Genomic DNA, 44,327 nt, shown 5'->3' with positions numbered 1-44,327 from the left:
CGGTTGTCGCCGTCCACGTCGCTCCAGGAGCCGTTCGTCGTGCTCAGCGCGTTGCCCACCGTCGCCGTGCCCGACACCGTCGGCGCCACGCTGTTGGTCGGCGCGCTGTTGGCGATCGCCGTGTAGGTGGAAGTCGCCGTCGTGGTGTTGGAGTTGCCGTCGTTTGCGGTCACCACGACGCGCAGGTATTTGTGCGCGTCGGACGTCGTCAGCGTGTAACTGGCGCCCGTCGCGTTGCTGATCGAGGCGGCGTTCGTGCCGTTGGTGTCGTCGGCACGGTACCACTGGTAGCTGTAGCTCAGCGTGTCGCCGTCCGGATCGCTCCAGGTGCCGGTCCCTGCGTTCAGGGCGTTACCAACGGCAGCCGTGCCCGACACGGACGGGACCACACTGTTGGTCGGCGCGCCGTTGGCGGGGGCGGCGGTCGAGACGTCGACCTTGACCGGCGAGGCCATCAGGTTGCCGGCGCTGTCCTTGCCCACGACGTAGAGGTCGTAGGCGGTGCCCGCGGTCAGACCGGTCAGCGAGCCGCTGCCGGTGAAGGGCGCGGTGCCGGCGCTCAGGCTGCCCGACTTCAGGGCCGCCCCGCCGCCCGAGGCGGTGCCCGCCTCGACCTCCGCCGCGGTCGGCGCGGTGGCGCCGTCGGCGACCAGCACGTAGTAGATCGTCCCCGCCTCGTCGAGGCTGGCCGACAGCGAGAAGCCCGTCGTCGTGATGCTCGACGCCGCCGCCGCGACGTCGAAGCTCGGCGCGGCGCGGTCCACCGTGTGGGTGCCGCCGCTGGTGAAGCCTGCCGCGATGGCGTTGGGCGTGGTCGCCTGATCCTGGATGCCGGTGCCGGTGCCGTTGAGGTCCAGCCGCAGCGTGCCCGCCCCGGTGATGCCGGTGACCGTCACCGTGTAGGTGGTCCCCGAGCCGCTGATCGAGCCGATCGTGCCGTTGGCCGTGCCCGTCTTGGTCAGCGTGAAGTCGCTGGTGTCCACCCCGGTGACGCTCTCGCTGAAGGTCACCGTGTAGCTGATCGACGAGGCGTTCGCCGCCGGCGTCCCCGACACCGCGATGCTGCTCACCGTCGGCGGCGTCGTGTCGGCGGGGGCGGCGGTCGAGACGTCGACCTTGACCGCCGAGGCCATCAGGTTGCCGGCGCTGTCCTTGCCCACGACGTAGAGGTCGTAGGCGGTGCCCGCGGTCAGACCGGTCAGCGAGCCGCTGCCGGTGAAGGGCGCGGTGCCGGCGATCAGGCTGCCCGACTTCAGCGCCGCCCCGCCGCCCGAGGCGGTGCCCGCCTCGACCTCCGCCGCGGTCGGCGCGGTGGCGCCGTCGGCGACCAGCACGTAGTAGATCGTCCCCGCCTCGTCGAGGCTGGCCGACAGCGAGAAGCCCGTCGTCGTGATGCTCGACGCCGCCGCGGCGACGTCGAAGCTCGGCGCCGTGCGGTCCACCGTGTGCGTGCCGCCGGTGGTGAAGCCGCCCGAGATCGCGTTGGGCGTGGTCGCCTGATCCTGGATGCCGGTGCCGGTGCCGTTGAGGTCCAGCCGCAGCGTGCCCGCCCCGGTGATGCCGGTGACCGTCACCGTGTAGCTGCTGCCCGAGCCGCTGATCGAGCCGATCGTGCCGTTCGCCGTGCCGGTCTTGGTCAGCGTGAAGTCGCTGGTGTCCACCCCGGTGACGCTCTCGCTGAAGGTCACCGTGTAGCTGACCGACGAGGCGTTCGCCGCCGGCGTGCCCGACACCGCGATGCTGCTCACCGTCGGCGGCGTCGTGTCGGCGGGGGCGGCGGTCGTCACGTCGACCTTGACCGGCAAGGCCATCAGGTTGCCGGCGCTGTCCTTGCCCACGACGTAGAGGTCGTAGGCGGTCCCCGCGGTCAGCCCGGTCAGCGAACCGCTGCCGGTGAAGGGCGCCGTGCCGGCGACCATGCTGCCCGACTTCAGCGCCGCGCCGCCGCCAGAGGCGGTGCCCGCCTCGACCTCCGCCGCGGTCGGCGCGGTGGCGCCGTCGGCGACCAGCACGTAGTAGATCGTCCCCGCCTCGTCGAGGCTGGCCGACAGCGAGAAGCTCGTCGTCGTGATGCTCGACGCCGCCGCGGCGACGTCGAAGCTCGGCGCGGCGCGGTCCACCGTGTGCGTGCCGCCGGTGGTGAAGCCGCCCGAGATCGCGTTGGGCGTGGTCGCCGCGTCCTGGATGCCGGTGCCGGTGCCGTTGAGGTCCAGCCGCAGCGTGCCCGCCCCGGAGATGCCGTTCACCGTCACCGTGTAGCTGCTGCCCGAGCCGGTGATCGCGGAGACCGTGCCGTTGGCCGTGCCGGTCTTGGTCAGCGTGAAGTCGCTGGTGTCCACCCCGGTGACGCTCTCGCTGAAGGTCACCGTGTAATCGACCGACGAGGCGTTCGCCGCGGGCGTCCCCGACACCGCGATGCTGCTCACTGTCGGGGGAGTGGTGTCCCCCCCACTGACATCCGGAACCGCGTTACCAAGCAGCAAATCGTCGATCTGCAAGACTCTGACGTTTTGTCCAAAAGTCATAGTGAATGAATTGATATTTCGGAACGCTTCCTGATTTGAAAAAGTATGAGCAGTTTCTTCAGTGAACGCCGTATTTGAAACCGTAACAGTCCCGCGCTGAAGGTGATTTCCGCTGATCGTTACGGGAACCGATCCATCTGTAGCGCCCGAGAGTCTATAATAGCCCCAAACAAAAGAAGTAATAGAGAAAGCGCTGCCATCGTTACTTGAGATGGTTATTGTTGTAAGGCTTTCACTGGAGGTCGCAAATGTAAGCGCGGCATCTCCAGTTGCAGCGATACCAGACAACGCTGAATTAGCAACGCCGTAGCTGACTGTAACGTTTGTAGCTCCAGTCGCAGAAATATCCAGACCGCTTGCTGAACCGGTGCTGGTCAGCTTGATGTCAGTTGCAGTTACAGTTGTGTTGTTGTTTACAATTAGAGCGCCCGCTGTACCAAAGTCTATGGTGGTCCCTTTATACGGCGCTGTCAGCGCGGTATCGAACGAAGAAGCCGTAGTCACTCCGAACGGGCCGTCATGCTCGATGGCGCCGACACTCGTTTCCAGAACCCAGTTGCCGCCCGTTGTTGCCGCACCGGTAACATCCTGGGAAGCCGCTACGTCGGCGGCGGTGGCACGGGCCAGATTATCGATGAAGAACCGGCCTTCGCCGCTCGCCACCTGGCACCCGTACAGCAGCAGGTCACCGTCTTCGGTCAGTGCCTTCCCCAGGGTTTCCAAGTCGGCTGAGCGCGTGCTTACCGTAGCCGTGTCGAGCGTCAGGGCGCCGAGGCTCACGTAACCTTCGTTGCCGTGGCTCACGATGTGCATCGCATCGTAACCTTGATGCGTCTCCGCCCAACGGACCATCTGCGACAAGCCGTCCCATGAGGAGTCGAGCAGCACGACCTCTATCCCGGCCTTCGCATCTTCCGCCAGAGACTGCCAGCCGGCCACATTCTGGTCGATGAACACCACTTCCTTCCGCCCGCCGTTCGCCGACGGATCGGCCTGACGAAGGACTTGCGGAGCCGGAACCGCATCGGCCACCGGAGCGGAGACGGCGGGTGCCACCACATCGGCGATGGCCGTCTTCGCTGCCGCGTCGTGGTCGGTCGCCACCGGGTCGGTGTGCACGTCCGGCTGAACCGTGGCCGCGGGATCGGCTGCCGTTGCCACGCCGGCTGCATCGAACATGAAGCGCGGCTCAAGAGCCATCGCGAACATGGAAGAGGACGGTTTGCGCGTCTTGCCGGAGCCACCGTTCCCGCCAACGCCCTTCGCACCACGCATGCGCGCCATAGCCCTTCTCCCCAACATCACCGCACCGCCCGGCTCTACCCCGGAAGCGGCTATCCACAAGTATGAGATGGCGGGAAAGATACCACCTATTCACATCGTCGCACAACGCTTTGAAATCTCGGGGTTGCAAAATCCGCGTTCCAGTTTTGTCCGATTCGCGTCCTTACATGACGAGCATCACGCTTCATTCTGCAACACTTCGCAGCATATCGCTTCACGGGTTTCAATTTCGTCACAGAATCCCGCTTAGACTGCTCAATGCACCTTGCGCCACGCATACACTGATATGTATGGCATACTTAGGTATGCGGGCATGACGATTCGCATCGGTGAAAAAATATGTTTTGATTTCGTTATTGCCTCCGGACTAGCGCTTTCGGAGAATATACCGGTATGTTTTCTACCAGCCCAGCGCGGCAGCCTCCGCTCCGCCGGTGGGCGCTCATCGCCGCATGCATTAATTGGCACCAACCGGGTCGGAGAATTCTCCATGGAAGCCTATATCGGTCTGATCTTCCCATTCGCCGGCACCTTCGCACCGCAGGGCACCGTCCAATGTCTGGGCCAGCAACTGACCATTCAGCAGAACCAAGCGCTGTTTTCCTTGATCTACAACCTGTATGGCGGTGATGCCAAAACCGTCTTCAACGTGCCGGATCTGCGTGGTCGCGTTCTCGTCGGTGCCGGCCCGAGCCCGTATCTGAACACGACCCTGAATCCCGGCAACTTCGGCGGAACGGCGAACACGACGCTGAGCCTGACCAACCTGCCGCTGCACAACCACGCCGCCACCTTCACGCCGGGCGGCGGGTCTTCCACCTCCACCATCAACGCCAACGTGACGATCCCGATTTCGACGGCGCAGGGCAATCTGCCGACGCCGACGGGCGGCACCACCTATCTCGGCGGCATCAAGGTCAGCGACGCCGCCACCTTCACCGATTGGCAGACCGAAGGCCCCTACACCACCACCGCCGGCAGCGGTGCGAATCTGGTCGGCACCGCCACCGGCACCGTCACGGTGACCGGCGGCGGCGGCACGGTGGCCGTGTCGCCGGGTGGCGGTCAGGCGATGCCGGCCCCGTTCACGAACATGCAGCCGTATCTGGCGGTCACCATGTACATCGTCACCTTGGGTTACTACCCGACCCGCGACTGACGATGGGTTGGGAGGGCAACGTGTTCACCGGCATTCCAGCGACAACCATGGGCGCTGGGTTTCGCCGTTCGGACCATTGCCCCCCGCCGCCTCCTTTACTCGTCATTTCCACGGAAGCTTTCGGCGCTGGCTTTGCCAGCGTTCGAGGCGGGAATTCAGACCGTTCAGGCATTTGTCTGCGGAGCTTTCTGGCCCCCCGCCTTCGCGGGAGTGACGATGAGAGAGGTGGCAGACGGTCGGGACAGAGTCTTCTCCGTCATCCTCGTGGCGGCGTATCAGTGCACTTTTTAAGCGAGTAAGAAATGTAAAAGAGCGTGATTATCTTCTATACGTTGTCAAAGACTTCTCTTTTGGGGAATATTTCGATATATTTTCCACCGCATCCGGTCCTCGGCCCATGCCCCGTTCCGAAGCGGCGCAGCATCATCGCCTCAATCAGCCTTAAACACATTGGAGGTTTCGTCATGGAAGCTTATCTCGGCCTGATTTTCCCGTTCGCCGGCGCCTTCGCCCCGCAGGGCACCGTCCAGTGCTGGGGTCAGGATCTGCCCATGCAGCAGAACCAGGCGTTGTTCGCGATCATCGGCACCCTGTACGGCGGCAACGGCAACCCGAACTTCAAGGTGCCGGACCTGCGCGGCCGCGTCCTCGTCGGTTCCGGCGTCAGCCCGTATCTGAACAACGTGAACGTGGCCGTCGCCTCCAGCGGCGGTGCGGCGACCAGCACGCTGAACCTGACCAACCTGCCGCTGCACAACCACGCCGCCACCTTCACGCCGGGCGGCGGGTCTTCCACCTCCACCATCAACGCCAACGTGACGATCCCGATTTCGACGGCGCAGGGCAATCTGCCGACGCCGACGGGCGGCACCACCTATCTCGGCGGCATCAAGGTCAGCGACGCCGCCACCTTCACCGATTGGCAGACCGAAGGCCCCTACACCACCACCGCCGGCAGCGGTGCGAATCTGGTCGGCACCGCCACCGGCACCGTCACGGTGACCGGCGGCGGCGGCACGGTGGCCGTGTCGCCGGGCGGCGGTCAGGCGACGCCGGCTTCGTTCACGAACATGCAGCCGTATCTGGCGGTCACCATGTACATCGTCACCATGGGTATTTTCCCGACCCGCGACTGACGATAGGATGGCGCCCCGGCTCCGCATCCTGCGGGCCGGGGCGTCCCCGATCCGCGAAACGCCGCCCTGCCACCGGAATCCCGTCATGACCGCCGATTACAGCACGCTGTCCGCCGAACGGTTCACTCCCCACGTCGGCCAGACCTTCCGATTCCTGGCGCCGGAGGACCGGTCCACGATCGTCGAGGTCGAACTGACCGTGGTCACCGAACGGCCGGAGTTCACCCCCCGCTGGGCGAAGCGGACGTCCTTCACCCTGAAGTTCGAAACACCGGGAAACAGCGAGCTGTGGAACGGCAATTACCTGATCGACCACCCGACCGAGGGGCCGATGGGGCCGTTCTACGTCGTCCGGTCGATTCCGCGCGACCCGGCGCGGGCCTGCTTCGAAGTCGTCATGAACTGACCGGATTCGCGCAACCGCGCCTTTTCGCACCGCCGTTCCCACAATTGCGGGAACGGCGTTTTTGATTCCAGCGCCCGCTCTTCAGGGCGCGCCCGGCGCTCAGGCCGTGCCGCCCCGCTGCATCTGGGCCGGAAAGACCTGCGGCGGCAGGTGTTGGATGCCCGGATGGCCGGGCGGCAACCAGATCAGTTCCAGCGACGGCGGGGTATGCACCAGCAGGTCGAATCCCAGCCGGTGATAGAACCAGTGGACGCGCGTCTGCGTCTCGTTCACCGACAGGGTCATGGGCAGGCGGAGTTGCGCCGCCGTTCCCTGAAGGCTGCGCAGCAGGTCGGTGCCGATGCCCTTGCCGCGGGCCAGCTTGTGGATCTCCACCTCCGCCACGCGCCAGTCCCAGCGGCCCAGATCCATGACGATCCGGCCGACCGCCTGTCCGGTCTTCTCCACGACGAAATCCAGATGCTGCGGATAGCGGATTTCCTGCCCGGTGCGCGTGGCGCTGTACTGCTGCTCGTACAGGGAGCGGATGAAATCGCGGTCGTGATGGGCCTGGGCCAGCCAGGGCCGGGCGTCCATGAACAGACCCAGCAGAAAGTCGTCGTCCGAAGGCCGGGGATGGCGCATCGACAACCCGCCCAGCAGCGGCAGGGACCCTTGAAATCCGGCCATCGGCCATGCCCTTTTCGGTAGCGTAACTCGTCCCATTGCATAGCCCAGGATGCGGTGCGGAGGCAAGAATCCCGCGTCAGGTCACCGACTGGCGGGAAACGGGGGCGGCGCGCGAACCGTCCGGCGCGGTGTCCGCTCCGCGCGCATCGAGGCTGTCCAGAAGTTCATTGAGAAGCGCGGCGAAGCGCTCCCGCGCGGCGCGCTCCATCAGGCTGTGGTCGGCGCCGGGAAGGCGTTCCAGCCGCAGCCCGGGCATCCGGCGCAACCGGCAACCGCCGGCCCCGGCCTGGGTCTCCAATTCGCCCAGGGTCACGTCGCCCTCGCTGTGCACCATCAGCGTGCGGACGCCGCGGTCCGACAGGGCCCGGAACCCGTGCAGCACGTCGTCCGGGGCGTAGCCACGCCCCGTCAGCCCGGCGCGGAGCCGCCCCGCCCCGATGCGCAGGCGGCGAAGCGCCCGGTCCGACAGGACGCGGGCGACCCGCGCCGCCTTGCGGTCCTGGCGCAGGATGGCTTTCCAGGCCGCCCGCTCGGTCAGCCGGGTAAGATAGGCGGCGGCGGGCTTCACCGCGGTGCCGATGGCCTCCTCCTGAGTCACGCCGTCGCCCAGGACGAAGCGGCCCGGATTGACCAGCGCCAGCCCCACCACCCGCGGGTCGGCCAGCGCGGCATGGAGCGCCACCGCCGCCCCGGCGCACAGCCCGACGACCACCGCGCCGCCGTGCCCCGCTGCTGCGAGGACATCCAGCCCGGCGCGCGTGTCCTCCACCATGTCCCGGCAATAGATCAGCCCGTCGCGGCGGCCCGGCTTCGACGCGCTGTCCCCCAGCCCGCCCAGGTCCATGCGCAGCGACGCGATCCCCCGCGCCGCCAGCCGCCGGGCCAGCCGCACCGACATGCGCCCGGTGCCGGTGTGGGGGGTGGCTCCGCTGTTCAGCAGCAGCACGGCGGGCCGCAAGGCGGGCGTGGCGGCAGGCTCGCACAGGATGCCGAACAGCCCCTCGCCGGGACCGAAGCGGAGCGGGCGCTCCACCGCTCCGGGAAGGTGCAGGACGGGGGCCGGGCCTTCCGCAGGCCGGACGGGACGGGGCGGAGCGGCGTCGCGCGCCAGCCACGCCGCCGCCCGCCCGAAAGCCGTGCAGTCCATGCCCGCGTGCTGGACGCTGGTCATCAGCCGCGCGGCGTCGGGGAAGGGCGCCTCCTCCACCGCCGCGCCCAGCGCGCGGAACCGCTCCGCCAGGACGGCGCCGCGCCCCTCCGGCCGGTCGAGGATCAGCACGCGCCGCGCCGGGGCCGCCGCCAGCCCCTCCGCCAGCCGGGTGAGGTCGAGCGTCCGCAGGGCGTCCGCCGTCTCCGGCGTCAGGCGGAAGCCGGCGCTGTCGATGCCCTCCGGACCCACCGCGGGCGGGGCCTCCGGAGGGCGCTCAGCCAGCAGTGCCATGGCCCGCAACTCCTGCACGAAGGCCCGGCCCGAGGGGAAGGGCGCCAGCAGGACCAGCGCGTCCGCCCCGGCCTCCCGCGCCGCCGCCGCGGCCAGCAGCCCGCCCAGCCGCAGCCCGGCGAGCGCCACCTCCTCCACCCCCGCGACGGCGCGCAGATGGGCTACGGCGGAGCGGACGCCGCCGATCCAGGCGTCCAGGCGGCCCGGCTCCTCCTCCCCGCCCGCGGAATCGCCGGTCCCAGGGTGGTCGTAGCGCAGCACCGGCAGCCCCGCCGCCGCCAGGCCTTCGGCAAAGCCGCGCCACGCCCGGTGGGTCGCCGGCGCCTCCCCGCCGTAGGGCGCGCAGAGCACCACGCCGCGCCGTCCCCCCGCGGGGTGCAGCCAGCCGAAGCAGCCCTCGAAATACACGGGTGTCATGCGGTCCCCCGATACCGCGCCGGGTCCAGGCCGTTCAGCGCATGGACTTCGCCGTTCGGGATGGCGGCGGAGGGGTGGCGCGGGATCAGCCGGACCCTGCGCTCCGCCCCCGGCGGCAAGTGGAACCACTCGTCCTCCGCCCGGAACCCGTCGTCCTCGATGTGGACGGAGCGGGCGAGGCGCCGGCTGGACAGGACCAGGACCCAGCCCTCCCCCGTCCGCTCCGCTCGGACGTTCAGGCCCAGTTCCGCGCGCTCCATCCGCCCGGCCTGGAGGAAGTAGAAGGCTTCGGCGAGCGGCGCGCCGGCCACCGGATCGGCCAGCGCCGCCACGACCGCGTCATGGACGGGCGGGCCGAAGCGGTAGGCGCCGGTCAGGTCGAAAAAGCGGTCGGTCAGAGAGGCCGCCGGAACCGCCCGCGCGCTGCGCGGCGGCAGGGTCACGGCACGCTCCACCCGCAGCACCGGCACCTCGCCCCGGCGCAGGGCGGTCAGGGTCAGGACCGTTTCCACCGGCTCCGCCGTCTCGTTCAGAAGATGCAGTGCCAGCCCGTTCACCCCCTCGTCGGTCAGCAGGACCTGCACGGGCCGGAAGGCGCGGCGCAGCGCGTGCCACGCCGCCTTCGGAGCGCCCGCGGAATCGACGACGCCCCAACCCGCCCCCGGCCACAGGTCTTGGAACATCCAGACCAGCCCGCCCGCGCAGGACGAGCCAACCCGCCGCCACTCCGCGAAGACGGCCTCCATCACCTCCCCCGTCACCGCGCGCGACAACCTGGAATAGCGGTCCGGGGCCTCATAGCGCAGAAGCATCGGATCGCAACCGTAGAGTGTCCGCAAGTAATGGTCCCGCACATCCTCGAAATCCCACGAGGCGCCGGGGTCGCGGGGCACGCGCGCCTTCCAGCGCGGATCGTGCACCGCCGGCACGCCGGGCAGCGCCCCCGCCTCCGGCGCATTGGCGAAGGCGAGGCATTCGGAGGCGAAGCGCACCCCCGCCCGGCGCGCGTCCTCCAGCGGGCGCAGATAGGCGCCGACGCCGTAGTAATGGCTCACGCCCGCATCGGCTATGAAGGGCAGCGGCCCGCCGGTCGGGGAATTGGCGACATAGGGCACGTCGGGCCGCCGGCGCGCCGCCTCGTCCTGCAGAACGCTGTCGAACAGCGGCTGGCTCCAGCGCTCGCGCGGCAGGCCGAGCATGGCCGCCTGCTGCTCCGCCTCGCTGCCGCCGCACAGCACCGCGAGCGACGGCGACGCCTGCACCCGGTCGAGGAATTGCGCGGCCTCCCGCCGGACCCCGTCGAGGAACGGCTCGTCGGTGGGATAGTCGAAATTGGCGAACATGAAGTCCTGCCAGACGAGAATCCCCATCTCGTCGCACAGGTCGAAGAAGGCGTCGGATTCATAGGCGGCGATGCCCGGCACCCGCAGCATGGTCATTCCGGCTTGCCGGGCCAGTTCCAGCCAGGGAACGCAGGCGTCCCGCTCCCCCGGCAGGGCCACGATGTCGGGGCTGCTCCAGCAGGCGCCGCGGCAGAAGACGCGCTCCCCATTGATGCGCAGGGCGAAGCCGTCGCCGGGCTCCCGCTCGATGCGGCGGAAGCCGGTGCGGCCCAGGTCGATGCGCTCGTCGCCGACCGCCGCGCGCACGGTGTGGAGCGCCGGTCGGCCGTGGCTGTGCGGCCACCAGGGATCGATCTCCGGCAGGCGGATCTCGCCGCGCAGTTCCCCCGGCCCGGCCCAGCGGAGCGGCGTCCGCGCCTCCCCCACCTCCAGCCAGGACGGCGGATGGGCGGAGCCGCTCCACGCCACCGACAGCGCCAACGATAACCGGCCCTCCCGCCCCTCCAAGGTGGCGCGCAGGTCCGTCGAGCGGACGCGCAGCGGCCCGGTCTCCGCGATCAGTTCCACCGGGCGCCAGGGGCCGACCGCCGGCACCGGCGGGCACCAGCCGGGCATGTGGCCCAGCAGCGTTGTCCGCACCGCGCGCAGCCCTGCCGGCTCCGCCAGCCGCACCGGCCAGCGGCCCCGTCCCTTCTGCGCCTTCAGGACCGGGTTCAGGGCGCGGAAGACGATGCGCAGAGCGTGGACCCCGTGCAGTTGAACGGGAACGTCGTGGCGCTCGAACATGCTGGTGCTGGACAGGATGCGCTTCCCGTCCAGCCAGACCTCCGCGATGGTGGCAAGCCCGTGGAAGCGCAGCGTGTGAGGCCCCTCGCCGGTCAGCCGCACACGATACCAGACGTCACGGTCGTGCAGGGGAAGCGGCTCGCCGAGGCGGTAGAGCCCCGCCTCGCGCAGGGCCTGGGCGGCGGTTCCGGGCACCGGGGCGGGCAGCCAGTCCCCGCCGGGTGTCCCTCCCGGCTCGGTCACGCACAGTTCCCACCCCGCGGACAGGGGAACCACGCTGCGGCCGGTCACGGCGTGGAGGCGCGCCATCGTCCGTCACCCGTAGCGGCGGGCCAGGGCGCCGAGCGCGGCGTCGTAGGCGCTTTCCATCCGGTCCAAGAGGTCCGCATGATCGCCGAACCGCCGCCGGTTCACCCCGCGCGCCAACTGGAACTGGAACGCCTTCGCGGTGGCGGACAGGATGGCGGAGGCTTCCGCCGCGTCGGGCGGCCCGCCGATCCAGCGCAGGTAACGCCCCAGCAGTTCGAAATTGGCTCCCACCTGCCGCAACGTGTTGAAGGCGTAAAGGTGGAAGTAGTCCATGGGCCGGGTGGCCAGAATCTCCAGATGCTCCGGCAGAACGGCGCGATAGGCGGCGATGGGGTTCGCCGCCGGGCGCCGCCGCAGATGATGGGACAGCCGGTCGCGGGAGGCATCCTCCAGAGCCGCACCCTCCAGCGCCGCGCCGCCGCGCTTCACGAATTCCACATAGGGAAACAGGGGAGCGGGGGCGAACAGCCCGTCGTAATCCTCCCCCTCCAGCGTGAAGCGCCCGGCGTTGTGGATGTAGTCGAGGCGCCGCGCGTCCCTGTCCATGCCCAGGATCGCGATGGTCGTCTTGACATGCTGCGCGCGGTAGGAGGTGCCGCGCGTGTCCGGCAGGTGATACCCGTCCACCTCCACCAGGACCGGGCGCCCGCGCGCCACCTGCACCGCCGCGTGGGTCTCCACCCGGTCGTAGAGGGCGAGTTCCTGCACCTCCAGCCCGTAGAGGCGGCGCAGGTCTTCCGGCGGCACCTTGAAGAAGGTGAACTGGTCGCCTTCGAAATCCTGCGCGACGGTGAAGGCCAGGGCCGCCATCGGCTCCATCCCCAGCGCCCGCAGCAGGCCGATCCACAGGTCGGTGTAGCAGTTGGTCTCCGCCCAATCGCGGTCCGGTCCATCGAGCGGATGCGGCATGCTGCCCGGCCTCCCCTGCCCGCTCAACCCCACGGCCCGCTCAGCCCCACAAAACGGCGCGCACGGCGGCGGGCCACGCCTTCACGTCGAAACCGTGGTGGCGGAACAGGGCCAGCGCCACCCGCTCCATCCCGAAGCCCACGCAGGCGGTGTGGGCGACCGCGCCGTCCGGCGTCCGCAGGTCCCACACCAGCCCGAAATGATCCTGGTGGTAGTTGAAGCTGAGGCAGGCGGTGGGCTGCTGCTCCGACGCGATGGGGATCAGCAACTCGAACTTCAGCCCCTGGTCGCGCTGGTTGGCGGCGAGCATCCGCCCGGCCCGCCCGAAGAAGGGGTCGTTCGCCAGATCGACGGCGACCGGCAGGCCCAGCGATTCCATCAGCGCCCGCCCCCGCTCCACCCAGTTCCGCCGGAAGGCCATCACCTGCTCCGGCGTGCCGGCGCGCACGTATTCGCGCATCCGGAACAACTGCATCCGCGCCGGGTCCAGCGACGGCTCATGGCGGAAGCAGTAGGAATAGACGTCCACCAACGCGCCCTCGGGCGGCAGCGGCCCGCGCTCCGCGATGGTGGGATAGACGGGGTAGCAGGCGGCGGGGGTCAGGACGACGTTGGTCGCCATCTGGGCGTCGGTCCACTCCTCCCCCTCCTCCAGCCGCCGCAGCAGGGATTGGTGGGCGCGCTCATCCCCCTTGAAGGCATGCACCGTGCCGGCCAGATGCGGGAAGCTCTTCAAATAGCCGCTCTGTTCGAACTGGTTGCGGGCCAGCGCCGGGGGAAAGCGCATGACGTCCGCTCCGTCGCCGCCTCCCCAGGTGGTGATCAGGCCGTCGAACCGCTCCACCACGTCCTCGAAGACGCCGCTGCGGCCATACAGCCCATCGACCCCCGTGGGGATCAGCAGCCCGGCCGCGATCAGCGCGTCGCGGAACGCCGCCTGCCCGTTCTCCGCCGGACCTTTCTCCGCCGGTGTGTCTCCTGCCCGCATGTTCATCCGTCACCCGAAGAGAGAACCGTTGTCCTTGTGCGCCAGCAGCAGGTTCGCCGTGTTGCCCAGTATCCGGTCGTTGTTGATCATCAGCGGCGCCGAATGGGCGTCCCGCAGGTGGCGGCACAGGCTGTGGGGGCTGTCGTTCCGGTAGGCGGCCAGGCCGGCGGCCAGCATCGCCTGCTCCACGACCCTGACCACCGCCTCCGCCGCGCCGGTCTTCAGCGTGTTCATGGCGACCGCGAAGCCCAGGGAGGTGAGGCGGTCGGGGCTGTCCGCCGCCGCCTCGAACTGGGCGAGCGCGCCGCGCACCATGCCGCGCATCGCCTGAAGGCCGGCGGTCGCCTCGGCCAGCCGCCGCGCCCCCGGCGGCGGGGTTCCGGGGCGCTTGCGCGCCTCCGCCCGGATGAAGGCGCCGGCCCGCGTCACCGCGTCGGTGGCGATGCCCAGCCAGACGCTGCTCCACAGGATGTGGGTCACCGGCAGCATGGTCCGGGCGGAGATGTCGGCGTAGGGCAGCGGCAGGATCTGCGCCCGCCCGGCCTCCGCCACCAGCCGGTAGCCGACGCTGCGGGTGCCCCGCATCCCCAGCGTGTCCCAGCCGCCGATCTCCTCCAGGTGAGTCTGCCCGCGCAGAACCGGAACGATGACCTGATCGGACGGCGGCGAGTCCGCGCTGCGCCGCGCCGTCACCAGAATGGCGTCGGCCTCCGCCCCGTAGGAGATGACCGTCGCCTGCTTCTCCAGCCGGAAGCTTCCGCCCGTCTCGTCTTGGACCGCGCAGGCGCTGGACCGCACGTCGCCGCCGATCCCGGCCTCGGTCGTCGCGGAGGCGAGGAGGAGCTGCTCCTCGGCCAGCCGGGCCAGAAAGGCGCGGTGCCAGCCGCTGTCCTGCCCGTGCCGCACGAGGCAGGCCACCTGGATCTGGTGCATGGCGTGGATCAGCCCGGTGGACGGGCACTGCTGGGCCAGAGCGTGGGACACCGCCGCGGCATCGGCCAGACCGCCGCCCCCGCCGCCGAGGTCGCGAGGCACCATGAGGCCGAGCAGGCGGGCCTCCTTCAGGGCGGCAAAGGCTTCGGCGGGGAAGCGCGCCTCGCGGTCCACGCTGTCGGCATGGCGTCCCGCGATGGCGGCGGCCCCAGCGGCGGCCCCAGTGGCGGCATCAGCCGCGGCCTCTCCGGCCATCGCCGGTATGGACTCCGGCGCGGGCGCCCTCATCCGGCCCCCGTCCCGTTCAGCGTTCCATTCGGCGTTCCATTCGGCGTTCCGCCCAGCAGGCCGGCGACCGCCGCGCGGATCGCGGCGATGCTCTCGAAGGTGCGGCGGCGCAGCAGATGTTCCGGGAATTCGACGCCGTAGCGCTCCTCCAGCGCCAGCATCAGGTTCACAGACCCATGGGAAGTCAGGCCGGCGGCGTAGAGATCGTCCTCGTCGGACAGGGCGGCGGCGTCGGTGGCCAGCCCGCCGCTGTCGGCCAGAATCGTCCGGATGTCCGCCGCGCTGACCGACGGGGCATCGCCATCCCGCGGTCCGGTCCCCGCCGCGATCTGCCAATCCGGCTGGCGCATGCTCATTCCACTTACCCCCGTATTCAACCTCTGGCTTTCCCTGCCCCGGAGAACGCCACAAAACCTTAATTGTTCTGCACCTTCCTTTGCTTTTCCGTATGCTCCCAGTATTTTTCGGATGCCAAGCGCTCCTCTTGCTTAACACCTGTGGTGATTGCCGTTGCCCCGGACGGGTCTAATTTGTGCGGCGTTCCGTCCACCAAACACGCAATCGGGAGATCATCATGGCTGTGCGGCAATCGGATGCGGAATGGCGCGGCAACCTGGCCCAGGGGTCGGGCACCATGCGGCTGGGCAGCGGTGCGTTCGAGGGCGCCTATTCCTTTCCCTCGCGCTTCGAGAACGGCTCCGGCACCAACCCGGAGGAGCTGATCGCCGCCGCGCACGCCGGCTGCTTCTCCATGGCTCTGTCCGCCGGCCTGTCGAAGGCCGGACACACGCCGACGCGCGTGCACACCACCGCCCGCGTCCATCTGGACAAGGTCGGCGAAGGCTTCGCCATCACCAAAATCGAACTGGATTGCGAAGCCGAGATCCCCGGCATCGACGCCGACACCTTCCAGCAGCAGGCCGACGGTGCGAAAAAGAACTGTCCAGTGTCCAAGGCCCTGGCGGGAACGGAAATCACCCTGAACGCCCGGCTCGTGTAAACGCGCCGGCCCGGCGGCCTGCAAAGACGTGAAGGCCGCCGGGCGCGGTGGCGGGCACCTTCTATCGCCCCGTCCAGACCGGGCGGCGCTTCTCCAGGAAGGCCGCGATGCCTTCCTGATAGTCGGCGGACAGGTAGCAGCGGCGCAGCAGGTCGGCGTCGCCGTCCGCGGGAAGCGAGTGATCCCGCCAGCGCCGCAGCGCCTCGCGCGTCGTCCACAGGGTCAGCGGGGCGAGGCCCGCCAGTTCCTCCGCCAGTTCCTGGGTGCGCTCGGTGAGGGCTTCCTCCGCGACGACGCCGCGCAGGGCACCGGCGCCGGCCAGTTCGTCCGCGGTCAGCAGGCGGGCGCTGAAGATCATCTCCTTCGTCCGCGCGGTGCCGAGAATGGCCGACAGCCGGGCGAGGTTCTTGATGCTCAGGCAGTTGCCGACCGTGCGGGCGATGGGAAAGCCGAAGCGCACGGAGGGTGTCGCGATGCGCACGTCGCAGCAGGCGGCGAGCAGCGCCCCCTCCCCCACGCAGGCGCCGGCCAGGGCGGCGACGGTGGGGACGCGCACCGCTTCCAGCGCCATCGCCGCGGTTTCCGCGCGGTCCTCCAGGATGGTGTAGTCTTCCGGCGTCTTGACGCTTTGCAGGCAGGACAGGTCGGCGCCGGCCATGAAGGCGGGCTTGTCGCCGGCCGCACCGGTCAGCACCAGCGCCTTCACCGCCGGGTCGGCATCGACCTCCCGGCAGATTTCGATCAGGCGGTCCTCCATCCAGGGGGTGATGGCGTTGCGCGCCCTGGGCCGGTTGAAGATCACCCATTGGACGGAGCCGCGCCGCTCGGTCAGGATTTCAGGCAAGGCTCCGGCCTCGCCGGTCGTGGCGATGGACATCGTTGTGAACTCTCTTCGATTGGGCCGCGTTCAGGCCGCCGGCCCGAGGATCTGGCAGGAACCGATGGGAAGAAGCGCCGTCACCACGCTGCCCGGAGCGAAGCTCTGCGCGGGCGGGATGAAGGCGCGCAGAGTCCGCCCGCCGCCCAGGTCCACCAGCACGTCGCGATACTCGCCGAGATAGGCGGAGCGAAGGACCGTGCCGGACAGCACGTTGCAGCCTTCCGCCGGCAAATCCTTCTGCTCGGCGCCGAACAGCCGGACCTTGGAGGGCCGCACGCACAGCGACACCGCCGCCCCATGCGCCGCGCCGCTGCGGTCGGGTGCCGTCAGCACATGGCTGCCGACGCGGATCGCGCCGTTGCCCTCGCTGGTCCCGGCCAGCTCGTTGTTGGCGCCGATGAAGGTGGCGACGAAGGCGTTGGACGGGCGCTCGAAGATGTCCTCCGGCGAGCCGAGCTGCTGGAGATGGCCCGACTTCATGACGGCGATGCGGTCGGCGGTGACCAGCGCCTCCGACTGGTCATGGGTGACGTAGACGGTGGTCAGGCCCAGCAGGTCGTGGACCTGCCGGATCTCGAACCGCATCTCCTCGCGCAGATGGGCGTCGAGGTTGGACAGCGGCTCGTCCAGCAGGAGGATGCGCGGCTCGACGGCCAGCGCGCGGGCCAGCGCCACGCGCTGCTGCTGGCCGCCGGACAGCTCCGACGGGTAGCGGTCGCGCAGCGCCTCCAGACGGACCGTGCGCAGCGTGCGGTCCAGCCGTTCCGCGATCTCCGCCTTGGGCAGGCGGCGGATGGCGAGGCCGAAGGCCACGTTCTCCGCCACCGTCTTGTGCGGCCACACCGCGTAATTCTGGAAGACCAGGGAGATGCCGCGCTTTTCCGGGGGCAGCACGCCGCGGGCGGAGGACAGCAGCACGTCGTCGGCCCAGATCTCCCCCTCCGTCGGCGCCTCGAACCCGGCGAGGAGCTGGAGCGTCGTGGATTTCCCGCAGCCCGACGGGCCGAGCAGGGCCAGCAGCGTGCCGTTGGGAACCTGGAGGTCGATCCCGTGCAGCGCGGTGTAGGTGCCGAAGGACTTGCGGAGGTTCTTGATGCGAATCCCGCTCATGTGGGGAGAACTCCTTCCGCCGGGGCGGTCTTACGGGAGGTGCGGCGCACGGTGGTCAGGCGCGTCAGGGGACCGGCAGCGGCCACCAGCGCCAGCGTGATAAGGAGGAGAAGGACGCTCATGGCGCAGACGGCCTCGTAATTGCCGCCGTCCTTGGCGTTGTAGATCAGGGTGGTCATCACGTTGGTCTTGGGCGTGATGAGGAAGACCGCCACCGACAGCTCACGGATGATCGGGATGAAGACCAGGAACCAGCCCGACAGCAGCCCGCCGCCCATCAGCGGAATGGTGATGGACAGGAAGGTCCGCCCCTCCCCCGCGCCCAGGCTGCGGGCGGCGCGCTCCAACTCCGGCCCGATGCCCTTCAGGATCGACCCGCCATGGGCGTAGGCGATGGGCAGGAAGGTCGCCGCGAAGGCCGCCACCAGCAGCAAGGGCGTGCCGTAGAGGTTCAGCGGCGCCCGCGTGTAGGCGGCGAAGAAGCCGACCGACATGACGATGCCGGGGATGATGATGGGAACCGTCGCCACCGCGCCGAACAGGCTGGCGCCGAAGACCATCTTCCGCTCGACGATGTAGGCGATCACGGTGCCGAGCATCACGCACATCGTCGCCGCGAGCGTCGAGAAGAGCAGCGAATTGACGATGGCGGTGTGCGTCTCCGAATTGCCGAACAGCGCCCACCAGTACCAGTGCAGCGACAGGTTCTCCCACGACAGGCCCTGGCCCCAGGCGCGGGTCAGCGACACCAGCAGCAGGGCGGCGTAGGGCAGGAAGACCGAGACCAGCGGCAGCAGCAGCGCCGCGAAGAAGGCCGGCCAGCGCGCCGCGCCCAGCGCGATCCGCCGCCCCGCCCGGCTCTTGCCGGAGATGGTGACGAACTGCTTGCGGCCCAGGATGCGGCGGCGCATCCAGAACAGCATGGCCGTGACCAGCAGCAGCGGCATGCAGTAGGCGGCGGCCATGTAGATTTCCGGCGGGAAGAGCTGGTAGAACTCCGCCAGCTTGGTCGTCACCACGGGAATGCCGGTCGGCGTCAGCAGGAAGGCCGGAACGCCGAACAGCGTCAGCCCCTGGATGAAGGACAGGATGAAGCTGGCGATCACCGCCGGGGTGACCAGCGGGATGGTGATGCTGAGCATGGTGCGCAGCGTGCCGGAGCCCAGCGTGGCGGCGGCGTCCTCAAGCTCCACGGCCATCTCGTCGAGCGCGCTCGACACCATGGTGAAGCTGTAGGGGACGGTGTAGATGCCGCAGATGAAGATCGCCCCGGTCATCGAGTAGATGTTCAGCAGCGGCCCCGCCTCCGCCCCGGCGAGCGTGCGCCACAGCGCGTTCAGCCAGCCCGAATTGGGCGCGGCCAGCAGAATCCAGCCGGTCGCCCCAATGAAGGACGGGGTGACGAAGGCGGTCAGCGTCAGCACGCGGATGGTGCGGCGGAACGGCAGGTCGGTCCGCGACACCAGCCAGGCCAGCGGCACGCCGATGCCGACCGCGATCACCGCCGTCGCCACGGCCAGGACCAGCGAATTGAACAGCGGCTCCAGAAGATCCGCGGACTGGAAGATCCGCGCGTAGTTGCCGAGCGTCCAGCCCCCGGTCAGGTCGTCGTGGAAGCTGTTGTTGAGAACCCAGCCGAAGGGCAGAACCACCAGCAGGAAGAGAAGAAGGGCGACGGCGCCGAAGACCACCGTCCTGGCGAGCGGCACGCGGGCCATCGCCGGGCGCGCGGTCGCCGCGGCTGCGCTGTCTGGGCTGTCCGTAGAAATGACCCCCATAGGGTCCGCCTCCATTTTACATCAGAACCCTCTCCCCAGAGGGGAGAGGGAGTCAGCCGATCAGCGCACCAGTTCCTTCCACTTGGCGATGCCTTCCGCGACTTCCGGGCCGAGGTCGTCGCCGGTGTTGCGGTACCACTTCAACTGGTCCAGCGAACGCCCCTCCGCCCAGGCCACGTCCTTGCGCAGCGTCGGCCAGAAGTTCTTCTGAAGGATCTGCGACACTTCCGTGGAATAGAGGAAGTTCGTGAACAGCCGGGCGGCGTTCGGGTGCGGGGCCTTCGCCAGGATGCCGGTGATGCCCAGGTTCAGGATGGCGTCGTCGGACGGGGCCACAACGTCGATGGGGTTGCCGGCGGCCTTCTGGGTCAGCGTGTAGCTGAAGGGCGCGCCGGAGCCGACGACGCGCTCGCCCGCCAGGATGTCGGTCACGGTGTCCACGTTCGACTGGCCGACCTTCGGCTTCTGCTTGCCGAAGGCGCGCAGGAAGTCGTCGCCGTACTTGCGCCGGATGGCGACCACCCAGTTGGCGACGTCGCCGGAGAAGGCGGGGCTGCCCGTGGTGATCTTGCCGTGCCACTGGTCCTCCAGCAGCGCCTGCCAGCTCTGCGGCGGGGACGGGACCTTGCCCGGCGCGTAGTTGATGCTGGTCAGGCTGATGGCGCCGACATGGTACATCTGGTCCGGGTCGAGTTTGCGGAAGGCGTCCGGAATATGCACCGCGTCCGCCGGCTCGAAGGGGGCCAGCGCGCCGATCTTCTTCAGCTCCGTGTAGTGCAGCAGGTTGGTGGTGCCGAGGGAATCGCACTCATGGACGCCGCTCTGCAACTCCATGCGCAGGCGGGTGTAGACGGTCTGCGAGGCCTGACGGAGCAGGTTCACCTCGATGCCCGGATACTTCGCCTTGAAGGCGTCGCGGATCGCCTCCATCGTCTGCTGCTCGTAGGAGCCCCAATAGAGGTTCAGGGCGCCTTCCTTCTTCGCGGCGGCGTAGAGCGGGTCGTCCGCCGCCGTGGCGATGCGCGAGAAGGCGGTGCCGGCCAGCCCGCCGGTCACCAGGGCGGTGCCGACGAGTCCGCCGGTCTGGAGAAGGCGGCGGCGCGAGAATTCCATCATGATGCCAATCCCTGTCTTGTGTTGCGGAATCGCCGTTTCGGCGTCGTTCTTCGTTGCGGAGTGAAGGATCAGTAATCGCCCGTGGTCGCCCCACCGTCGGCGACGATGGTCTGGCCGGTGACGTAGGCCGCGTCGTCGGACGCCAGGAAGGCGACGACGGCGGCGATCTCCTCCGGCTTGCCGAGGCGCCCGATGGGGGTCTTTTCCAGCCATTGCGAGCGGACCGCGTCGGGCACGCCCTCGACGATGGCGGTTTCCACGACCCCCGGAGCGACGGCGTTGACCAGGATGCCCCGGCGCGCCCCTTCCAGGGCGGCGGTGCGGGTCAGCCCGACCACCCCGGCCTTGGAGGCGGAGTAGTTCGCCTGCCCGAAGGTCCCCAGGATGGCCGTGGAGGCGATGTTGACGATGCGCCCCCAGCCGCGGTCGCCGACCAGCCGGAAGGCGGTCTGGCAACCCAGCCACGTCCCGCGCAGGTTCACGTCGATGACGGCGCTCCATTCCGCGTCGGTCATCTTCGGCAGCGAGCGGTCGCGCACGATGCCGGCGACGTTGACCATGATGTCCACGCCCCGGAAGGCATCGGGAAGCCCGGCCACGGCGGCGTCCCAGCTTGCCCGGTCGGCGACGTTCAGCGCGGCGGCGTGAGCCTGGCCCCCTTCGGCGCGCAGCGCGGCGGCGACGGTCTCGGCGGCTTCCGCCCCGATGTCGGCGACGACCACGGCGGCGCCCTCCGCGGCCAGCCGCTCGCAGACGGCGCGTCCGATGCCGCCGCCGCCGCCGGTGACGAAGGCGACACGTCCGACGAGACGGCGGGGTTGGTTGGCGGTCGTCATGCCGCGGACTCCTTTTCCGGCATCTCCTTGCGGGCGACGGAGAGCACGTCCTCGCCCTCCTGCACGGTCTCGCCGCGCTGGTTCTTCACGGTGACGGCGACGCGGACGATGCCGCGGTCGGGCTTGGAGGCGCTGGGGCGGACCTCCGCCACCTCCGCCTCGTAATGCACGGTGTCGCCGGCGAAGACCGGGCCGACGAAGCGGCGCCGCGTCTCCAGGAAGGCGAGGATCGCCCAGTCGTCGATGGCGGAGCGCAGCCCGGTGCTGAGCGAGTGGGTCAGCATGCCGTGGGCGATGGTCCGCCCGAAGCCGTTGGCCTTGGCGGCCTCGGCGTCCATGTGCAGCGGGTTGAAGTCGCCGGTCAGCCCGGCGAACCAGACGATGTGCGCCTCGGTGACGGTGACGCGCGAGGAGCGCGCCCGGTCGCCCGGCTTGATGTCGTCGAGATGAATGGCGGTCATTCTGTGATCCTCTGGCCTGTGATCCTCAGGCGGTCCGCGGGCGGAACACGGGGAGGCTGGTGGCCTCGTCCAGTTGGTGGAAGGCCACGGCGAGCGGCAGTCCGGCCCGCAAGTCCCCTTCCGCGATCCCCTCCACGCGCGAGAAGACGGTGACGCCCTCTTCCAGCCGGATCAGGGCGCAGACGTAGGGATCGCCGCGCTGGTTGCCGCGATGGACGACGGAATAGGTCAGCAGCTCGCCGCGCCCGCTGGCCTCGACCCACTCCGGACGGGCGTGGGGCGCGTGGATGGAATGGGCGCGCGGATACCACTGGAACCGCCCGGTCTCCGGGCAGCGCTGGATCAGGAAGCGCCCCTCGCGCGCCGCTTCCCAGAAGGGGGCGGAGGTCTCGTCCTGGACGGGCGGGATGGTCATGGTGGTCATCGGGCACCTTACCGGGCAAGAATGGCGGTGGCGGCGGAGCAGAAGGTGCCGCCCAGCCCATGGGCCAGGGCGAGGCGCGCGTCGGGCACCTGCACGCCCGGCCCCTCGCCGCGAAGCTGGCGGACGCTCTCGATCAGGGTGAAGATGCCGCGCTTGCCGGGATGGTTGGACGACAGGCCGCCGCCGTCGGTGTTGGTGGGCAGGCGTCCGCCCAGCGTCAGGTTCCCCTCCGCGACGAAGGCGCCGCTCTCGCCCCGCCCGCAGAAGCCCAGATCCTCCAGCGCCAGCATCGGCGTGATGGTGAAGGCGTCGTAGATCTGCGCCACGTCGATCTCGGCCGGGGTCACCCCCGCCATGGCGAAGGCGCGCGGGCCGGACAGCGCCGCCGGGGTCTTCAGGTCGTCGGGGATCTGGCTGTTCTGGGTGCGCGCCACGGCGGCGCCGTAGCCGACGAGATGGATGGGGGGCTTCTTCAGATCGCGCGCCCGCTCGCGGCTGGTCATCACGATGGCGCCGCCGCCGTCGGTCACCACGCAGCAGTCCAGCCGGTGCAGCGGCGAAGCGATCATCGGCGAGGCCAGCACGTCGTCCACCGTGATCGGCTTGCGCAGCCGGGCGTCGGGGTTCTTCGCCGCGTGCTCGCGGAAGGTCACGGCCACCTGGGCGAGTTGTTCCGGCGTGGTGCCGTAGAGGTCCATATGGCGGCGGGCGAACAGGCCGTAGGTGGAGATCAGCGTCGGCGCGTAGGGGATCTCGTACTGACCGGGACCGGCGGGAAAGACGAAGGGGTCGAAGGACGGGGTGTTCAGCGGCCACCAGCGCGGGCAGGCGGCGTAGCTGATGACCACCACCTCGGCCAGCCCGGTCGCGATGGCCGCCGCCGCCTGCCCGGCCTGGAGGATGTAGGAGCAGCCGCCGACGTCGGTGCTGTTCACGTAGGTCGGTTCGATCCCGATGTATTCGGCCAGTTCCACCACATCCATGGTGCCGCCGCCTTCCGCCCAGTCGCCGGAGGCCGCGCACAACCCGTCCACGTCCTTCAGCGTCAACCCGGCGTCGTCCAGCGCGCCGAGAATGCATTCCATCTGAAGAGCGAAGGGGTGGACGCGCGGCGCATCACGGCGGGGCGATTCAAAAACGCCGGCGATGGCCGCCTTTCCCGAAAGATCCTTCACGCGCGGGTTGTCCTTTCCTGGTTGTGGAAGGCCGCGCATCGCTGCCGCGACGCGCGCCGAGCGGCTTCCCTGGACAGGCGACAAGAGTAAAAGGCCCGTCCGCTTCGGAAATCGCAAAGACTTTCCGATGGCCGGGAGAGATTTCGATCAGAGTGATCCGCCCCCGGCAAGATCAAGAGTACCGGACACGATCTTTGTCACAAGCAGAAAAAATGATGCGCTCCGGTGCACGCAACGCACCAATGCTGCGTCGGCATGGCCCAGGGAACGGTGCCTTCCATGCACCGGATTGGGCCAAACTAAGCGATTGTTTTCCAGTCGCGGTGGCGCAAGCCTGGGGCATCGATTTCCCGTCGCCGCCCTGGACCGGACAGGCTTCCTGCCGGGCGCGCGGCCCCGCCCGGCCCGCTTGTGCGGCGCCCGGCCATCCGAAGGATCATGCATGCTCAACACCGATACGCAACGCCGCGAAGGCCCCCTGGCCGGCGTGCGCGTGGTCGATCTCACGCACATGTTGGCCGGCCCCTACAGCACGTGGCTGCTCGGCGCGCTGGGTGCGGAGGTCATCAAGATCGAGCGTCCCGGCAAGGGCGACTTCACCCGGATCATTGCCCCCTTCAGCGAGGAGGAGAGCATTTACTTCCTCAGCGTCAACCGCAACAAGCGGAGTCTGACGCTCAACTTGAAGGAGGAAAAGGGGAAGGAGATTTTCAAAAAGATCGTCGCCACCTGCGACGTGCTGGTTGAGAACAACCGGGCCGGGGCGATGGACCGGCTGGGTCTGGGCTATGCCGACCTGAAGGCGGTGAACCCGCGGCTGGTCTACGCCTCCATCTCCGGCTTCGGGCAGGACGGCCCCTACCGCCACCGCCCCTGCTTCGACGTGGTGGCCCAGGCCATGTCGGGCATGATGAGCATCACCGGTGAGCCGGGCGGCGATCCCTGCCGCGTCGGCGCGTCGATCGGCGACATCGGGTCGAGCCTGTTCGCGGCCATCGGCATCCTCGCCGCGCTTCAGAAGCGGACCAGCACCGGCGAGGGCAGCTTCATCGACGTGGCGATGCTGGATTGCCAGTTGGCGCTGATGGAAAACGCCATCGCCCGCTTCCTGAACGCCGGGGAGACGCCGCGGGCGCTGGGCAGCCGCCACCCGCTGATCGCCCCCTTCCAGGCCTTCCCCACCGCCGACAAGCCCATCGCCGTCTGCGTGGACACCAACGAGCAGTGGGACCGGATGTGCCGCGCCATGGGGCTGGAGCATCTGCTGTCCGACCCGCGCTTCCCCACCGGCTCGGCCCGCAACGCCAACCATGCGGAGCTGGAGCCTTTGCTCCGGGAGGTGTTCCTGACCCGTGGGCGCGATGCGTGGCTGGACATCCTGGAGGAGGCCGACGTCCCGGCCAGCCCGATCAACAGCGTGCCGGACGCGCTGAACGATCCGCAGGTGGTTCACCGCAAGATGGTCGTGGAGGTTCCGGAGGGCTCGGGCAAGCGCTTCGCCGCCGTGCCGATCACCATGCCGGAGGCCCCGCTGCCGGCGGAAAGCCCGGCGCCGCGGCTGGGCGAGCACACCGACGCCATCCTGGCGGAGCTGGGCTTCTCCGCCGACGAGATCGGCGCCTTCCGGCGCGACGCGGTGGTGTGATGAGCGGAAGCGCGGGGGAGGAGCGGCGGGCGATGGGTGGTGAAGGGGCGCGTGCGGTGCTGGCGGAAATGTTTCATACTGCCGCCGGAATCGCTCCCGCCTCCGTCCACAGCCCAAAGGTCCGCATGGCGCGTCGTCTTCCGCCCCTTCTCGCGCTTCGCGCCTTCGACATCTTCGCCCGTCAGGGCACGGTGCGGGCCGCCGCCGACGAACTGGCGGTGTCCCACACGGTGGTGTCGCGCCACATCCAGAATCTGGAACAGTCGGTGGGGGTGAAGCTGGTCGCCAAGTCGGGGCGCGGCCTGTCCCTGACCCGCGAGGGCACCCGCTACGCCTCCCAGCTCCGCCGCGCCTTCGACCTGATCGCCGAGGCCAGCAACGAGTTGCGCAACGGTGGAATGGAGGCGGTGCACATCTGCTGCCTCGCCGGGCTGGCCTCGCGCCGCCTGCTCGCCCGCCTGCCGGAACTGGAGGAGGCGCTGACCGGACGGGAGGTGATCCTCCAGCCGACCTCGACCCGTCCCGACTTCAGCCGGGAGGAGGCCGACGCCGAGATCATGTATCTTGAGGACGGCAACTCCGTCGCCGAGGGGCTGCGGTCGGAGATGTTCGCGCGGCCCCGCATCCTCGCCATCGCCAGCCCGGAGTTCAAGGCGCGCTACCCCGATGTGCGCACGCCCGCCGACCTCGTCGGCCTCCCGCTGATCCACGAGCAGTCCACCGGCATGTGGGAGGCATGGTTCGAAGAGGCCGGCATCGCCGACCTGCCCCGGCTGCGCGGCCCCCGCCTGTGGCAGGCGCACCTGACCATCGAGGCGGCCCGGCTGGGGCGCGGGGTGGCCCTGGTCAGCGACCTGCTGGTGACCGATCCGCTGGCCAACGGGGAGTTGGTGGAGATGGTGGACAGCAACGTCACCATCGGCGGCTACTACTTCATCGCCCCGGCCCACCGCTGGAACACGCCGGTCATCTCCGCCATCCGGCAGTGGCTGCGCGCCGTCTTCCCGCCGGAACAGACGTCCACCCTCTAAGGCTCTTCCATGACCCAGGACCACGCCCTGCCGCCGGACATCTTGCCGACCAACATCCTGCTGTCCGACGTGCGGACCGTCGAAGAAAGCTGGATCGACCTGTACGGCCACATGAACATGGTCCGCTACGTCGCCCTGTTCGACGACGTCGGCTATGCCCTGATGGAGCAATGGGGGCTGGGCGAGACCTACACGCGGGACGAGGGGTTCGGCCTGTTCGTGGTCGATGTCGCCATCCATTACCGGCGGGAACTGCGCGTCGGCACGCCGTTGCGGGTGGCCCTGCGGCTGCTCGACGCCGACGACAAGCGCCTGTTGAGCCTGCTGGAGATCCGGCGGGCCGACGACGGGACGGTCGCCGCGACCATGGAGCAGCTTTCGATCCACGTTGATCTGGGCACCCGCAAGGTGACGCCCTTCGCACCCGCCCAGGCGGAGCGCCTGCGCGCCCTGGCGAAAGTCCAGTCCGCCCATCCCCTGCCCTCCGGTCACCGGCGGCGGCTGCATCTGGCGTCCAATCCCTCTCCCGCCCCGGGAGAGGGTGGCGCCGCAGGCGCCGGGTGAGGGTCGTACGAGGATCAAGGCGCTGATCCTCGGCTTTACCCTCACCCTTCCCACGCTTCGCGTAGGCCCCTTCCCTCTCCCGAGGCGGGAGAGGGGATCTTGAGTGCGATGTGAGTGGTTGCCGCCCGGCGGGACCTTCACGATATGTCCGCCATGACCTTTCTGCGCATCGCGTTGCGGCTGGCTTGGCGGGACCTGCGGGGCGGTGTCGCCGGACTTTGGATCGTGGTCCTGGGGGTGGCGCTCGGGACCGCCATGATGGCTGCCGTGGGGTCGCTCGGCGGCGGGGTACTCGACGGGATGCGGGCGACCGCAAGGGAGGCGGTCGGCGGCGATCTGTCCCTGCGCCTGTTCCACGCACCGGCGACGCCGGAACAACGGGCTTTCCTCGAAACGATGGGCACGGTCGGCGAGACGGCGGAACTGCGGCCCGTGGCGGCGGCGGTGTCCGGCAGCGCCCGCACCCTGGTCGAACTGAAGGCGGTCGAAGGAACTTACCCGCTGGTCGGAGTGGCGGCGGTGTCCGGCGCGCCATCCCTTGCCGACGCGCTGGCCCGCCGGGACGGGGTTTGGGGTGCGGCGGTGTCCGCCGACCTTCTCGGCGCGTTGGCGCTGGGTGTCGGGGACCGGTTGCGGATCGGAGCCGCCGAGGTCGCGATCCGCGCCGTGCTGGAGCATGAGCCGGACCGGGCGTTCCGCGCCTTCTCCCTCGGCCCGCGCGTCGTCATCGACCGCCAAGCGCTGGACGCGACGGGACTCGTGGAGCCGGGTGCCGCCATCTACTGGTACTATCGCCTCGTCCTTCCGGAGACGGTGCGATCCGACGCCGTTCTGCGCGATCTGGAGCGCCGTTTCCCCGACGCCGGTTGGCGGATCGTCGATGCCTCGCACGGCATTCCGGGCGTGGATCGCACCGTGCACCTCGCCCGCGCGCTGTTCCTTCTGGGGTCGCTGTCCATTCTGCTGATCGGCGGGGTCGGCATCGGGCGGGCGCTGTCGGCGCATCTCGCCCGGCGGTTGCCGGTTCTGGCCACGCTGAAGGCTCTCGGCGGGTCGCCGCGCCTTCTCTTCACCGCCTTCCTGCTGCAGACGCTGGCCGTGGTCGGCGTGGCGCTGCTGATCGGCGCGGTGGCCGGCGCGTTTCTGGCGGCGGCGGCGGCGCGCGCGCTGCCGCTCGACTGGCTGCCGGAGACGAGCGGCGCCGTCGATCTGGCGGCCCTGCTGCTGGCTGCGGCGGTGGGGCTTGTGGCGGCGCTCCTCTGCGCCGTGCCGCCCCTGGCCCGCGCCGCCGGAACCAGACCCGCCGCGATCTGGCGGGGACCGGTGGACGGCGCGCCGAAGCCTCTGGGATGGCGGGTGCGCGGTGCCGTCGCGCTTCTGGCGCTGGCGCTCGCCGGCCTGCTCGCGGGCTGGACGGGCATGCCGCTGGCGGTCGCGGGGTTCCTCCTCGCCGCCGGGCTGGTGGCGGCGGCGTTCGCGCTGCTGGGGCAAGGGCTTGCGCGGGCGGCCCGCCGGCTGGCGCGGGGGCGGCGGCCGGTGGTCCGGCTGGCGGTCGCCAACCTCGGGCGGCCCGGTGCGCCGACGGTCCCGGTGGCCGTGGCGCTGGGGATCGGCCTCACCCTGCTGGTGACGGTCGGCGTGGTCGGACGGTCGGCGAGCGGGCATGTCGAGGCGGTGCTGCCGGCGGAAACGCCCTCCGTCGTCTTCCTGAACATTCCCCCGCAGGATGGCCAGCGCTTCGCCGAGCGCCTGTCCGCCCTGCGCGGCGTCGAACGGGTCGAGGCGGTGCCCTTCCTCCACGCCCGGATCAGCCGCCTCAACGGCGCCGCCGTCACCGAGGCGGACGTCCCGCGCTCCGTGGGCTGGGCGGTGCGCGGCGACCGTGGCCTGTCCTGGCGCGACCGCCCCGCCGCCACGGACCGGATCGTGGCGGGGGACTGGTGGCCGGCGGGCTATGCCGGTCCGCCGCTCGCTTCGCTGGACGCGCAGGTGGCCCGCCGGTTGGGGCTGGCGGTGGGGGACAGCGTCACGCTGGCCCTGGCGGACGGCCCGGTGACCGCCAGGGTCGTCAACCTCCGGCGCATCGACTGGACGAGGCTCGGGCTGGACTTCCCGGTTCTCCTCTCCCCCTTCCCCGAACCGCCGCCGCACAGCCTCGTCGCCGCCGTCTGGTCGAAGCCCGACGCGATGCAAATGGTTGAAGCGGAGGCGGCGCGGACCGTCCCGAACGCCCCCGCTGTGCGCGCGGCGGAGGTTCTGGAGACGCTCGGCTCCACCGTCCGACAGGTCCGCCGGCTTCTGGACGGCCTGTCCGCCGTCGCCCTTGGCGCGGCTGCCGTGGTCCTTCTGGGTGCCGTCGCCAACGGCGCGCGGCGCCGGCTGCACGAAATGGCCATCCTGCACGCAATCGGGGTCGGGCGGCGCGCGATGGGTCTGGCCGTGGTTCTGGAGTTCGCCCTTCTGGGCGCCGCCGTCGCCGCGGTGGCGGTGCCGCTCGGCTGGCTCGGCGGAGCGGCGGTGGTCGCGGGCCTAACCGATGGCGCCCCCTTGCCCGGCGGCGCGATCCCCCTGGCCGCCTTCCTCGGCGCCGTCGCCGCCATGGCCTTGGCCGGAGCGGCACTGGTGGCCTCCCTGCCCCGGCGGGACGTGATGCGGTGGCTGCGCAGCGGCGCTCTCTCCGCGTGATCCGTCCTTTCGTCAGGCCATCGTGCCGTCATCGTCACCCCGCCTCAACAGCCGCTTGCCTGCCCACCCCGGAAGAACATATTAAGAACGCACGCGCACAGTGGGAATGGGACGATGGACGACGCCTTGATCGAGAAGCTCGGCATCCTGGCCGATGCGGCGAAATACGACGCCTCCTGCGCCTCGTCCGGCGCCAAGCCGCGCCGCGGCGGCAAGGAGGGGTTGGGCTCCACGACCGGGGCCGGGATCTGCCACGCCTACACGCCGGATGGGCGCTGCGTCTCGCTTCTGAAGATCCTGCTGACCAACCACTGCCTGTTCGATTGCGTCTACTGCATCAACCGTCGCTCCTCCAACGTCCGCCGCGCGCGTTTCACGGTGGAGGAGGTGGTGACGCTGACCCTCGGCTTCTACAAGCGCAACTGCATCGAGGGGCTGTTCCTGTCCTCCGGCATCATCCGCTCGCCGGATCACACCATGGAGCAGATGATGCTGGTGGCGCGGACCCTGCGGCGCGACCACGGCTTCGCCGGCTACATTCACCTGAAGACCATTCCCGAAGCCAGTCCCTGGCTGATCGAGCAGGCCGGGCTGTGGGCGGACCGGCTGTCGATCAACCTTGAACTGCCCTCCGACCACAGCCTGAAGGCCTTCGCGCCGGAGAAGAACGGCGGCACCATCAAGGCGGTGATGGGACAGGTCAACGAGCGCATCGTGGAGGCCAAGGAGGAGCGGCGCCGCTTCTCCCCCGCCGGCCAGAGCACCCAACTGATCGTCGGCGCCGACGACGCCACCGACCGCTCGGTTCTGGAGACCAGCGGCACGCTCTACCAGCGCTACGGGCTGCGCCGAGTCTATTATTCCGCCTTCAGCCCGATCCCGGAGGCCAGCTCGGTCCTGCCGGTCAAGCCGCCGCCCCTGCAGCGGGAGAATCGGCTGTATCAGGCCGACTGGCTGCTGCGCTACTACGGCTTCACGGTGGAGGAGATCGCGTCCGGCGGCGAGGACGGGATGCTCGACCTCGGCATCGACCCGAAGCTGGCCTGGGCGCTGAAGAACCGGGAGCGGTTCCCGGTGGACGTCAACCGCGCCGACCGCGAGATGCTGCTGCGGGTGCCGGGGCTGGGCGCCCGCGCCGTCGACAAGATCCTCTCGGCCCGCCGCCACACCCGCCTGCGGATGGAGGATCTGGCGCGGCTGTCCACCGGGCTGAGGCGGGCACGCCCCTTCCTGATCGCCGCCGATTACCACCCCACCGGCGGCCTGACCGACCGGCTGGACCTGCGCCGGCGGCTGGTGACTCCGTCCAGCCAGTTGAGCCTGTTCTGACGATGCACACGATCGCCTTGCGGGAGGGAGCGGACCTCGACGGCTTCCGCCGGGCGGTGCGCCGCCTCGCCGCCGCCCGGACGCCGCCCGAGGCGGTGCTGTGGAGTGTCGGCGCCCCGTCGCTGTTCGGCGACGACGCGGCGCTCCCGCCCGGCGACGGGGCACCGGTCCTCCTGCCCCAGGCGGTCGGGCGGCTGATCGAAACCGTGGTCTGTCACAGCGATCCGGAACGCTACGCCCTGCTCTACCGGCTGGTCTGGCGGGTGCTGAACGGAGAACGGGCTCTGCTCGACCAGCACGCCGACCCGCTGGTGCACCGGCTGGAGCGGCTGGACAAGGCGGTGCGGCGGGACATTCACAAGATGCACGCCTTCCTGCGCTTCCGCGCGGTGCCGGACTTGGACGGCGGCGAGCGCTACGCCGCGTGGTTCGAACCCGACCACAACATCGTCGAGGCCGTTGCCCCCTTCTTCGTCGAGCGGTTCGAAAGCATGGTGTGGACGATCCTGACGCCGAAGGGATCATTGCACTGGGACCGCCAACGCCTGATGACCGGCCCGCCCGCCGAGCGTCCGGACCCGCTGGACGACGACCGGTTCGCCGAGGGCTGGCAACGCTATTACGAGAGCACCTTCAACCCCGCGCGGGTCAATCCGACGGCCATGCGGGCGGAGATGCCGCGGAAATACTGGGCCAACATGCCGGAGACGGTGGCCATCCCCGCCCTGGTCCGCTCCGCCCCGGCCCGCGTCCAGGCGATGTTGGAGGCGGAGGCCGCCGTCCCCCGCCGCCGCATGCCCGAAAAGGCCGTGGCGGCCATGGCCCGGCAGGCCCCGGCGACCCTCGCCGAGCTGAACCTCCTGATCCGGCGCTCCGAACCGCTGGTGCCGGGCGCCACGCAGGCCGTGCTGGGCGAGGGGCCGGAGGGTGCCGCCGTCGCCATCGTCGGCGAGCAGCCGGGCGACCAGGAGGACCGCGAGGGCCGCCCCTTCGTCGGCCCCGCCGGTCAATTGCTGTCCGCCGCGCTGGAGGAGGCCGGCATCGACCGCGGCGCCGTCTACCTGACCAACGCGGTCAAGCACTTCAAGTTCGTCCAGCGGGGCAAGCGGCGCATCCACCAGTCCCCCACCGCCGGGGAGGTGAAGCATTACCGCTGGTGGCTGATGACGGAGCTGGGCTTCGTCCGCCCCCGCCTCGTCGTCGCGCTGGGAGCCACCGCGGCCCTGGCCCTGACCGGCCGCCCCGTCTCGGTTCTGCGCGAGAGGGGACCAATGGCCTTCGACGGGTGGAACGGCTTCGTCACCGTCCACCCCTCCTATCTCCTGAGGCTTCCCGGCGCCGAGGAGCGGCGGACGGCCCAGGCGGACTTCATCGACGATCTGCGCCGGGCCGCGGCCCTGGCGTGAGCCGTGCGGAGTATTCCCACAATAAAATTACCGATACCTAGAGATAGCTTTGAAAAACGCCCCGTTTCGGTAGCCATTGGAAACGGCGGCCGGCGATCGCCGAGCGCCAACCCACCGGCAACGGCTCTGTCCACTCAAGCGAAGGGAAACGGACGATGACCAGCGGCAAGACCGAGGACGGGTTCATCACCACGACGGACGGCGTGCGGATCTATTGCAAGGATTGGGGGCCGCGCGACGCGCAGACGGTCATGTTCCATCACGGCTGGCCGCTGACCGCCGACGACTGGGACTCCCAAACGCTGTTCTTCCTGAACAAGGGCTTCCGCGTCGTCGCCCACGACCGGCGGGGGCATGGCCGCTCGACCCAGACGGCGACCGGGAACGAGATGGACACCTACGCCGACGACGTGCTGGCCGTCGTCACCGGGCTGGGCTTGCGGAACGTCTTCCATGTCGGCCACTCGACCGGCGGCGGCGAGGTCGCGCGTTATCTGGGGCGCCACGGCACCTCGCGGGCCGGTAAGGCGGTCCTGCTGGGCGCCGTTCCGCCGATCATGGTCAAGACCGAGGCCAACCCCGGCGGCCTGCCGCTGGAGGTGTTCGACGGGTTCCGCGCGGCGCTGGCCGCCAACCGCGCCCAGTTCTTCCGCGACATTCCGTCCGGCCCCTTCTACGGCTTCAACCGCGACGGCGCCCAGGTTTCGCAGGGCATCATCGACAACTGGTGGCGCCAGGGGATGATGGGCGGCACCAAGGCCCATTACGACTGCATCAAGGCCTTCTCCGAGACCGACTTCACCGAGGATCTGAAGAGGATCGACGTCCCGACCCTGGTGATGCACGGCGACGACGACCAGATCGTGCCGATCGCCGCTTCCGCCCCGCTCTCGTCCAAGCTGCTGCCGAAGGGCACGCTCAAGGTCTACAAGGGCTTCCCGCACGGCATGGCGACCACGCACGCGGAAACCATCAACGCCGACCTGCTGGCCTTCTTCAAGGGTTGAGACGGTACACCGGCCAGCATCCTGGCTCTGTGCTCCGGAACACGAAAGGCCGGCCCCGTCTCCGGGGCCGGCCTTGCCGAGCAAATCGCCTTGAACGCCGCTCTGTGCTTCTGCCGAGCCTGCTTCACGTACGGCTCCTGTGTCTGCCCCACTTGTAGGAGCAGGACTCTCGCTTCGTCACCTGCCTCAGATGCGGGGTCCATCTCGCTACGCGCCGCCCCCGTCCCGCAGGGCGCGTATCACCACGTCGCCGGTGTGGCGCATGTGGTCGCGCAGGCGCTGGCCCATCAGGTCGCCGTCGCGCTGGGCCAGCGCCTCCATGAAGGCTTCGTGCTCCTGCACGGACTCGTCCCAGCGGGCCTGCTGGAGGTTCGCCATGTAGCGGGCGCGGCGGATCTTGCCGGAGAAGTCGGCCTGCATTTCCGCCAGAACGCGGTTGCCCGACACCTCGGCGATCCGCCGGTGGATCTTCTGGTTGGTGCGGAAATAGTCCGAACGCCGGCCACGGCGGTGGAAGTCGACCAGCCGCGCGTGCAGATCCTGCAACTCCTCCACCTCCTCGGCGGTCGCGCGCTGGCAGACGAGCTGCCCGGTCATGTACTCCACGCCGGCCATCAACTCGAAGATGTCGGCCACCTCCTGCACGCACATGCGCTTCACGATGGCGCCGCGGCTGTGCAGCAGCTCCACCAGCCCTTCCGATGCCAGCACCTTCAAGGCCTCGCGCAGCGGCGTGCGCGAGACGCCGAACGCCTCGCAGAGCTGGCTTTCCGGGATGCGGGCGCCGGGGGACAGCTCCCCCTCCACGATCATGGAGCGCAGGCGCGCCGCCACCTCGTCGTGCAAAGTGACCCGGCCGATGGCAGCCCGGCGCGCCGGACGCTCGTTTGCCGAATTCCGCATCACCATGCCTCCCCCCGCTGCCCAGGATTTGAGCGGACCACCGTACCTCCTCCGGAGGCGCGGAAAGCGGACAAACCCATCCCGCTCACATTTTTTCCGTTATTGTTCAATATGTTATACGTCATTGTAATTCAATATCCAGTTTTGGCAATTGACTTGCAATAGGACGAAGAGGATCGTGGTTCCAAGCATGAGGGAAAGTCAAGCCGGTCGAAAGGAGACAATCGACCCGCCGATTTCGCCGTAATTCCCTAATACTCGACCGCGTCCGGTGCAAGTATCGGAGCGTGCGCCCGCGCGCCGCTCGACTGGAACAGGAGAGGTGCATCCATGGGAACCCACTCGGGATTTCTGGCCGTCCTGGCCGTGGCTCTGGGCGTCACGGCGGGCAGCGCCAACGCCGAGACGCTCCGCATCGCCGGCAACTTCGCGCCGGAGCATTCCTCCTCCAAAGCCATGGAGCTTTTCAAGGCCGAGGTCGAGCGCGGCACCAACGGCGCGCTGACCATCGACCTGTTCCCGGGCATGCAGCTTGGCGGCGCCAAGGAGAACGTGGACGCCGTGCGCTCCGGCACGATCTTCGGCACCTGGGTGGGGGCGGCCTTCGTCTCGCGCCTCGTGCCCGAGGTGGAGGCGGTCAGCCTGCCCTTCCTGTTCGAGACCCGCGAGACCGCCTTCCAGGTCATCGATGGCCCGGTCGGCAAGGCCATCGAGGAGAAGCTGGCGGCCAAGGGCTTCGCGCCGCTCGGCTGGATGGAGCTGGGCCAGCGCCACGCCACCAACAACATTCGCCCACTGAAGACCCTTGAGGACTTCAAGGGCCTGAAGCTGCGCATGCAGCCCAACGAGACGCACCTCGCCACCTTCCGGGCGCTCGGCGCCAACCCGGTGGCGATGGACGTGAAGGAGCTGTATTCGGCACTCCAGCAGGGCGTGGTGGACGGGCAGGAGAACCCCTACCCCATCATCCGCGCCAGCCGGTACTTCGAGGTGCAGAAGTACCTGTCCAACACCGGCCACTTCTTCGACTTCATCCCCCTCGTCGCCAACAGGAAGCAGTTCGACGCGCTGAAGCCGGAGTACAAGCAGGCGATCGCCGCCGCCTCGGCCAAGGCCGTGGCCGAGCAGCGCAAGCTGGCCGCCGAGGCCGACGCCGAGGCGCTGAAGGACCTCCAGGCCAAGGGCATGCAGTTCGACGCGCTGACGCCGGAAACCCTGGCCGCGCTGCGCAAGGCGACCTCCGGCGTGGTGGACGAGGTGAAGAAGCGCGCGGGGGCCGACCTGGTCGATCAGGTGCTCGCCGCCGCGGGCAAGAAGGGATGAGCACGCTGAACGGCGTGGCCGCGCCGCCGGGGACCGCCGCCGCGGCCCTCGGCCGGGTGCTCGACGGCATCGACTGGATCGTCGCCAAGGCGGTGATCGGCGCCATGATCGGCATGGTCGTCATCGTCTCGGCCCAGGTCGTCATGCGCTACGCGCTGAACCTGTCCATCGACTGGGCGGAGGAGATATCGCGTCTCCTCTTCGTCTGGGCGGTGTTCCTGGCGATCCCGCTGGGCATCCGGCGCGGCGCGCATGTGGGCATGACGGTGCTGACGGACGTCATCCCCACGGGGCCGCGCGCCGGGCTGGCCCGGCTGATGGCGCTGCTGGGCATGGGCTTGATGGCGGTGGTCGGCTGGCAGGCGGTGATCCTGACGCTCGACCAGTGGGACGAGCCGATGTCGACGCTGGACGTCTCGGTCGGGCTGTTCATGCTGCCGGTCTGCATCGGCGCGCTGCACGGGGCGCTGCACCTGCTGTCCCAGGCGCTGGGGCGCGGCGTTCCGCCGGGCAGGGAGTAGAGCGACATGAGCCTGCCGATCATCCTCATCTTCATGATGCTGGGCCTGCTGGGCATGCCGCTGGCCTTCGCGCTGGGGTTCAGCGCGCTGGCCGGGCTGTCGCTGGGCGGCATCGACGTCAACATGCTGCCGCAGCGCATGATGCACGCGGTCAACGCCTTCCCGCTGATGGCGATCCCGCTGTTCATGCTGGCCGGTGAACTGATGATCCGCGGCGGGCTGGCGGAGCGGCTGATCGATCTGGCGAACGCCTTCGTCGGGCGCGTGCAGGGCGGCCTCGCCCAGGTCACGCTGGTCTCAGGCGCGGGCATGGCCGCGGTGTCGGGCGCCGCCGTGGCCGACGCCAGCGCGCTCGCCACCGTGCTGGTCCGCCAGTTGGAGAAGGTGTACGGCACCGGCTTCTCCGCGGCCATCGTGGCGGCGGCGGCGAACCTTGGCCCCGTCATCCCGCCGTCGGGCGCCATGATCGTCTACGCCTTCATGGCCGGCAGCGGCGTGTCGGTGGCCGGCATGTTCCTGGCTGGCGTGGTGCCGGGGCTGGTCTATTGCGCCGGCATGATGGCGCTGTGCTGGTGGATGGCGAAGCGCCGCGGCTACCCGCCCACGGGCGAGCCGGTCAGCCTCGCCAACATCGCCTATCAGATGCGGCGGTCGCTGGTGATCCTGCTGATGCCCATCGTGGTGATCGGCGGCATCGTCGGCGGTGCCTTCACGGCGACGGAGGGTGCCGCCATCGCGGTGGTCTACGCGCTGCTGGTCGGGCTGTTCGTGACGCGGCGACTGAAGCTGGCCGACCTGCCGGACTGCCTGCTGAAGGCGGCGGTCACCACCGCCATGGTCGGCGCGCTGATCGCCTTCGCGTCGGCCGTCACCTTCCTGATCACGGTGGACCTGCTGCCGATGCGGCTGACCGCCGCGATCAAGGGCCTGACCACCGACCCGCTGGTCTTCAACCTGCTGGTCGCGGCCATGCTGTTCGTGGTCGGCATGTTCCTGGAATCTAACGCCGCCTACATCATGCTGGTGCCGCTGTTCCACCCCATCGCCGTCTCCTACGGCCTGGACCCGCTGCACTTCGGCTTCCTGTTCGTCTTCAACCTGGTGCTCGGGATGCTCACGCCGCCGGTGGGTGTGGTGCTGTTCGTCGTCTGCGGCATCGCCCGGATTTCCATGGGCGAGATGATGCGCCACCTCTGGCCCTTCGTCGCCCTGGGCTTCGCGCTGCTGGTCACCGGCATGCTCTTCCCGCCCCTCATCACCGCCCTGCCGCACGCGCTGGGCTACTAGGGAGACCCCCTTTGCAGAAGCGTACGTTGATCGGAATGCTTACCCCCTCGTCGAACACGGTGCTGGAGCCGGTGACGAGCGCCATGCTGGCGGGGCTGCCCGAGGTGAGCGCCCATTTCGGGCGTTTCCGGGTGACCGAAATCTCGCTGAAGCCGCAGGCGCTGGGCCAGTTCGGCGACGCCCCCTTCCTGGACGCCGCGCGGCTGCTGGCCGACGCCCGGTTGGACGTGATCGGCTGGAACGGCACGTCCGCCGGCTGGATGGGCTTCGACGCCGACGCGCGGCTGTGCGAGTCCATCGAGGCGGAGACGGGCATCGCCGCCTGCACCTCCATGCTGGCGCTGAACGAGATCCTGGAGACGACGGGGCGCAAGCGCTTCGCCATCGTCAGCCCCTACCTGGACGAGATCCAGGAGAAGATGGTCGCCAACTACACCGCCGCCGGCTTCGAGGTGGTGGCGGAGCGGCACCTGAACGATCGCGGCAACTTCTCCTTCTCCGAGGTGACGGAGGAGCGGATCGAGCGCCTGTGCGCCGAGGTGGCGGAGGCCAAACCCGAGGCCATCGCCATCATCTGCACCAACATGCGCGGAGCCCCCGTGGCGGAGCGCGTGGAGAAGGCCCTGGGCATTCCCGTCTACGACACGGTCTCCACCGTGGTGTGGAAGGCGCTGCGCATGACCGGCGTGGACACCCGGCGCGTGCAGGGCTGGGGCAGCCTGTTCCAGGAACTGGCGTGAGGGAGGGCGGCATGGACCCGTTCGATCTGGTCATCCGGCACGGCACCGTCGCCACCGCCGGCGACGTCCAGCGCTGTGACGTGGGCATCCGCGGCGGGCGCGTCGTGGCGCTCGGCGAGGGGCTTGCCAAGGGCAAGGAGGAGATCGACGCCACGGGGCTGCTGGTGCTGCCGGGCGGCGTGGACGCGCATTGCCATTTCGACCAGCCGACCGGCGACGGGTCGGTGATGGCGGACGACTTCACCTCCGGCACCCGTTCCGCCGCCTGCGGCGGGACCACGACGGTGATCCCCTTCGCCTGCCAGATGAAGGGCCAGTCCTTGCGCGCCGCGGTCGAGGACTACCACCGGCGCGCCGACGGCAAGGCGGTGATCGACTACGCCTTCCACCTGATCGTCACCGACCCGACCGAGCAGGTGATCGGGCAGGAGCTGCCGGCGCTGATCCGCGACGGCTACACCTCCTTCAAGATCTACATGACCTACGACAGCCTGAAGCTGAACGACCGCCAGATCCTGGAGGTTCTGGACGTGGCACGGCGCGAGGGCGCCATGGTCATGATCCACGCGGAGAACAGCGACTGCATCGCGTGGCTGACCGACAAGCTGGAGCTGGCCGGCAAGACCGCGCCGAAGTACCATGCCGCCGCCCGCCCCATGGTGGTGGAGCGCGAGGCGACCCATCGCGCCATCGCGCTGGCCGAACTGGCGGACGTGCCGATCCTGATCGTCCACGTCTCGGGCGCGGAGGCGGTGGAGCAGATCCGCTGGGCGCAGGGGCGCGGCATGCGCATCTACGCCGAGACCTGCCCGCAATACCTCTTCCTCACCGCCGACGACCTCGACCAGCCGGGGCACGAAGGCAGCAAATGCATCTGCTCGCCCCCGCCGCGCGATAAGGCGAACCAGCAGGTGATCTGGGACGGGCTCCAGGGCGGGGTGTTCCAGGTCTTCTCCTCCGACCACGCGCCGTTCCGCTTCGACGGGCCGGACGGCAAGCAGGTGCACGGCGCCGACGCGCCCTTCTCCAAGGTGCCGAACGGCATCCCGGGCGTCGAGACGCGGCTGCCCCTGCTGTTCTCGGCCGGGGTCGGCGAAGGCCGCATCACGTTGGAGCAGTTCGTGGCGCTGACCTCGGCCAACCCGGCGCGGCTCTACGGCCTCTACCCACGCAAGGGGACCATCGCGGTGGGCTCCGACGCCGACGTCGCGCTGTGGGACCCGCAGCGGGAGGTGACCATCAGCAACGCCCTTCTGCACCACAATGTGGACTACACGCCCTACGAGGGAATCCGGGTCACCGGCTGGCCGGTGCTGACCCTGTCGCGCGGCGCGGTGGTGCAGCGCGACGGCACGCTGACCGCTCAACCCGGCCACGGCCAATTCCTGCCCTGCGACCTGCCCGCCCCCGCCCGGCCACGCACCGGCCGCGCCGGCGCCGTCTGATATCAAAAAGAACACGGAGGCTCACAGACATGACCAAGTCCCCCACCCTTGCCGCCCTCCTGCTCGCGACCGGCGCCCTTTTGGCGGTGGCCCCCGCGGCGCAGGCCGCCGACCCGACGACCATGCGCGCCGTCGGCAACTTCTCCTCCAACCGCAAGCATGTGGAGGGGATCGAGCGGCCCTTCTTCGACGCGCTCTCGGACAAGAGCGGCGTCAAGCTCCAGGTCAACTACAACCCGATGGACGTGGTCGGCGTGAAGGCCGACGAGGCGCTGCGCCTGATCCGCTCCGGCGCCTTCGACGTGATGAGCGTGCAGATCGGGCAGGCATCGCGCGACGACCCCTTCTTCGAGGGGCTGGACCTGATCGGCGTCTCCACCGACATGGCGCAGTTGCGCAAGGCGGTGGACGCCTACCGCGAGGCGTTCGACCAGCGCCTCCAGAAGAAGTTCAACGCCAAGGTCCTGACGCTCTGGCCCTTCGGCCCGCAGGTCTTCTACTGCAACACGCCGATCAAGAGCCTGGACGACCTGAAGGGGCTGAAGGTGCGCAGCTTCACGCCGTCCATGGCGGCGCTGATCCAGCACCTCGGCGCCACGCCGGTGACCCTGCAGTTCAGCGAGGTGTACCCGGCGTTGCAGCGCGGTGTGGCCAACTGCGGCGTGACCTCGCCCACCTCGGGCAACAGCGGCAAGTGGCCGGAGGTGACCACCCACTTCCTGCCGCTGTCGGTGTCCGGCTCGGTCCAGGGGCACTTCGTGAACCTGGACTACTGGAAGAAGTTCTCGCCGGAGAGCCAGGCGAAGATCCTCGCCGCCTTCAAGGGCATGGAGGACCAGATGTGGACGCTGGCGGAGACGGCCAACACCGACGCCGCCAACTGCAACGTCGGCAAGGACCCCTGCACCGAGGGCACGAAGTTCAGCATGACCCCGGTCGAGGTGACGCCCGCCGATGCCGCCAAGGTGAAGGCCGCGGTGACCGCCGTCGTCCTGCCGATCTGGAAGGAAAGCTGCAACCGCATCGATCCGGGCTGCACGCAGACCTGGAACGAAACGGTCGGCGAGGCCGCCGGGTACAAGATCGACTGACGCGCGTTGCCCCCACCCCAGCCCCCCCGCTTCGCGGGAGAGGGGGCCTTGTTCCCTCCACCGCGCCAGCGGGGGAGGGTCAGGGAGGGGGCAAAACACCTCGCACATCCAAGGACCACCCATGCCCTCCAGCCCCCTTCACAACCTCCTGAACCCGGTGTGCCGCTTCGCCGCGATCCTCTGCGGCTGGGGGCTTCTGGGACTGAGCGTGCTGACCTGCGTCGAGATCGTCGGACGCAAATTCTTCGGCTTCTCGCTGAACGGCATCGACGAGGTCGGCGGCTACGCGCTGGCGATCAGCACCGCCTTCGGCTTCGCCCTGGCCCTGGTGCGCCGCGCCCACACGCGCGTCGACCTGCTGCTGGTCAGCCTGCCGCCGAAGGCGCAGGCGGTGCTCAACGCGGCTGCCGCCGTGGTTCTTGCCGTCTTCGCGGCCTTCATGGCGGAGCGCGGCTACGCCGTACTCAGTGAAAGCCTGGAGTTCCGCAGCGTCTCCAACTCGCCCCTCCAAGTGCCGATGTGGCTGCCGCAGGGGCTATGGTTCGTCGGGCTGGTGCTGTTCGCCGCGGTGGCGGCGGCGCTGGCGGTGGACGCGGTGCGGCGCCTGCTGCGCGGCGAGGCGCGGCGCATGAACGCCCTCTACGGCCCGCCCACGGTGCTGGAGGAGATCAAGGAGGAACTGGGCACCGAGCTGCCCGACATGAACCGGAGGGCCGCGCAATGATCGGACTGTGGGAAGCGGCGTTCGGCTTCGCGGTGATGCTCGGGCTGATGTTCCTGGGCTTCCATGTGGCGGTGGTGATGTTCGCGGTGGGGCTGCTGGGGGCGGCGCTCACCATCGGCTCGCCCATCGTGCTGGCGGCGGGCACGCAGCTCTGGAGCGCGTCGGACAATTTCGTGCTGCTGGCGGTGCCGCTGTTCGTGCTCCTGGGCGAGATCCTGGTGCGCGGCGGCTCGACCGACCGCATGTACCGGGCACTGGCACACTGGCTTTCCCCGCTGCCGGGCGGGCTGCTGCACACCAACATCGGCGCGTCGGCGCTGTTCGCGGCGGTGTCCGGCTCGTCCGTGGCGACGGCGGCGACCATCGGGACGGTGGCCCTGCCGGCCTTCCGCAACCGGGGCTACGACCCGCGTCTCGTGCTCGGCACGGTGGCGGCGGGGGCGACGCTGGGAATCCTGATCCCGCCGTCGATCAACATGATCATCTACGGCGCCATGACCAACACCTCGGTCGGGCGGCTCTATTCCGCCGGCATCGTGCCGGGGCTGCTGCTGACCGCGCTGTTCATGCTGGTGATCGTGATGGTGAGCTGGTGGCGCCCGTCCATGGCCGGAGCGCGCGAGCCGATGGCGCCGCTGGGCGTGCGGCTGCGCGCGCTGTGGGGCCTCGTCCCGCCGCTGGGCATCTTCGCGGTGGTGATGGGCACCATCTACGCCGGCTGGGCGACGCCCACGGAATCCGCCGCGGTGGCCGTGGTCGTCGCGCTGCTGATGACGGCGGCGGGGCGCAGGCTGTCCATATCCATGCTGCACGACTGCTTCGTCGCGACGGTGCAGGTGACGGCGATGATCACGCTGATCGTCGTGGCGGCGTTCTACCTGAACTTCGTCATCGGCATCCTGGGCATCCCGCAGGCGCTGGCCCGCTTCGTGGCGGAGATCGGCGCGGGGCCGATCGAGACCATGCTGGTGCTGTTCGTCTTCTACCTGATCCTGGGCTGCTTCCTGGAGACGCTGTCCATGATGATCGGCACCATCCCCGTGGTCTTCCCGCTGGTGCTGACGCTGGGCATCGACCCGGTGTGGTTCGGCATCTTCCTGGTGGTGATGTGCGAGCTGGCGCTGATCACCCCGCCGGTCGGCATGAACCTCTACGTCGTGCAGGGCGTGCGGCGCGAGGGGTCGGTCGTGCAGGTCATCCAGGGAACGATGCCGTTCCTGGCGATGATGGTGCTGCTGACCTTCGTCCTGATCTACTGGCAGGACGTGGCGCTGTGGCTGCCGCGGATCACCTTCGGATGAGCGCGCTCCTCCTCGTCCCCGCCGCCGTGCTGGCCTCGGCCGAAGCCGAGGCGTTGCCCGGTCCGGCGGTGCTGGTGGAGGGAGGCCGGATCGCCGCCGTCGCTCCGCCTTCTCAACTGGAAGGCCGCGGGGCGGAGCGCATCGACCTGCCCGATGCGCTGCTCATGCCGGGGCTGGTCAACGCGCACCAGCACGGTCGGGGCCTCAGCCAGGTGCAGCTCGGCTACCCCGACGACCGGCTGGAGCTGTGGATCAACCGGCGGCGCGGGCGCGGCGCGCCGGACCCTTACCCGCTGGCCCTGCTGTGCGCCCTGGAGATGCTGCGCAACGGGGTGACCACGGCGCTGCACGCCAACATGAGCTACGGCAGCGGCGACTATGCCGGCGAGGTCCGCGCGGCGCTGCGCGGTTACGACGAGGCGGGGCTGCGCGTCACCTACTGCGTGGGCGCGGCGGACCGCGGCGGCATCGCCTACGATCTGGAGGAGGCGTTCCTCGCCACGCTGCCGGACGATCTGCGCGCCTGGATCACCGCGCCGCGCCCGCCCGCCTACGCCGAGGGCGCCGCCGGGACCAAGGCGCTGATGGCGGATCTCCGCGCGGACTTCGCCGGGCACCCGCGCGTCCGCTTCGCCTACGGCCCCGCCGGGCCGCAATGGGTGTCCGATGGCCTGTTCAAAGCGCTGGCGGAGGATGCGGACCGGCTCGGCCTTCCCGTCCACTTGCACGCGCTGGAATCGCCGGTCCAGGCAGCGGCTTGCCGGCGCCTTTACCCGGAGGGGGTGCTGGCCCGGCTCGACGCGCTGGGGGTGCTCGGGCCGCGGACCTCGCTGGCGCACGGTGTCCACCTGACCGACGCGGACATGGAGCTGGCGGCGGCGCGCGGCGTGTCGGTGGTGACCAACCCCGGCTCCAACCTGCGCCTCGCCAACGGGGCGCCGCCGCTGGCGCGGCTGCGGGCATACGGCGTGCGGCTCGCGGTCGGCACGGACAACAGCGCCTCTCAGGACGGCGAGGATATGCTGGGAGAGCTGCGGCTGGCCGGGCTGCTGGCCCGTGACCCGCAATGGGGCGGCCCGGCCGGGCCGGGCCCGGCGGACCTGCTGTCCATGGCGACGGTCAACGGCGCGGCGGTCGCGGGGTGGGACGACGTCGGCCGGCTGGAGCCGGGATGGCGCGCCGACCTCGTGGCGCTGTCGCTGGAGCGCGTCCGCGGCGGATGGCTCGACCCCGACATGCCTCTGCGCGACGCCGTGGTGGCGCGGGCCTTGGGACGCGACGTGGTGCTGACTATGGTGGACGGTCGAATCCTATACCGCGACGGCGCGTTCCCGCACCTCGATCCGGCGATGGTCAGGGAGGCGGCGGCGGAAGCGGCCCGCCGGGCGCGGGACCCACGGGACGACGGTGACCGTGAACGCGCGGTGCGGATCGGCGCGTCGCTGGACCGGTTCTGGAGCGCCCGCCTCACGCCCTGACCGGCCACTCATGCCGGAAGCCGAAGCGCCGTTCCAGCAGCCGGGCGCAGCGGAGCAATGTACCATAGCGGATCAGCCGCGCCCGCACCTCCAGCTCCTGAACGGTGAAGTCCTCGCAGCCCTTGAAGCGCCATCCTGGGCAGACCAGCCGTGCCAGACCTTCTGCCCCTGTTGCAGAAAAAGCCAGCAACCCTTTAGGATTGCTGGCTAATTTGGTTGCGGGGGCAGGATTTGAACCTGCGACCTTCAGGTTATGAGCCTGACGAGCTACCGGGCTGCTCCACCCCGCGGGTGTCTGAGAGGGCCAGTGGTCTGACGATTGTCGCGTGACTGTACAACGTTCCGCTGCGTCCGGACCGGTTCTGGTCTGGCGTGTGCCGTGGTGACCTGGCGGCGACCTACTCTCCCACGTCTTGAGACGCAGTACCATCGGCGCTGAGGCGTTTCACGGCCGAGTTCGGGATGGGATCGGGT

38 protein-coding genes, 1 tRNA gene, 1 rRNA gene and 1 pseudogene are annotated in these 44,327 nt (G+C 69.6%); 20 read left to right on the top strand and 21 right to left on the bottom strand.

Translation table 11 applies throughout. From position 1 onward, the window contains the following. Positions 1–2,426: beta strand repeat-containing protein (locus tag DS843_RS31980; RefSeq protein ID WP_286192367.1), on the bottom strand; the 2,426-nt coding region annotated here is incomplete at its 3' end. A 633-nt stretch (positions 2,427–3,059) separates the two neighbouring features. Next, a pseudogene (locus tag DS843_RS32120) lies at positions 3,060–3,704 on the bottom strand (DUF4347 domain-containing protein); the annotation flags it as partial. A gap of 418 nt (positions 3,705–4,122) precedes the next feature. Here DS843_RS32120 and DS843_RS28075 point away from each other — a divergent pair. The 3 genes from DS843_RS28075 (at position 4,123) to DS843_RS28065 (ending at position 6,510) form a co-directional block, all read left to right on the top strand. Beyond that, positions 4,123–4,968: a phage tail protein gene (locus DS843_RS28075; protein ID WP_286192365.1), complete on the top strand. Its 846-nt coding sequence runs from the start codon at positions 4,123–4,125 to the stop codon at positions 4,966–4,968. Between the two features lie 464 nt (positions 4,969–5,432). Then, the gene (locus DS843_RS28070; RefSeq protein WP_149472118.1) at positions 5,433–6,104 is read left to right on the top strand and encodes a phage tail protein; all 672 of its coding nucleotides are present in this window, start codon (positions 5,433–5,435) and stop codon (positions 6,102–6,104) included. A 7-nt stretch (positions 6,105–6,111) separates the two neighbouring features. Next, positions 6,112–6,510 carry a DUF6916 family protein gene (locus tag DS843_RS28065; protein WP_286192364.1) on the top strand — a complete coding sequence of 133 codons (399 nt, stop codon included), beginning with the start codon at positions 6,112–6,114 and terminating at the stop codon, positions 6,508–6,510. A gap of 99 nt (positions 6,511–6,609) precedes the next feature. On the opposite strand, the gene DS843_RS28060 is transcribed toward DS843_RS28065, so the two are convergent. From DS843_RS28060 to DS843_RS28030, 7 genes are all read right to left on the bottom strand, one after another. Then, entirely contained in the window at positions 6,610–7,179 is a 570-nt protein-coding gene (locus tag DS843_RS28060) for a GNAT family N-acetyltransferase (RefSeq protein ID WP_149472117.1), read from the bottom strand. A gap of 76 nt (positions 7,180–7,255) precedes the next feature. Next, positions 7,256–9,037, bottom strand: a complete 1,782-nt coding sequence (locus tag DS843_RS28055) for an alpha/beta fold hydrolase (RefSeq protein WP_149472116.1) — start codon at positions 9,035–9,037, stop codon at positions 7,256–7,258. Beyond that, positions 9,034–11,475, bottom strand: coding sequence for a glycoside hydrolase family 2 protein (locus tag DS843_RS28050; RefSeq protein WP_167525502.1), 2,442 nt, complete (start codon positions 11,473–11,475; stop codon positions 9,034–9,036). The genes DS843_RS28055 and DS843_RS28050 overlap by 4 nt, the downstream gene beginning before the upstream one ends. 6 nt (positions 11,476–11,481) lie before the next feature. Next, positions 11,482–12,384 carry a DUF1839 family protein gene (locus DS843_RS28045; RefSeq protein ID WP_149472115.1) on the bottom strand — a complete coding sequence of 301 codons (903 nt, stop codon included), beginning with the start codon at positions 12,382–12,384 and terminating at the stop codon, positions 11,482–11,484. 40 nt (positions 12,385–12,424) lie between these two features. Then, positions 12,425–13,372: an amino acid--[acyl-carrier-protein] ligase gene (locus DS843_RS28040; protein ID WP_149472114.1), complete on the bottom strand. Its 948-nt coding sequence runs from the start codon at positions 13,370–13,372 to the stop codon at positions 12,425–12,427. 9 nt (positions 13,373–13,381) lie between these two features. Next, the gene (locus DS843_RS28035) at positions 13,382–14,593 is read right to left on the bottom strand and encodes an acyl-CoA dehydrogenase family protein (protein ID WP_208852346.1); all 1,212 of its coding nucleotides are present in this window, start codon (positions 14,591–14,593) and stop codon (positions 13,382–13,384) included. Continuing rightward, on the bottom strand, positions 14,590–14,949 hold the full coding sequence (locus tag DS843_RS28030; protein ID WP_208852345.1) for an acyl carrier protein: 360 nt from the start codon (positions 14,947–14,949) through the stop codon (positions 14,590–14,592). Before DS843_RS28030 ends, DS843_RS28035 begins: the two co-directional genes overlap by 4 nt. 218 nt (positions 14,950–15,167) lie before the next feature. Here DS843_RS28030 and DS843_RS28025 point away from each other — a divergent pair, with 218 nt between their 5' ends. Further along, positions 15,168–15,593 (top strand): OsmC family protein, encoded by a 426-nt coding sequence (locus DS843_RS28025; protein WP_149472113.1) that lies wholly within the window; start codon positions 15,168–15,170, stop codon positions 15,591–15,593. Between the two features lie 61 nt (positions 15,594–15,654). Here the strand turns inward: DS843_RS28025 and DS843_RS28020 are convergent, their stop codons facing one another. From DS843_RS28020 to DS843_RS27985, 8 genes are all read right to left on the bottom strand, one after another. Continuing rightward, positions 15,655–16,470: an enoyl-CoA hydratase gene (locus tag DS843_RS28020; protein ID WP_149472112.1), complete on the bottom strand. Its 816-nt coding sequence runs from the start codon at positions 16,468–16,470 to the stop codon at positions 15,655–15,657. Positions 16,471–16,500: 30 nt separating this feature from the next. Beyond that, on the bottom strand, positions 16,501–17,583 hold the full coding sequence (locus tag DS843_RS28015; RefSeq protein ID WP_149472111.1) for an ABC transporter ATP-binding protein: 1,083 nt from the start codon (positions 17,581–17,583) through the stop codon (positions 16,501–16,503). Continuing rightward, complete coding sequence (locus DS843_RS28010; protein ID WP_167525501.1) at positions 17,580–19,361, bottom strand: ABC transporter permease; 1,782 nt, start codon at positions 19,359–19,361, stop codon at positions 17,580–17,582. The genes DS843_RS28015 and DS843_RS28010 overlap by 4 nt, the downstream gene beginning before the upstream one ends. Before the next feature lie 60 nt (positions 19,362–19,421). Then, positions 19,422–20,477, bottom strand: a complete 1,056-nt coding sequence (locus DS843_RS28005) for an ABC transporter substrate-binding protein (protein ID WP_149472110.1) — start codon at positions 20,475–20,477, stop codon at positions 19,422–19,424. A 68-nt stretch (positions 20,478–20,545) separates the two neighbouring features. Beyond that, entirely contained in the window at positions 20,546–21,313 is a 768-nt protein-coding gene (fabG, locus tag DS843_RS28000) for a 3-oxoacyl-ACP reductase FabG (protein ID WP_149472109.1), read from the bottom strand. Then, entirely contained in the window at positions 21,310–21,774 is a 465-nt protein-coding gene (locus tag DS843_RS27995) for a MaoC family dehydratase (RefSeq protein WP_149472108.1), read from the bottom strand. Before DS843_RS27995 ends, fabG begins: the two co-directional genes overlap by 4 nt. Before the next feature lie 25 nt (positions 21,775–21,799). After that, positions 21,800–22,198 (bottom strand): Zn-ribbon domain-containing OB-fold protein, encoded by a 399-nt coding sequence (locus DS843_RS27990; RefSeq protein ID WP_149472107.1) that lies wholly within the window; start codon positions 22,196–22,198, stop codon positions 21,800–21,802. Between the two features lie 8 nt (positions 22,199–22,206). Beyond that, the gene (locus DS843_RS27985; protein ID WP_208852344.1) at positions 22,207–23,373 is read right to left on the bottom strand and encodes an acetyl-CoA acetyltransferase; all 1,167 of its coding nucleotides are present in this window, start codon (positions 23,371–23,373) and stop codon (positions 22,207–22,209) included. Positions 23,374–23,815: 442 nt separating this feature from the next. Here DS843_RS27985 and DS843_RS27980 point away from each other — a divergent pair, with 442 nt between their 5' ends. The 7 genes from DS843_RS27980 to DS843_RS27950 all read left to right on the top strand — a co-directional run bounded on the left by DS843_RS27980 (position 23,816) and on the right by DS843_RS27950 (position 33,040). Continuing rightward, on the top strand, positions 23,816–25,018 hold the full coding sequence (locus tag DS843_RS27980; protein WP_167525500.1) for a CaiB/BaiF CoA transferase family protein: 1,203 nt from the start codon (positions 23,816–23,818) through the stop codon (positions 25,016–25,018). Then, positions 25,018–26,049, top strand: a complete 1,032-nt coding sequence (locus DS843_RS27975) for a LysR substrate-binding domain-containing protein (RefSeq protein WP_208852343.1) — start codon at positions 25,018–25,020, stop codon at positions 26,047–26,049. The genes DS843_RS27980 and DS843_RS27975 overlap by 1 nt, the downstream gene beginning before the upstream one ends. A gap of 9 nt (positions 26,050–26,058) precedes the next feature. After that, complete coding sequence (locus DS843_RS27970; protein ID WP_149472104.1) at positions 26,059–26,613, top strand: acyl-CoA thioesterase; 555 nt, start codon at positions 26,059–26,061, stop codon at positions 26,611–26,613. Positions 26,614–26,766: 153 nt separating this feature from the next. Further along, complete coding sequence (locus tag DS843_RS27965; protein ID WP_167525499.1) at positions 26,767–29,298, top strand: ABC transporter permease; 2,532 nt, start codon at positions 26,767–26,769, stop codon at positions 29,296–29,298. 114 nt (positions 29,299–29,412) lie between these two features. Continuing rightward, complete coding sequence (locus DS843_RS27960) at positions 29,413–30,627, top strand: putative DNA modification/repair radical SAM protein (protein WP_149472102.1); 1,215 nt, start codon at positions 29,413–29,415, stop codon at positions 30,625–30,627. A 2-nt stretch (positions 30,628–30,629) separates the two neighbouring features. Continuing rightward, positions 30,630–32,033, top strand: coding sequence for a UdgX family uracil-DNA binding protein (locus DS843_RS27955; RefSeq protein WP_149472101.1), 1,404 nt, complete (start codon positions 30,630–30,632; stop codon positions 32,031–32,033). 155 nt (positions 32,034–32,188) lie between these two features. Next, positions 32,189–33,040, top strand: coding sequence for an alpha/beta fold hydrolase (locus tag DS843_RS27950; protein WP_149472100.1), 852 nt, complete (start codon positions 32,189–32,191; stop codon positions 33,038–33,040). A gap of 207 nt (positions 33,041–33,247) precedes the next feature. Here the strand turns inward: DS843_RS27950 and DS843_RS27945 are convergent, their stop codons facing one another. Continuing rightward, positions 33,248–33,943 carry a GntR family transcriptional regulator gene (locus DS843_RS27945; RefSeq protein WP_167525498.1) on the bottom strand — a complete coding sequence of 232 codons (696 nt, stop codon included), beginning with the start codon at positions 33,941–33,943 and terminating at the stop codon, positions 33,248–33,250. 330 nt (positions 33,944–34,273) lie between these two features. Between DS843_RS27945 and DS843_RS27940 the strand changes: the two genes are divergently transcribed. The 9 genes from DS843_RS27940 (at position 34,274) to DS843_RS27900 (ending at position 43,853) form a co-directional block, all read left to right on the top strand. Then, the gene (locus DS843_RS27940; protein WP_149472098.1) at positions 34,274–35,266 is read left to right on the top strand and encodes a TRAP transporter substrate-binding protein; all 993 of its coding nucleotides are present in this window, start codon (positions 34,274–34,276) and stop codon (positions 35,264–35,266) included. After that, positions 35,263–35,787, top strand: a complete 525-nt coding sequence (locus DS843_RS27935) for a TRAP transporter small permease (protein WP_149472097.1) — start codon at positions 35,263–35,265, stop codon at positions 35,785–35,787. The genes DS843_RS27940 and DS843_RS27935 overlap by 4 nt, the downstream gene beginning before the upstream one ends. Before the next feature lie 6 nt (positions 35,788–35,793). After that, positions 35,794–37,074 carry a TRAP transporter large permease gene (locus DS843_RS27930; RefSeq protein WP_149472096.1) on the top strand — a complete coding sequence of 427 codons (1,281 nt, stop codon included), beginning with the start codon at positions 35,794–35,796 and terminating at the stop codon, positions 37,072–37,074. A 35-nt stretch (positions 37,075–37,109) separates the two neighbouring features. Continuing rightward, positions 37,110–37,814, top strand: coding sequence for a maleate cis-trans isomerase family protein (locus DS843_RS27925; RefSeq protein ID WP_286192368.1), 705 nt, complete (start codon positions 37,110–37,112; stop codon positions 37,812–37,814). A gap of 11 nt (positions 37,815–37,825) precedes the next feature. Beyond that, a complete protein-coding gene (hydA, locus tag DS843_RS27920; protein WP_149472094.1) occupies positions 37,826–39,259 on the top strand; it encodes a dihydropyrimidinase in 1,434 nt (477 codons plus the stop codon). 29 nt (positions 39,260–39,288) lie between these two features. Beyond that, positions 39,289–40,350 carry a TRAP transporter substrate-binding protein gene (locus DS843_RS27915; protein WP_149472093.1) on the top strand — a complete coding sequence of 354 codons (1,062 nt, stop codon included), beginning with the start codon at positions 39,289–39,291 and terminating at the stop codon, positions 40,348–40,350. A gap of 121 nt (positions 40,351–40,471) precedes the next feature. Beyond that, positions 40,472–41,074 (top strand): TRAP transporter small permease, encoded by a 603-nt coding sequence (locus DS843_RS27910; RefSeq protein WP_149472092.1) that lies wholly within the window; start codon positions 40,472–40,474, stop codon positions 41,072–41,074. Beyond that, entirely contained in the window at positions 41,071–42,375 is a 1,305-nt protein-coding gene (locus DS843_RS27905) for a TRAP transporter large permease (protein WP_149472091.1), read from the top strand. Before DS843_RS27910 ends, DS843_RS27905 begins: the two co-directional genes overlap by 4 nt. Continuing rightward, entirely contained in the window at positions 42,372–43,853 is a 1,482-nt protein-coding gene (locus tag DS843_RS27900; RefSeq protein WP_149472090.1) for an amidohydrolase family protein, read from the top strand. The genes DS843_RS27905 and DS843_RS27900 overlap by 4 nt, the downstream gene beginning before the upstream one ends. Here DS843_RS27900 and DS843_RS27895 read toward each other — a convergent pair. The 3 genes from DS843_RS27895 to rrf all read right to left on the bottom strand — a co-directional run. Continuing rightward, positions 43,843–44,043, bottom strand: coding sequence for a hypothetical protein (locus tag DS843_RS27895; RefSeq protein WP_149472089.1), 201 nt, complete (start codon positions 44,041–44,043; stop codon positions 43,843–43,845). The genes DS843_RS27900 and DS843_RS27895 overlap by 11 nt on opposite strands. 23 nt (positions 44,044–44,066) lie before the next feature. Then, a tRNA-Met gene (locus DS843_RS27890) sits at positions 44,067–44,143 on the bottom strand. Between the two features lie 95 nt (positions 44,144–44,238). Beyond that, positions 44,239–44,327 (bottom strand): 5S ribosomal RNA (rrf, locus tag DS843_RS27885); the annotation flags it as partial.

The organism is Roseomonas genomospecies 6 (assembly GCF_008365375.1).
In the GTDB taxonomy this organism is placed as follows: Bacteria; Pseudomonadota; Alphaproteobacteria; order Azospirillales; family Azospirillaceae; genus Azospirillum.
Note: the sequence above shows the minus strand (reverse complement) of the source record. Positions and strands in the feature narration are given on the sequence as shown.

Bases quoted from the DNA above. Each gene is read 5' to 3' on its own strand.
- DS843_RS28075 (WP_286192365.1), top strand. From the start codon at position 4,123: ATGACGATTCGCATCGGTGAAAAAATATGTTTTGATTTCGTTATTGCC.
- DS843_RS28070 (WP_149472118.1), top strand. From the start codon at position 5,433: ATGGAAGCTTATCTCGGCCTGATTTTCCCGTTCGCCGGCGCCTTCGCC.
- DS843_RS28065 (WP_286192364.1), top strand. From the start codon at position 6,112: ATGGCGCCCCGGCTCCGCATCCTGCGGGCCGGGGCGTCCCCGATCCGC.
- DS843_RS28060 (WP_149472117.1), bottom strand. From the start codon at position 7,179: ATGGCCGGATTTCAAGGGTCCCTGCCGCTGCTGGGCGGGTTGTCGATG.
- DS843_RS28055 (WP_149472116.1), bottom strand. From the start codon at position 9,037: ATGACACCCGTGTATTTCGAGGGCTGCTTCGGCTGGCTGCACCCCGCG.
- DS843_RS28050 (WP_167525502.1), bottom strand. From the start codon at position 11,475: ATGGCGCGCCTCCACGCCGTGACCGGCCGCAGCGTGGTTCCCCTGTCC.
- DS843_RS28045 (WP_149472115.1), bottom strand. From the start codon at position 12,384: ATGCCGCATCCGCTCGATGGACCGGACCGCGATTGGGCGGAGACCAAC.
- DS843_RS28040 (WP_149472114.1), bottom strand. From the start codon at position 13,372: ATGCGGGCAGGAGACACACCGGCGGAGAAAGGTCCGGCGGAGAACGGG.
- DS843_RS28035 (WP_208852346.1), bottom strand. From the start codon at position 14,593: ATGAGGGCGCCCGCGCCGGAGTCCATACCGGCGATGGCCGGAGAGGCC.
- DS843_RS28030 (WP_208852345.1), bottom strand. From the start codon at position 14,949: ATGAGCATGCGCCAGCCGGATTGGCAGATCGCGGCGGGGACCGGACCG.
- DS843_RS28025 (WP_149472113.1), top strand. From the start codon at position 15,168: ATGGCTGTGCGGCAATCGGATGCGGAATGGCGCGGCAACCTGGCCCAG.
- DS843_RS28020 (WP_149472112.1), bottom strand. From the start codon at position 16,470: ATGTCCATCGCCACGACCGGCGAGGCCGGAGCCTTGCCTGAAATCCTG.
- DS843_RS28015 (WP_149472111.1), bottom strand. From the start codon at position 17,583: ATGAGCGGGATTCGCATCAAGAACCTCCGCAAGTCCTTCGGCACCTAC.
- DS843_RS28010 (WP_167525501.1), bottom strand. From the start codon at position 19,361: ATGGGGGTCATTTCTACGGACAGCCCAGACAGCGCAGCCGCGGCGACC.
- DS843_RS28005 (WP_149472110.1), bottom strand. From the start codon at position 20,477: ATGATGGAATTCTCGCGCCGCCGCCTTCTCCAGACCGGCGGACTCGTC.
- fabG (WP_149472109.1), bottom strand. From the start codon at position 21,313: ATGACGACCGCCAACCAACCCCGCCGTCTCGTCGGACGTGTCGCCTTC.
- DS843_RS27995 (WP_149472108.1), bottom strand. From the start codon at position 21,774: ATGACCGCCATTCATCTCGACGACATCAAGCCGGGCGACCGGGCGCGC.
- DS843_RS27990 (WP_149472107.1), bottom strand. From the start codon at position 22,198: ATGACCACCATGACCATCCCGCCCGTCCAGGACGAGACCTCCGCCCCC.
- DS843_RS27980 (WP_167525500.1), top strand. From the start codon at position 23,816: ATGCTCAACACCGATACGCAACGCCGCGAAGGCCCCCTGGCCGGCGTG.
- DS843_RS27975 (WP_208852343.1), top strand. From the start codon at position 25,018: ATGAGCGGAAGCGCGGGGGAGGAGCGGCGGGCGATGGGTGGTGAAGGG.
- DS843_RS27970 (WP_149472104.1), top strand. From the start codon at position 26,059: ATGACCCAGGACCACGCCCTGCCGCCGGACATCTTGCCGACCAACATC.
- DS843_RS27965 (WP_167525499.1), top strand. From the start codon at position 26,767: ATGACCTTTCTGCGCATCGCGTTGCGGCTGGCTTGGCGGGACCTGCGG.
- DS843_RS27960 (WP_149472102.1), top strand. From the start codon at position 29,413: ATGGACGACGCCTTGATCGAGAAGCTCGGCATCCTGGCCGATGCGGCG.
- DS843_RS27955 (WP_149472101.1), top strand. From the start codon at position 30,630: ATGCACACGATCGCCTTGCGGGAGGGAGCGGACCTCGACGGCTTCCGC.
- DS843_RS27950 (WP_149472100.1), top strand. From the start codon at position 32,189: ATGACCAGCGGCAAGACCGAGGACGGGTTCATCACCACGACGGACGGC.
- DS843_RS27945 (WP_167525498.1), bottom strand. From the start codon at position 33,943: ATGCGGAATTCGGCAAACGAGCGTCCGGCGCGCCGGGCTGCCATCGGC.
- DS843_RS27940 (WP_149472098.1), top strand. From the start codon at position 34,274: ATGGGAACCCACTCGGGATTTCTGGCCGTCCTGGCCGTGGCTCTGGGC.
- DS843_RS27935 (WP_149472097.1), top strand. From the start codon at position 35,263: ATGAGCACGCTGAACGGCGTGGCCGCGCCGCCGGGGACCGCCGCCGCG.
- DS843_RS27930 (WP_149472096.1), top strand. From the start codon at position 35,794: ATGAGCCTGCCGATCATCCTCATCTTCATGATGCTGGGCCTGCTGGGC.
- DS843_RS27925 (WP_286192368.1), top strand. From the start codon at position 37,110: ATGCTTACCCCCTCGTCGAACACGGTGCTGGAGCCGGTGACGAGCGCC.
- hydA (WP_149472094.1), top strand. From the start codon at position 37,826: ATGGACCCGTTCGATCTGGTCATCCGGCACGGCACCGTCGCCACCGCC.
- DS843_RS27915 (WP_149472093.1), top strand. From the start codon at position 39,289: ATGACCAAGTCCCCCACCCTTGCCGCCCTCCTGCTCGCGACCGGCGCC.
- DS843_RS27910 (WP_149472092.1), top strand. From the start codon at position 40,472: ATGCCCTCCAGCCCCCTTCACAACCTCCTGAACCCGGTGTGCCGCTTC.
- DS843_RS27905 (WP_149472091.1), top strand. From the start codon at position 41,071: ATGATCGGACTGTGGGAAGCGGCGTTCGGCTTCGCGGTGATGCTCGGG.
- DS843_RS27900 (WP_149472090.1), top strand. From the start codon at position 42,372: ATGAGCGCGCTCCTCCTCGTCCCCGCCGCCGTGCTGGCCTCGGCCGAA.